General features: G+C 68.1%; 41 protein-coding genes and 7 pseudogenes (2 of these 48 running past the window's edge). 36 read left to right on the top strand and 12 right to left on the bottom strand.

All coding sequences use genetic code 11. The features are described 5' to 3' along the window. Both ACFUNE_RS05435 and ACFUNE_RS05430 read right to left on the bottom strand, forming a co-directional pair. Positions 1-305, bottom strand: the 5' portion of a protein-coding gene (locus ACFUNE_RS05435; protein WP_383562458.1) for a DUF2975 domain-containing protein. It extends 181 nt beyond the left edge of the window; only the first 305 of its 486 coding nucleotides appear in the window; its start codon is at positions 303-305; its stop codon lies off the left edge, out of view. Between the two features lie 415 nt (positions 306-720). Continuing rightward, positions 721-1,554, bottom strand: coding sequence for a PIG-L family deacetylase (locus ACFUNE_RS05430; RefSeq protein WP_383562456.1), 834 nt, complete (start codon positions 1,552-1,554; stop codon positions 721-723). 467 nt (positions 1,555-2,021) lie between these two features. On the opposite strand from ACFUNE_RS05430, the gene ACFUNE_RS05425 reads away from it, so the two are divergent. After that, positions 2,022-2,291 (top strand): GlsB/YeaQ/YmgE family stress response membrane protein, encoded by a 270-nt coding sequence (locus ACFUNE_RS05425; protein WP_383562454.1) that lies wholly within the window; start codon positions 2,022-2,024, stop codon positions 2,289-2,291. Positions 2,292-2,357: 66 nt separating this feature from the next. Further along, a pseudogene (locus ACFUNE_RS05420) lies at positions 2,358-2,507 on the top strand (hypothetical protein); the annotation flags it as partial. A gap of 160 nt (positions 2,508-2,667) precedes the next feature. Here the strand turns inward: ACFUNE_RS05420 and ACFUNE_RS05415 are convergent. Further along, positions 2,668-3,807, bottom strand: a complete 1,140-nt coding sequence (locus ACFUNE_RS05415) for a ricin-type beta-trefoil lectin domain protein (RefSeq protein WP_383562452.1) — start codon at positions 3,805-3,807, stop codon at positions 2,668-2,670. A gap of 462 nt (positions 3,808-4,269) precedes the next feature. Beyond that, positions 4,270-7,233, bottom strand: a complete 2,964-nt coding sequence (locus tag ACFUNE_RS05410; protein WP_383563040.1) for a lectin — start codon at positions 7,231-7,233, stop codon at positions 4,270-4,272. Between the two features lie 791 nt (positions 7,234-8,024). Here ACFUNE_RS05410 and ACFUNE_RS05405 point away from each other — a divergent pair. Continuing rightward, positions 8,025-8,700, top strand: a pseudogene (locus ACFUNE_RS05405) (phytanoyl-CoA dioxygenase); the annotation flags it as partial. A gap of 1,283 nt (positions 8,701-9,983) precedes the next feature. Here ACFUNE_RS05405 and ACFUNE_RS05400 read toward each other — a convergent pair. Beyond that, positions 9,984-10,583 (bottom strand): DinB family protein, encoded by a 600-nt coding sequence (locus ACFUNE_RS05400; protein WP_383562450.1) that lies wholly within the window; start codon positions 10,581-10,583, stop codon positions 9,984-9,986. A 354-nt stretch (positions 10,584-10,937) separates the two neighbouring features. Beyond that, positions 10,938-11,102: pseudogene (locus ACFUNE_RS05395) on the bottom strand (pirin family protein); the annotation flags it as partial. A gap of 95 nt (positions 11,103-11,197) precedes the next feature. On the opposite strand from ACFUNE_RS05395, the gene ACFUNE_RS05390 reads away from it, so the two are divergent. After that, positions 11,198-12,352 (top strand): tyrosine-type recombinase/integrase, encoded by a 1,155-nt coding sequence (locus tag ACFUNE_RS05390; protein WP_383562448.1) that lies wholly within the window; start codon positions 11,198-11,200, stop codon positions 12,350-12,352. Between the two features lie 51 nt (positions 12,353-12,403). On the opposite strand, the gene ACFUNE_RS05385 is transcribed toward ACFUNE_RS05390, so the two are convergent. Then, on the bottom strand, positions 12,404-12,589 hold the full coding sequence (locus tag ACFUNE_RS05385) for a helix-turn-helix domain-containing protein (protein ID WP_275322472.1): 186 nt from the start codon (positions 12,587-12,589) through the stop codon (positions 12,404-12,406). A gap of 274 nt (positions 12,590-12,863) precedes the next feature. On the opposite strand from ACFUNE_RS05385, the pseudogene ACFUNE_RS05380 reads away from it, so the two are divergent. From ACFUNE_RS05380 to ACFUNE_RS05360, 5 genes and pseudogenes are all read left to right on the top strand, one after another. Continuing rightward, positions 12,864-12,986 (top strand): annotated as a pseudogene (locus ACFUNE_RS05380) (3-hydroxyacyl-CoA dehydrogenase family protein); the annotation flags it as partial. A gap of 688 nt (positions 12,987-13,674) precedes the next feature. Continuing rightward, a pseudogene (locus ACFUNE_RS05375) lies at positions 13,675-13,902 on the top strand (IS5/IS1182 family transposase); the annotation flags it as partial. A 268-nt stretch (positions 13,903-14,170) separates the two neighbouring features. Continuing rightward, positions 14,171-15,175: a nucleotidyltransferase gene (locus tag ACFUNE_RS05370; protein WP_383562446.1), complete on the top strand. Its 1,005-nt coding sequence runs from the start codon at positions 14,171-14,173 to the stop codon at positions 15,173-15,175. After that, a complete protein-coding gene (locus ACFUNE_RS05365) occupies positions 15,172-16,641 on the top strand; it encodes a ThiF family adenylyltransferase (protein ID WP_383562444.1) in 1,470 nt (489 codons plus the stop codon). The genes ACFUNE_RS05370 and ACFUNE_RS05365 overlap by 4 nt, the downstream gene beginning before the upstream one ends. Continuing rightward, on the top strand, positions 16,638-18,416 hold the full coding sequence (locus ACFUNE_RS05360) for an SAVED domain-containing protein (protein WP_383562442.1): 1,779 nt from the start codon (positions 16,638-16,640) through the stop codon (positions 18,414-18,416). Before ACFUNE_RS05365 ends, ACFUNE_RS05360 begins: the two co-directional genes overlap by 4 nt. On the opposite strand, the pseudogene ACFUNE_RS05355 reads toward ACFUNE_RS05360, so the two are convergent. Further along, positions 18,415-18,741 (bottom strand): annotated as a pseudogene (locus ACFUNE_RS05355) (transposase); the annotation flags it as partial. The gene ACFUNE_RS05360 and the pseudogene ACFUNE_RS05355 overlap by 2 nt on opposite strands. A 106-nt stretch (positions 18,742-18,847) precedes the next feature. On the opposite strand from ACFUNE_RS05355, the gene ACFUNE_RS05350 reads away from it, so the two are divergent. Then, entirely contained in the window at positions 18,848-23,281 is a 4,434-nt protein-coding gene (locus ACFUNE_RS05350; protein ID WP_383562440.1) for a hypothetical protein, read from the top strand. A gap of 1,096 nt (positions 23,282-24,377) precedes the next feature. Here ACFUNE_RS05350 and ACFUNE_RS05345 read toward each other — a convergent pair. Next, positions 24,378-24,854 carry an ArsI/CadI family heavy metal resistance metalloenzyme gene (locus tag ACFUNE_RS05345; protein ID WP_383562438.1) on the bottom strand — a complete coding sequence of 159 codons (477 nt, stop codon included), beginning with the start codon at positions 24,852-24,854 and terminating at the stop codon, positions 24,378-24,380. Between the two features lie 80 nt (positions 24,855-24,934). Between ACFUNE_RS05345 and ACFUNE_RS05340 the strand changes: the two genes are divergently transcribed. The 4 genes from ACFUNE_RS05340 to ACFUNE_RS05325 all read left to right on the top strand — a co-directional run bounded on the left by ACFUNE_RS05340 (position 24,935) and on the right by ACFUNE_RS05325 (position 27,915). Further along, positions 24,935-25,336 carry a helix-turn-helix transcriptional regulator gene (locus ACFUNE_RS05340; RefSeq protein WP_109878880.1) on the top strand — a complete coding sequence of 134 codons (402 nt, stop codon included), beginning with the start codon at positions 24,935-24,937 and terminating at the stop codon, positions 25,334-25,336. Next, complete coding sequence (gene arsB, locus ACFUNE_RS05335) at positions 25,333-26,451, top strand: ACR3 family arsenite efflux transporter (protein ID WP_383562435.1); 1,119 nt, start codon at positions 25,333-25,335, stop codon at positions 26,449-26,451. Before ACFUNE_RS05340 ends, arsB begins: the two co-directional genes overlap by 4 nt. Next, positions 26,444-26,851, top strand: a complete 408-nt coding sequence (locus ACFUNE_RS05330) for an arsenate reductase ArsC (protein WP_383562433.1) — start codon at positions 26,444-26,446, stop codon at positions 26,849-26,851. Before arsB ends, ACFUNE_RS05330 begins: the two co-directional genes overlap by 8 nt. Positions 26,852-26,979: 128 nt before the next feature. Beyond that, entirely contained in the window at positions 26,980-27,915 is a 936-nt protein-coding gene (locus ACFUNE_RS05325; protein ID WP_383563038.1) for a DUF5655 domain-containing protein, read from the top strand. A gap of 99 nt (positions 27,916-28,014) precedes the next feature. Here the strand turns inward: ACFUNE_RS05325 and ACFUNE_RS05320 are convergent, their stop codons facing one another. Then, positions 28,015-28,761 (bottom strand): DNA-methyltransferase, encoded by a 747-nt coding sequence (locus ACFUNE_RS05320; RefSeq protein ID WP_383562431.1) that lies wholly within the window; start codon positions 28,759-28,761, stop codon positions 28,015-28,017. Positions 28,762-29,334: 573 nt separating this feature from the next. On the opposite strand from ACFUNE_RS05320, the gene ACFUNE_RS05315 reads away from it, so the two are divergent. The 20 genes and pseudogenes from ACFUNE_RS05315 to ACFUNE_RS05220 all read left to right on the top strand — a co-directional run bounded on the left by ACFUNE_RS05315 (position 29,335) and on the right by ACFUNE_RS05220 (position 50,167). Beyond that, positions 29,335-30,480 (top strand): C40 family peptidase, encoded by a 1,146-nt coding sequence (locus tag ACFUNE_RS05315; RefSeq protein WP_383562429.1) that lies wholly within the window; start codon positions 29,335-29,337, stop codon positions 30,478-30,480. An 89-nt stretch (positions 30,481-30,569) separates the two neighbouring features. Beyond that, the gene (locus tag ACFUNE_RS05310) at positions 30,570-30,878 is read left to right on the top strand and encodes a DUF6112 family protein (RefSeq protein ID WP_023421641.1); all 309 of its coding nucleotides are present in this window, start codon (positions 30,570-30,572) and stop codon (positions 30,876-30,878) included. Continuing rightward, positions 30,878-31,558 carry a hypothetical protein gene (locus ACFUNE_RS05305; RefSeq protein ID WP_383562427.1) on the top strand — a complete coding sequence of 227 codons (681 nt, stop codon included), beginning with the start codon at positions 30,878-30,880 and terminating at the stop codon, positions 31,556-31,558. Before ACFUNE_RS05310 ends, ACFUNE_RS05305 begins: the two co-directional genes overlap by 1 nt. Positions 31,559-31,586: 28 nt before the next feature. Next, on the top strand, positions 31,587-32,990 hold the full coding sequence (locus ACFUNE_RS05300) for an ATP-binding protein (RefSeq protein ID WP_383562425.1): 1,404 nt from the start codon (positions 31,587-31,589) through the stop codon (positions 32,988-32,990). Positions 32,991-33,120: 130 nt separating this feature from the next. After that, positions 33,121-34,587 (top strand): SCO6880 family protein, encoded by a 1,467-nt coding sequence (locus tag ACFUNE_RS05295; RefSeq protein ID WP_383562423.1) that lies wholly within the window; start codon positions 33,121-33,123, stop codon positions 34,585-34,587. A 25-nt stretch (positions 34,588-34,612) separates the two neighbouring features. Further along, entirely contained in the window at positions 34,613-35,065 is a 453-nt protein-coding gene (locus ACFUNE_RS05290; protein ID WP_383562421.1) for a DUF6238 family protein, read from the top strand. Between the two features lie 26 nt (positions 35,066-35,091). Then, positions 35,092-36,597 carry an ATP-binding protein gene (locus ACFUNE_RS05285; protein ID WP_383562420.1) on the top strand — a complete coding sequence of 502 codons (1,506 nt, stop codon included), beginning with the start codon at positions 35,092-35,094 and terminating at the stop codon, positions 36,595-36,597. A gap of 95 nt (positions 36,598-36,692) precedes the next feature. Further along, the gene (locus ACFUNE_RS05280; RefSeq protein WP_383562418.1) at positions 36,693-37,328 is read left to right on the top strand and encodes a hypothetical protein; all 636 of its coding nucleotides are present in this window, start codon (positions 36,693-36,695) and stop codon (positions 37,326-37,328) included. A 131-nt stretch (positions 37,329-37,459) separates the two neighbouring features. Continuing rightward, entirely contained in the window at positions 37,460-38,023 is a 564-nt protein-coding gene (locus ACFUNE_RS05275; protein ID WP_383562416.1) for a hypothetical protein, read from the top strand. A 97-nt stretch (positions 38,024-38,120) separates the two neighbouring features. Further along, a complete protein-coding gene (locus ACFUNE_RS05270) occupies positions 38,121-38,885 on the top strand; it encodes a hypothetical protein (RefSeq protein ID WP_383562414.1) in 765 nt (254 codons plus the stop codon). 149 nt (positions 38,886-39,034) lie between these two features. Next, entirely contained in the window at positions 39,035-39,475 is a 441-nt protein-coding gene (locus tag ACFUNE_RS05265) for a CU044_2847 family protein (protein ID WP_383562412.1), read from the top strand. Between the two features lie 22 nt (positions 39,476-39,497). After that, positions 39,498-44,291, top strand: a complete 4,794-nt coding sequence (locus ACFUNE_RS05260; RefSeq protein ID WP_383562410.1) for an NACHT domain-containing protein — start codon at positions 39,498-39,500, stop codon at positions 44,289-44,291. Between the two features lie 8 nt (positions 44,292-44,299). Beyond that, on the top strand, positions 44,300-44,611 hold the full coding sequence (locus tag ACFUNE_RS05255) for a hypothetical protein (RefSeq protein WP_383562408.1): 312 nt from the start codon (positions 44,300-44,302) through the stop codon (positions 44,609-44,611). Further along, complete coding sequence (locus tag ACFUNE_RS05250) at positions 44,608-44,772, top strand: hypothetical protein (RefSeq protein ID WP_383562406.1); 165 nt, start codon at positions 44,608-44,610, stop codon at positions 44,770-44,772. Before ACFUNE_RS05255 ends, ACFUNE_RS05250 begins: the two co-directional genes overlap by 4 nt. Beyond that, complete coding sequence (locus ACFUNE_RS05245; protein WP_383562404.1) at positions 44,769-45,164, top strand: hypothetical protein; 396 nt, start codon at positions 44,769-44,771, stop codon at positions 45,162-45,164. Before ACFUNE_RS05250 ends, ACFUNE_RS05245 begins: the two co-directional genes overlap by 4 nt. A 241-nt stretch (positions 45,165-45,405) precedes the next feature. Continuing rightward, positions 45,406-46,131: a hypothetical protein gene (locus ACFUNE_RS05240; protein WP_383562402.1), complete on the top strand. Its 726-nt coding sequence runs from the start codon at positions 45,406-45,408 to the stop codon at positions 46,129-46,131. Positions 46,132-46,413: 282 nt separating this feature from the next. Next, complete coding sequence (locus tag ACFUNE_RS05235; protein ID WP_383562400.1) at positions 46,414-46,986, top strand: hypothetical protein; 573 nt, start codon at positions 46,414-46,416, stop codon at positions 46,984-46,986. Further along, a pseudogene (locus tag ACFUNE_RS05230) lies at positions 46,983-48,771 on the top strand (type IV secretory system conjugative DNA transfer family protein). Before ACFUNE_RS05235 ends, ACFUNE_RS05230 begins: the two are co-directional and overlap by 4 nt. Next, entirely contained in the window at positions 48,768-48,998 is a 231-nt protein-coding gene (locus tag ACFUNE_RS05225) for a hypothetical protein (protein ID WP_383562398.1), read from the top strand. Before ACFUNE_RS05230 ends, ACFUNE_RS05225 begins: the two are co-directional and overlap by 4 nt. Continuing rightward, the gene (locus ACFUNE_RS05220) at positions 48,995-50,167 is read left to right on the top strand and encodes a DnaB-like helicase N-terminal domain-containing protein (protein ID WP_383562396.1); all 1,173 of its coding nucleotides are present in this window, start codon (positions 48,995-48,997) and stop codon (positions 50,165-50,167) included. The genes ACFUNE_RS05225 and ACFUNE_RS05220 overlap by 4 nt, the downstream gene beginning before the upstream one ends. Before the next feature lie 599 nt (positions 50,168-50,766). Here the strand turns inward: ACFUNE_RS05220 and ACFUNE_RS05215 are convergent. Beyond that, the gene (locus ACFUNE_RS05215; protein WP_383562394.1) at positions 50,767-55,428 is read right to left on the bottom strand and encodes a caspase family protein; all 4,662 of its coding nucleotides are present in this window, start codon (positions 55,426-55,428) and stop codon (positions 50,767-50,769) included. After that, positions 55,428-56,333, bottom strand: a complete 906-nt coding sequence (locus ACFUNE_RS05210; protein WP_383562392.1) for an antibiotic ABC transporter ATP-binding protein — start codon at positions 56,331-56,333, stop codon at positions 55,428-55,430. Before ACFUNE_RS05210 ends, ACFUNE_RS05215 begins: the two co-directional genes overlap by 1 nt. 462 nt (positions 56,334-56,795) lie before the next feature. Here ACFUNE_RS05210 and ACFUNE_RS05205 point away from each other — a divergent pair, with 462 nt between their 5' ends. Both ACFUNE_RS05205 and ACFUNE_RS05200 read left to right on the top strand, forming a co-directional pair. Then, on the top strand, positions 56,796-57,395 hold the full coding sequence (locus ACFUNE_RS05205; protein ID WP_383562390.1) for a DUF4913 domain-containing protein: 600 nt from the start codon (positions 56,796-56,798) through the stop codon (positions 57,393-57,395). Continuing rightward, on the top strand, positions 57,392-57,671 hold the start of the coding sequence (locus tag ACFUNE_RS05200) for a glycosyl hydrolase (protein ID WP_383562389.1). It continues 491 nt past the right edge of the window; only the first 280 of its 771 coding nucleotides appear in the window; the start codon lies at positions 57,392-57,394; the stop codon falls past the right edge of the window. Before ACFUNE_RS05205 ends, ACFUNE_RS05200 begins: the two co-directional genes overlap by 4 nt.

The raw sequence follows: 57,671 nt of genomic DNA, 5'->3' as shown, positions 1-57,671 counted from the left end.
GTGACCGCGAACCACATGAGGGCAGCGGCCACGATCGCGCCGATCACGGCGTCCACGTACCGGAACGCCGCGTGCGAGAACACGGTGCCGCGACGCACCATCGTCACCAGCCGCCCTACGCAGACCAGGGCGACCTGGGCCGACACCATGCCCAGGATCGTGATCACGCGCAGCGGCGTCAGAGGGAGCGACCCGTCCTCCGGGTCGGTGGCCAACGCCCACACCATCGATGCCTGCACGAACACGGTGCCGATCAGCACCACCACGAGCACGGCGCGCAGCGCACACACTGTCAGCTTTCCCACGGCCCGTCCTTCCCTCGACTTACGATATGAATCTATCGATTTTCGATAGGTTGAACAAGGCTGGAGTGGAAGGTGGTGTCGGCTGCCCCCATCGGACGGGACACCGCCGCTTTCCCACGGCACGGCGAGCGAGTGGACGGCCACTCGCCACTCCCCTGGAAGGCCGTGCCGGAACCGTGAGAGCGGCGGACCCGTCGATGCGGCGCCTCGCACAGACCTGCGGACGGCTCGATGCGGCGCCTCGCACCGCGGCACCCGGGCGGCACCGCGGCATGAGCATGACGCACGGTGCAGACGCCTCCGGACCCCCGCCCGGCCCGATCAGGTCGCTGTTCCCCGTTCGGCGATGCGGGCTCCGGGGTCGGCGGCGCGACGATCCTGGAAGCGCGGGCCGGAAGCGGATCGAGCCGCTGGATCAGCGCAGTCCGGCGAAGAGATCGTTCTCGGGTACGGGCGCGCCGGTGGCGTCCTTGACGCGTACGAAGGTCTCCACACCCATCAGCTCGCCGAACATCTCCTTGCCCATCTTGAGGAAGAAGATGTTCTCGCCCTGACTGGCGTGCGCAGCCAGCGCATCGAACTTCTGACCACTGAAGGCCACGGTGTCCACCCACGTGGTGATCTCTTCGTCGGGCAGTCCGATCTCGGCCATCGCGGCGGCCTCTGCGGGATCCGGCTCCGTCATGTCCTCGTGAAGCTCGCGCATGGTCTCGCCGAACCGCTGCATCATCGAGCGGGGCATCGTGGTCCAGTACACCTTCGGCGTCAGCTCGGTCATCTCCAGTGCCGCCATCGTGATGCGGTGGGCCTGGATGTGGTCGGGGTGGCCGTAGAAGCCGTTCTCGTCATAGGTGACGACCACATCGGGTCGATAGTGCCGCATGAGTTCGGCGAGCCTGGCCGCGCCTTCCTCCACGGGGGTCTGCCAGAAGGATCCGGGGGCGTCGTTGCTCGGCCAGCCCACCATTCCGGAGTCGGCGTAGTCCAGCATCTCCAGATCGCTGATCTTCAGTACGTCACAGCTCGCTTCGAGCTCTCGACGGCGCATCGAGGCGACGGCCGCCGGATCGTGCCCGGGATCGCCCGGCTTGGCACCCCCCTCTCCATCCCCGCAACCACCGTCGGTACACGTCACGAGAACCGTGCGGATGCCTTCCGCGGCATACCGAGCGAGGACCCCTCCGGTTCCGGTGGCCTCGTCGTCGGGGTGAGCGTGCACTGCCATGAGCGTCAAAGGCCGGTCAGTCATGAAACATCCTTCTGCAGAAATACGTCTCGGTCCGAGCGCTCGGCGAGCGCGCCGCGATCCTGGAGCCCGGACTCCGCCGGGGCGGCAGGCCCTGTTGTCTCCGTGTTCTCGGCAGATGCGGCGCCGGGACCTCGGTCGATGCAACCATGCCGACCCGACCCGCTGTTCCCGGCCCAGCCCGTTGATCTTCCGGACGTCGGAGTTTCCACGCGGAGGAGTACGGGCGCGGTCTGCACACCTCAGCGCAGCGTCGACCTCTACGGACCGACACCCTGCGCCGCGAGGCCGGCGGTACCTCCCCTGGTACCTGTCTCCGCAATCAGCGACCGGTTCGGCCCTGATGCCGAGCCGGCCGGCACCCCCGCCCACCCATGGCACAAAAGAGTGTGTGACTCACGTTTGAAAGCGTCGGCACGGTAAAGACGGTCGTTGACACCGTCTTTATACCCCCAGGTAGGAGAGGCATTATGGGCATCATTGCTTGGATCTTCATCGGGTTGCTCGCGGGCCTCATCGCCAAGGCGCTCATGCCGGGCAAGGACCCGGGCGGCATCATCATCACGATGCTCATCGGTATCGCGGGCGGTCTGCTCGGCGGCTGGCTCGGCAAGGTCATCTTCGGCGTCGACTCCATCGACGGCTTCTTCGACCTCTCCACCTGGATCGCCGCCGTCGTCGGCTCGCTCATCCTGCTCGTGCTGTACCGCGTCATCACCGGCAACCGCCGCCGCGCCTGACCCGTCGCACGCCCGTCATCACCGAACGGCTCCGCCCCACCCGGGCGGAGCCGTTCGGCGCGCCACGTCCAGATCTACGACTGCAACGGCAGCACGGCCCAGCGGTGGCGGGTCAGGGCCGATGGGACGATCGTCGGTGTGGGATCGGGCAAGTGTCCCGATGTGACGGGCCACCCGCACCGAGAGCGGCACTCCGGCCGTGATCTGGACCTGTAACGGCGCGTCCGACCAGCAGTGGGCACGCACCGGCTGATCCAACTCGGCGGCGACACCGGACCATCACGAGAGCGGGTCCCCCGCGCGGAGTCGCCTCCGTGCGGGGGACCCGCTCTCCCGCTCGAGTCACGCCCCACCACCTCGGACGGGTGGCTGTGCGCTACACGGCCGGCAGCGCGGTCCACTTCTGATTGGGTCCCCCGTTGCAGTCCCACAGCACCAGTCGCGTGCCGTCGGTGGTGGAGGCCGCGGGGTCGTCGAGGCACCGTCCGGACGCCGGGTTCCGGTAGCCGCCGTTGTAGACCTGCCAGATCTGGTTGGTTCCGCCGTTGCAGTCCCAGAGCTCCACCTCGGTGCCGTTGGCAGTACCGAAGCCCTTCGCGTCCAGGCACTTGCCCAGCGCCCGCAACGTCCCGTCCGACCGCGCGGTCCACCACTGTGCCTCGCCGCTGTTGCAGGACCACAGCTGCACGGCCGTGCCGTTCGTGGTGTTGCCGCCGTTGACGTCCATGCACTTCCCCGCGATTCCCGACCTCACCTGACCGCCGGTGGCGACGGGTGCGCTGATCCAGCCCGCGGCGTCGGCGGCCTGAATGCCGCCGTTGAAAGCTGTGGCCATCTTGCGGTAGCCGGCGTCGTTGGGGTGCAGGCCGTCAGCCAGGTCACCGGCGGTCAACGTACCCGTGCCGACCTGGCGGACGTGCTTGCCTGCTGCCTGCTTCGCCTGGACGATCCCCGTGATCTGCTGGTTGAACCACGCCCGGTTGGCCTCGATCGTGGAGTTCGTGGAGACGATCAGTGGGGCGACCAGCACGGTCGCGTCCGGGGCCGCGGCCACCACCCGGTCGATCAAGGAGTTGAGCCGGTCCGGCGCGGTGGGCACCTGGTAGTTCTGGCCCAGGTCGTTGGTGCCGATCATCAGGGTCACGACGTTGGGCCGGTAGCGGGACAACGAGGCATTGGCGATGGAGTCGATCTGATCGATCCGCCAGCCGGAGTGGCCTTCGTTGTCGGGGTCCGCCATGGACCCCGCCCGGGAGGTGCCGACGAAGTCCAGGGCGTACCCCCGGGCCGCCAACTCGTCCCAGAGCGGCCCCCGGTAACCGTTTCCGGTGCTGCTCCCGATGCCGTCGGTAATCGAGTCACCCAGCGGCATGACGCGCAGGGCGGAGGCCGCCGCTTCGGCCTGCCCGCTGGACGCCGGCGACCGCTCAGCTCCCGAGGCGGGGAGTGTGCCGCCCCACAGCGAGGCGGTGGTGACAGCCAACGTCACGGATAACGCTGCGAAGAGTCTGTGCATCACGAGTCCTTTTCAGGTGGAGTGTGCTGGGGTCGGGGTGCGAGCCTGAACGGTTCACGGAAGCGGGCTCCGGGCAGCAGCCCCGGTACCTCTGATCGCGGGAGCCCCGTTCTCGGACTCGCAGCCGGTAGTGGCGTCGAGGAGGGCGGGAACACCCTGACGGCAGCCGTGGTCGGTGACGTTCCCGCTGCTCCAGTGCGGCCGTCCGGTCGAGGGCGTTGAGGCCGCCTCGGTCGTAGGCACTGTTCACCCGGCGAGTGAGGGCCTACGACCTGATGGCGCTGTCGCCCGGCGCCGGGGGCTTGATCCCGCTCGCGTAAGGCACCGGTCCGCAGCCCTGGACCTCACGCGGTGGAGACGTCTCCGGGCGATCAGCGCGCACCGTTGCACGGTGGGACCGGGTCGCCTGAACGAGCGCATGCACGCGCGCCCAGGCGACCCGCGCAGCTGAGAGGGTTCAGGTCAGCCGAAGGTCCACTGTTGCTGGACTGCTCCGTTGCAGTCCCTGATGCCGAGTTGGGTGCCGTCCGTGCTGCTCGCACCGGGCACGTCCAGGCACCGGCCGGAGTTGGGGTTGGTCAGCGCTTTGGTGGAGGCGTTGTAGGTCCACCTCTGGTTGGCGCCGCCGTTGCAGTCCCACAGGCTGATCAGTGTGCCGTTGGCAGTGCTGTCGGGGATGTCCAGGCACTTGCCGAGGACCACCAGCGAGCCGTCACCGGCCAGGCTGATCCGCTGTGCGGCCGTGCCGTTGCAGGACCAGATCTGAATCCTGGTGCCGTTGGCCGTGGAGGCCGAGTTGTCGTCGATGCACTTGCCCGCGATGCCGGACCTGACCGGTCCCGGCACCGGCAGTGACCACTGCTGCTGGATGGCCCCGTTGCAGTCCCAGACGTGCAGCTGGACGCCGTCGGCCGTGCCGGCACCCGGCACGTCGAGGCAGCGCCCCGACAGCGGGTTGACCAGCGCCTTGGTGGCGGCGTTGTGGGTCCACTTCTGGTTGGCACCGCCGTTGCAGTCCCAGAGGGCGACGAGCGTGCCGTTCTGGCCGGCACCGTTGCCCGTGACGTCGAGGCACTTGCCCAGAACCCGCAGGGTGCCGTCATCGGCCACCGTGATCTCCTGCGCGGCCGAACCGTTGCAGGACCACGTCTGGATCCTGGTGCCGTTGGCCGTGGAGCCCGAGCTGTCGTCGATGCACTTGCCCGCGATGCCGGACCGGATCGGACCGATGCCGGCACTGGTGCCGGGCCCCGGGGGTCTGGGTCCGCCGTCGCCGTTGTAGGAGGGGGGTGCGGAGGAGACGGCGGTGGCCCAGTCGGTGTTGGCGGTCGTGCCCAGGCTGAGGTTGAGGGTTCCGCCGTTGATGACGGTGCTTGCGGGGAGATAGGCGTTGTTCCAGTTGCTGCCGTTGAAGGTGGCGCTCTGGACGTAGGGAGCGTTGGTGGCGGCCTGTGGGGCGTTGACGACGAGCTTGCTGCCGTTGGCCAGGGTGACGGAGACGTTGGTGAACAGCGGGCTGCCCAGGGCCAGGTCTGCGGTGCCGGGAGTCATGGGGTAGAAGCCCATTGCCGAGAAGACGTACCAGGCACTCATGGTGCCCAGGTCGTCGTTGCCGACACCCCAGTTCGCGGGATCGTTGGGCCACAGCTGGTTCTGGACGTCGCGGACGATCTTCTGGGTCTTCCAGGGCTGCCCGATGTAGTCGTACTCCCAGGGCAGCTCGATGGACGGTTCATTGCCGAGATCCGCGTGGGAGCCTCCGGCGCCCTTGATGCCGGACAGGACACTGTCGAGGTAGGTGGCGAACTTCGCGTTGCCGCCCATGGCGTCGGCCAGACCGCGGACATTGTGCGGGACCGCCCCGGTGTACTGCCAGGACGTTCCCTCCACGAACTGGTCGCTGCTGGTCGGGGTGAACGCCGACCGCCACTGCCCGTTGGCCAGCTTGGGCTGCATGAACCCGCTGTCGGCGTTGAAGACGTTCTTCCAGTCCTGCGCCCGGTTGGCGAACTGCCGCTGCGAGGTCGTGTCACCCAGCGCACCCACGAACGCCGAGGTGGCGAAGTCCTGCGCGCTGTACTCCAGCAGCGTGGCCACCGAGCCGTAGAAGTCGCGCGGATACGTCCCGTCCGAGGGCAGAAACCCGTACTTGGTCTGCAGGTCCAGGCCCATCCGGATGGGATTGCTCGTCGTGCCCTGCTTGATCACCGCCTTCCTCGCAGCCTCGGTGTCGAAGTTCCGCGCCCCGAAGGCGTGGTAGGCCGCCAGGATCGCCGGGCCCGGGTCACCGTTCATGACCTGCGTCTCGGCGGAGTTCAGCGACCACTTCGGCAGGAACCCCGCCTGTGCGAAGTCGTTCACCAGCGACTGCGCGCTGTCACTGGCCTCCGCCGGGGCGACCAGGGCGTGCAGCTGAGCCTGCGTGCGGTAGATGTCCCACCCCGAGTACGTGCCGTACTGGGCCTTCTGGTTGCCCGAGACCGTGTGGACCTTGTGGTCGAAACCCCAGTAACGCCCGTCGGAGTCACTCAACAGGTTCGGGTGCAGCAGCGACCTGTACAGCGAGGTGTAGAACACCTTCTGCTGATCCGGTGTACCCCCCGAGACCGACACCCGGTTCAGCACGTCGTTCCACGCGTTGTGTGCGGCGTTTCGGGTGCCGTTGAAGTCCCAGCCGGCGTTCTCGGCGACCCGGTTGGCCTTCGCCCCGTCGATCGACACGTACGACAGCCCGACCTTGGCCTGCACCGTTCGGTTGCTGGTGGTGTTGAAGGTGACGGAGTTGCCCCCGTTGAAACTGCCGTTACCCGTCATCGGCTGGTCGAAGACCATGTTGAAGTACGCCGTGTACGACGGCGCCGAGGCGCAGAACAGACCCGCGTCGACCGAACCGGAGACCTCGGTACTGCTGATCCGGTTGAAGTGCAGGTTCGTCGCCTTGTCCGCACTCAGTTTGAACACCAGGTTCGCCTGCGTCGTCGCTGGGAACGTGAACCGCGCCATCCCTGACCGCGGTGTCGTCGTCAGCTCGGTGGCGACCCCGTTGTTCAGGTTCACCGAGTACGCGCCCGCGCTGGCCGTCTCATTGCTGTGCGCGAACCCGACGTTGGCGTTCCCGTCGACGTTCCCGACCGTCGGCAGGACCGGAATGTCGCCCATCGCACCGCATCCGGGGCCGGAGATGTGGTTGAGGCTGAAGCCCGTGACAACGTTGTCGGACCATGCGTAGTTGCCACCCGGCGGACGCGAGGGAGTATCCGGACTCCAGGACACCATCCCGAACGGCCGGTCCGCACCGGGGAACACGTTCCCCTCGTGCGAGGTGCCCAGGAACGGGTTCACCAACGAAGCAGGATCAGACACCGCGGCAGCAGCCACGGGAGCCGCTTCCGCGGCGGCACTGGGCGCGGACAGGCCCAGAATCATCACGAAGCACGCTAACGGAAGACGCCATCGTTTCATCGTTGCGGCTCCAGGTGGGGTGGCCGGCGCTGTGTCGCGGCACAGGGGGGTTCGAGTGAGGCATAGCAAAGAGGAGAACCTCAACACCTGTCAACGCCGCCGACCGAAGTCGCCGACAGACTCAAAGAGACATCGGATCAACGCAGTTGGAGCGCGACGCCTCCATTCCGACAGCAGCCGAGGGCGCCTACACACACTCACCGACGCATGTGGCCGCCTGCGATCTCGGCGCCGGCCCCTCCCGCCAGCGCGGGGACGGCGCCGGGCCCGACGGCCCGCCCGGGTCCGCCGTGATCGGCACGCCCCGAGCAGCGGAGGACCCGAGGACGGGCCGGGAGGCACGATCAGCTCCGAGTAGTCCGACCATTCGTCCTGACCGCTGACTCCGCCCATGGGTACTCGCCAGCTTCCAGGAGAGCGCTCTCCTCCAGCGCCCTCAAGCACGGACCTGCTGTGTGAGCGGTCGCGCTCCAGCTTTCAGCCGGGCAGTTCCTCGCCCTGGGCGCGGCGGTGCGGCAGTGCGGCATGGGCAAGCCGGTCCCTGGACAGCCGCCATCAGCTGTCGCGGTCGCCCGGCGGACCTCAACGACCGGGTGCTGCGGTACAAGAAAACCCAGCCGAGATCGATCATGGCCTACCGGGCGGCGAGCGCCGCCGACCGCTGCGTTGACCACCCGATGAAGACGGTGCGGAGGATGTCGGGTGGCCGGGCAGGTGTCGTCGCACGCTGGGGGAATGGATGACACGACCTCGGCTTGGTATCCCGCTTCCCCCGCGACGGCTTCGTGAAGTTGGAGCGCGCTGTCGCGCCGCGCGTGGCCGCGGACTGCACGCGACTGCTGTGGCGGGTGACGGGCTGCGCCCCGGACGACCCCTCGACGTGGACGCAGCCTGTGCACCGGGTGCCCGGCATGGGGCAGGGGCCGTTCGCCGCCGCACCCGACTCCCCTTCGTTGCACCGCGCGTACGATCTGCTCGTCTACGATCTGCTCGTCGGCGCGGGACGCTGGGAACCGCGCTACTCGCTGGGCACGTTCCCGCTGCGCTTCCCGCAGGAGAAGGAGCCGGACGACGCCGGCCGGCACATCGAGGGGAGCTGTCTGCCGGAGGGCGAGAGTTGGTACTTCACGAATCTGCGCTCGCGGGACCGGGCGCTGCTGATGCTGTTCCTGTTCAGCGAGGTCGGCGAACAGGACGAGCCGACCCGCATTCGAGTCGGCTCACACCTGGATGTGCCGAAGGTGCTGGAGAAGCACGGCGAGGACGGGGCGAGCGGGCTGATCCTCGACCCCGGCATGGTCGCGGCGTCCGACCACCGGCCACTCGCGCTCGCCACCGGGCCCCCGGGCGACGTGTTCCTGTGCCATCCGTTCCTGGTGCACACGGCGCAACCGCACCGTGGGGTGCGGCCTCGCTTCATGCAGAAACCTGGCACGCATGGCGGCCACCTGCACCACCCGCGCCGGTGTTCTCCGCGCTCGCGGCATGCGCTGTCGGAGAACGTCCGACGCCGCCGAGCGGGAAGCCAGCAGCCCCGCACTGGACCCAGTGCGGGGCTGCTGGCTCACCCAGGTGTCCGAGTAGAAGACCAGGACCGGATCGCGCGGCAGCGCCCCCGACCCGGGAAAGCTTTAGAAGAAGTGCTTGCGCCCACCGACCGCGCGACCTGTCGCACCCAGGATCCACAGGATGGCACCCACCAGAATGAGGATGCCGCCGATCGTCGTCAGCAGCCCCATGCCAACAAGCAGGCCGATAATCAGCAGAATAAGCCCAAGAATGATCATTTTAAGATCCCATCGTCAAGTCCGACTCAAACGCGTCTGCGTACAAGTTTCACAACGGCCGATATTTGTTTATTGGTTTGTAGATCCCGAATGGCTCCGAAACCCAGGCCCTCGGTGTCATAGCGCTTGTGCCCGGCGACACGGTATTCACACACCCCCTCGAAACTTCGTTCACGAAGCGGCTGCTGAACTGGGCCAAGGCCACCCGGATCCCCGACCGGCCGGGGACTCGCCGACCGCCTCCGGCTCATCGAGCTGATCCGGCTCAGGGCCCCCGCATGGCCGCCCGGCCACTCGACGAGGTCTTCCACGCATCGGACGAACAAACGGCCTACTCTCCGGGCACTGCCACCCTCGACGTCGCACCCCGGCGGCACCGGACAGTCACCGACGAACGGGGGCCCAGCCCCGCACCCGCTCGACGCGGTACACCGCCGTTCGGGGCCGGGAACCGGCTGGGAGCAGGACGAGTGCCACCATTCACTTTCACCCACCTCGCCGAGCAGGACGCCTCGGTGTTGGCCTCACGGTGAAGCCCCAGCAGGCCTTGAGGCGTCCGCCACGCTTCCCGTTCCGCCCCAGGAGCCGCAGACACACTTGAATTTTCACAAGCAAGGGGATCCAGCCTGATCCACAGCGAGCAGCTCCCGTGTCGTGTCCCACGCATCGGCCGCACGACGCGCGTCCTCAGGGCGCCCTGCTACGCGTGCTGGGGAGCGGAGATACGGAGCGCAGCGAGGCCCGCACCGAGCGCGACCCGACGTCCTGAGCCAGTGATGACGAGGCCCCGCCGGACTCCCGGCGGGGCCTCGTCATCGCACGGGCGCCCTCGCAGCCCTGTCACGCGTCTGTCACCACATACATCAGGAACCAGACGCTTCGACAGATCACCCCTCACGGCGGCCACCATGCCGCTCGAACCTCAAGTCACGCCACAGTCCTCTGAGCTCCTGCCGATGCGGCCGATCTGGCGGCCTGCTCGATCTTCGCGCAGTAGGCGGCTCTGGCTTCCTCGTCGATCTGCATCTCATGTTCGGGGCGCATCCCGGTTCGGCCGTCGACGCCTTCGCGCAGGATGTCGGCGTGCCCCGCATGCCGGTTGGTCTCGCCGAGGACGTGGACCATGACGGCGAACAGGTTCGTGCCGGAATGAGGCTCCGGCCACCAGGGCACGTGGCCGGGGGTATCGAGGGGAAGCTCGTTGATCGTCGCGTCCGAGTGTTCCCACGCGCGCCGGTAGAACTCGATGATCTGATCGCGGGCCTCGCCCTCAGCCGCCCACAGATCGCTGCCGTCGTGGTCCTGCCACCGGGGCAGCGGTTCCGGGGAAGGGCGGTCGAAGACCTCGCCAAAGTACCTGGCCTCGACGCCGGCCAGGTGTTTGACCAGGCCGAGAAGGTTACTCCCGGTCACTGTCAACGGTCGGCGGGCGTCGTATTCGGACAAGCCGTCGAGCTTCCAGAGAAGCGCCTCGCGGTCCCGCCGCAGTCTCCCGTGCAGGTTGTCCTTCGCGAATTCATCGATCATGCGGCATGAGCCTGCCATGGGCTACTCGCGGCCTCAAGATCCCGCGTGGACCGTGCCGACACGTGGGGCTACGTCTTGAAGAGCGGCCCCAGCAAAACTGCCGCTCCAAGACTCGCCGGCGTGAGGTCGGGAGCACGCCTGGACGAATGGCGTTTAGTTGACTACTCGTCAGCAAGGTCAACATTGGGTCAGCATTGGCCCGATTGGACCTGCACACACACGGCGACACCTCCGCCTTACAGCCGACCCCGGACGGTATCGCATCACAAACTTGCAGCAGCAAGTGATATCTGACAGGCCGGTACGATCCACGCCCCCACTTCCGCTGGCCTCCGCATCCCCATAAGGCCTTGCTCAGCGAGTACGACCCCGCGGCTTCAAGGGCCCCGGCGGTAGTTCCGGGGCGGAGAGCCGCGCCCCTGCATACCCGTTCACATCCCCAAACCTCATCCCCTTCACCCAGTCCTCGCGCGCCCCGCTGATATCGTCGTGGGATCTAGCGATGAAGTTCCACCACATATCACGGAATTGCCGTTTCTCCCCAGGTCAGGGGGCTCAGGCACCATCGCTGGTCAGCAAGAGGTCAGCATTGGACGCAAGGGAGCTTTCACGAGATGGCAGCACGCACACTCGCTCACGGCATGGGGTCCTTCTTCAAGGAGTGCGAGCACCCACGGCATCGCTGGGCAAAGTGCCTCCACCCATACAAGATTCGCTATCGCAGCTCGACAGGAAAGCAAGCGGAGGAGGGAGGCTTCGCCACTCAGGACCAAGCGATCTCGCGGTTGACAGAAATCTACAAGGAGAAAAAGGCTCGGCCCTCCTCACAGGCAAGGGCTGACCGCATCCAGAAGTACGGATCCATGCGCTTCCAGGAATACGCCACCGAATGGATGGCAGGGCAGCGGCACCTCGCAGCAGCTTCTGTCCGCCACCTCGAGTCACTCCTGGAGCACCACATCCTGCCGGCACTCGGCAGCCGACGGATGAACAGCTTCGACCACAAGGTGGTCGATGGCTTCATCCGGACCATGGAGAAGGCACACGCGGGTCTGGCCACTCAGGCAAACGCCTTCGACAAGCTGCGGGCGATACTCCTGGATGCGCATCAACTCGGCCTCTACGCAGAGAGCCCACTCACCGGCGTCAAGCCTCCGCAGTACGATCCGTCCCGCGCAGTCATCCCTTCCCTGCCCCAGCTCCGATCCCTGCGTGAAGCCGGAGACGACGCGTTCAAGTTGATCGTCGACCTGATGAGCGGCTGCGGACTCCGCAATGGTGAAGCCGCAGCCATCAACCTCAACAACCTCGTCGCGGACGACGTCTACCGCGTCAAGGAGCAGGTCGTCATGTCGACAGGGAAGTACGGGCCTTTGAAGCACCGAAAGGCGTGGCAGTATCGCGACGTACCGCTGCCCTCCAGCGTCAGGGTAACGATCGAGGAATACGCGGAGAAGCATGGCTCGATCGACGGCTATCTGCTTCGCCGACCGACGGACCCCACGCAGCCGTACCCTCATTGGGGTGTGTCGAACCAGTGGAGTCGGCTGAAGACCGCAGGCGCGGCGGACATACCGGAGGGGATGGTGCTGTACGGACTGCGCCATTTCTTCGCTTCGAACTGCCTCAGCCACGGGATTCCAATCACAGACGTCGCCGACTGGATGGGCCACAGGAACCTCGATGTCACCTTCAAGATCTACCGCCATCTAATGCCCGGCTCCATCGGACAGGCGGCCAAGATACTGGACATGGCCCTAGTTGCATAACACTCGATCAGGGGCGGGGCATCTGACACGATGCCCCGCCCCTGATGACGCTCAGCCGACGTACTGCTGACTGACCCACTTCTGGATGTCACTGATCTTGAACTGCAGCTTGGCGTTACGACCACTGCCGAACTTGTACGCCACCAACCCATGACGAGGTGCGTCACGGTAGAGCCAAGTCAATGACACGTTGAGATATTCGGCGGTCTGTTTGGCATTCAGGAACTGCGCAGCCATGGTGACCACTCCTCGGATAGACATGGCAGTGATCCTCCCGACGGTTCCCGTTTTGGCCATGCCCCCAGTCAATGATATGAACAACTCGCGATCAGTGAGCTGTTTGCAACCTGCAGACGTTGAGCGCAAGTTGGGCAGCCCTGCGCGGAAGCGGACCGAAACTACAGATCCTCAAATGGCTGGCGCAACAGAGGGTCCGTTGCACCTCATTCAAACTCGATGTCCAAGCCGCCCCATAGCCAACGAAGACGAAGGTCACAGAGGTATCCGCGGCGCCGATGAGTTGTACGCGGAGTACAAGGAGCCCCTGTACGCCGCTCCCCCGCTGCTCCAGCGCATGGTGGACGCGGGCCGGCTCGGCCGCAAGACGGGCTCGGGGTTCTACCCGTACGACTGACCACCCGTATGCGGGCCCGGCGCACACGGCGCCGGGTCCGCGGGGGCGCGTTTTTCGAGGTCAGGACCGCGTGCGGCCCCGAAGGGCCTCTTCTTTTATTGCCGACCCGGCGTCCTGCCGGAGCGCTACGGAGCGGGTACGCGGGTGCGCGAGCCCGAAGCCCTGGGCCTTTCAGCGCTGTCGCAGCCTCCCGTGCTTGTACTGCTAAATCTCCCTCGGATGTCCCTCCGGCAGAGCTGAAAGTCCCTGAAAAGTCCCTGGCAACTCGGACCCGGGACCTACGGATTGTGAGTACGCGAGCGATCCCGACACACCGTGCCCGGGAGTGCCGCCAGATGTGGTTTCGCCTGGTCAGACAGCTCTGGTTAGGGGCGCTCATGCTGTCCTGTGTCGGCACGTCCAGAGAGGTCCGCGCTCCCCTTCCCCTCACCGACTCTGCGTCGGCTGACGCCGGGCGCCGGGCACCGCGGCAACTCACCACAACCGACCGCACCTGGGGGACCACTGGCCCGGCAGTTCGGCGGTTCGACGGCTCACAGAGTCGACGGGTGGTCGAGTGTGTCGGCTGCGGGTGGCCGAGTGCGTAGGCCGGCGCTAGCTGGCCGGGAACCCTGAGCCTTTTCCATCTTGATCAGGTGGCGCGTTCGAGGGTGACGATGGCACGGACGATGACTGCGATCCGGCCAGTGGCGCCGGGGGCGCGGCCCGGGTCCCGTACTGGGGACGCTGGGAGACGCTTTCCAAAGGCCAGAAGGCCGCCAACCGGTCACAGGCAAAGATCTGAGCTCTGGTCGAGCGAGCCGTTGCCACCCTCGAGTCCTGGCGACTCCTCCGCAAACTTCGGTGCTCGCCAACCCGCATCACGAGCTTCGTCCAGGCCGTGCTGGCCCTGCATTTGGCCAGCTCAGAGCGATGATGAAAAAGGCTCCATGCCTCGTTCGCCGGAATGGAGATCTGCGGATTCGGCCTGAGACCGCCCCCGATACTCGACCTTGACCGCGGGTCGTGCCGTTGACTGACGCGCGGGGCTCCGGCCGGGCGGACAGACCAACGCGAAGACAGCCCAGCAGGACGTCAGTCAGTGGTAGAGCCACGACCGCCGGAACCCACGTACCACTGTCAATGTCAGTGGTGTCAGGCAATCTGAGCAGGCAACTGCAGTCACAACCAGACCGGAGGGCCCGATGGCTCACCTCAAGCAGCAGTTCAAGGATGCGCTGAGCTCCATCGAGCCCGGCGACGACAAGACCAACGCACCAGAGGCGCATCGCCTCGTCCGTGACGCCCTTAAGGCTGATGCCAAGCTCGTCGAGTACGGCGTCAGCCCGGTACTGATCGGCTCCTACAAGCGCAGCGTGTCGATCCGCAGGATCAAGGACGTCGACGTGTTCGTGCGCCTGCCCGATGTTCCGAGCGATGTCACGTCGACGGACATCCTCGACAAGTTCTTCAAGGTCCTGCATGCGGAGTTCGCCACCGACGCCGACGGACACCGGCGCACCAAGCGTCAGGACCGGAGCCTGCAGGTCTCCTTCCCGGAGTACGACCTCTACGTCGACGCGGTGCCTGCCCGCCCCTACGGGGACGGAACCTGGGAGATCCCCCAGAAGGGCGACGAGAACGAGTGGGTGCGCACCAACCCAGACGGGCTGACAGACCTCTCGAGCACGATGAACGCGGACCACGACGAGTACTACGTACCGACCGTTAAACTACTTCGGCAGACTCGTCGCGCCCTGCTCGGCACGAAGAAGCCCGGCGGGTTCTTCATCGAAATGGCTGCCTATCAGGCGTTCGCCTCAGGCGCAGTCTCGGGCAACGACCAGGCGGAGTACTACGTCTCCGCTCTCCTAGAGGTCAGCAAGATCATAGAGCACTTCGTGACCTACGGCATCGCAGTGACCGACCCGACCCTGTCCGGACACACCGTCCACATCCGCGCTACCGACGATGAACTGGGCACCGCTCGTACGCGGTTCAACGACGCCGCGATGTCGGCAGAAGCTGCGCTCGCCGAGGAGGATGCGGGCACGGCCGCGCTAGCGTTCCGGAGACTGCTGGGCGAGAACGGCGATGGAGATACGGTCTTCCCGATGCCTCCCGGCTTCAACGAGGACGGCAGTAAAAAGGCATCCGCGATCTCGCCCGGCGCCCGCGTCGTTCCTGCCGGCGAGAGGACCTTCGGGTGACCTCTGTCGGCTTCGACGAGTACGTCGCCTACGCGCGGCTGCACTTCGAGGAGGGCCTGATCCGCGCTGGGTTCCACGAGGTGGAAGCAGGGTGGGAAGGGCCTGTCCCGCACTCGGCGGGCACGACCCGTGTAGTGATCGACCTGCCGCCCCGCTTCCCGTTTCGGCCGCCGAGGGTGGTGCCGGTCGATCACGACGCGGTGCCCTGGTCCTGGCACCGCGATTCGGACGGCGCGCTGTGCCTAGTTGCTGAAGAAGATCACGACGAGCTCTGGTGGACGGAGGCACCGGCGTATCTCGAACACGTCACAGCATGGTTCGAGCACGCGCACACCGGATGGACGGACGATCGGCCCGACCTCGACCTCGACCGGTACTTCCATCAGTCCGCGGACCGGCGCCTCTACCTCTACGACGACCTCGGCCAGTACCTCAACCGCTCCGTCCGCTTCAGCCCGGCCAGCAACAACACGATGCGGATCAGGCACGGCATCCGTCGCAGGAAGGCCCTCAAGCACAGCAAGGACCGCTTTGGGTTCGTGGCCGATCTCGGCGAGGTCGACGTGCCGCCGCGAACCTGGGCAGACATCTGTGCCCGGCTCGGTTCGAACGCGGATCTGAACCGCAGAATTCGTCGGCAGTTGGTCGCGGTCGTCGTGCTGGTTTACCGACGAGGCACCCACGAGGGCGCGATCGTGCTGGACGTAATGCCCACGAAGGAGGGCCGCACGGCCGTCACACGCCTGCGCTCGGGCGCAGACACCGAGGACGCCCGGTCCGCTCGCGCAGGCGTTCTCGCTGCCGAACTGCGTGAATCCAAGGTTGCCGTGGTCGGCGTCGGCGCTTTGGGCTCGTTCATCGCCGACATGCTCGTGCGCTCCGGTGTCCGTCACCTCACTCTCGTCGACGACGATGTGGTCATGCCAGGAAACCTCGTCCGCCACCTCGTCGGCCCCGACGCCGTCGGACTTCCAAAAGCCGAAGCGGTCAAGCGACACCTCATCAGACACAACGAGGCGCCAGCCGCAGGCATCGACGCTATCAATAGCTCCCTTACCTCGGGAACCGACGCGGTCGACCACTTGCGGAGCCACGACCTCGTCGTGAACGCCACCGCCGACTTCGCCACCACCGCGCTTCTGCATGTAAGCGCCCTAACCCTGGGCACACGGGTCCTGTCTGCGGCGCTTCAAAACGACGGCAGGACCTATCGCATCGACGTACTGCCACCGATCGACGCCTCAGCACCGCTGCCGCCTTCTACGAGCAGAACCGACACCAAGGCACCGCAACTGTTCGAAGCAGGCTGTGGAAGCCCGATCTCCCCAACGCCGCCCCACGCGGTGATTGAGGCAGCAGCAGCGACCGTCCGCCACGCCGTCGGACTCCTCGTGGACCGCCCCCTCCACCCTGCAGGGGAGACGCGCCACCTCCACTCCGCACCACAAGGGAGGCGCCACCAGTGACCCGGCCAGCACCACGGATCGAGCTGCGACAGGCAGCATACGAGGTCATCGCGTCCGCGACCGCGCAGCAGCTGCCGCGGGAAACGGGTGGCATCCTCCTCGGCTATCAGGAAGACGCCAACGTCGTTGTCACCCATACCCTCGTGGTCGACGGACAAGGAGCGTCGACCCACAGGTACGTGCGCGATGACGTTAAAGCGAACATGCTGCTCGCAGAGTTCCTGGTCCAGCGAGCGGACGACGATCCAACCGGCTACGTCGGCGAGTGGCACAGCCATCCCACACCGTCCGGACCGAGCCCGACGGATCATGCCGCGATGCGGGCAATGGCCCGGGAGCACAACGGCCCGATCGCACTCCTCGTTTACGCTCCCGGCGGGACGGAACCCTTCTCCGGACTTATCACCCGGCGCCAACGATGGGGACGCGTCACCGGCAGGGCAGCAACGGTCCTTCCGCCACCGCAGAAATTCAAGCCGCTGGGACCACTGCCCAAGGGCGCAGTCCGGCCTGACGGAGCGGTGTTCATCTCCTACCGGCAGTCTGACGGGTCCTCGCAAGCCGAGGCGATCGAGAATCTGCTCAGGGCGGCCGGCCTCGTCGTGTGGAGAGACCGTACCGACCTGCGCGCAGGCACAACGACCGATCGCCTCGAACAAGCCCTGACCCAAGGGCTTTCAGCAGCCGTACTCGTCGTGACACCGGACATCGTCCACAGCGACATCGTCCGAGAACGTGAGCTGCCTCGGCTGCTCCAACTGGACGAGGCTCCCGCCTTCAGCCTGTGCATCGCGAACAAGACCGCCAGAGCGGGAAGCGATACACGGTGCGACTACAACGCACCGGACCGACTCCTAAGACTCGCTCCCTCCCAGACCCTCGCCGACAAGAAGCAAAGCAACATGCTCCAGCCGTCGGGCGAGAGCGAGATCGTGCGCGACCTACTGATGCACCGAGTCGAACAACGCAAGCCCGCCATTCACAGCCAGAACGATGTCTTCACGATCCGAGTCCAGACCCGCCCCGCGCCCTTCGCCATGGACGCGGGCGAGGACGACCTGCACATCCGCATCAGGGCCGCCAGCGACGGGCGTCTGCCGTTGCGAGAGGGACTTCAGCTCCTGCAGACCACACTGCCCCTGACCAGCGACGCCGTCTATGCTGCTGGCGCGCAAACGGTACGCGTCTTTGGCGGAGCTCACCTGTCGGTAGCCCTGGCCTTGGGAGCTGCCCTGCCCGAGACCAAGATCGGCAATGTCGAGGTGGTCGACACCCGCGGCGCTGAGTGGACGTCTGCAGAAAGTGGTGACGACCCACTGAACCGCGAACTTCATACGCACCCAGTTGGCCTCGAACGAGCGCAGACACCCGACAGCCACGACCGCGTCGCGATCTTCCTCAGCCTGACTGCCAATCCAGATCAGACCGCATTCGAGCAGCTCCTGCACGAGTCCAGCGACGGTTTCGCCGCGGCCGCCGTAATCTCCGTCGCCGGCGAAGACCGACTCGACCCGCGCGAGGCCGCACGCCTCAGCACGGCTGCCGCGCAACAGATCAAAGCGCTTGCCGCACATAACGGCCGTGCGGAGGTGCATCTCGCTTTCCACGGCCCCTACACGATGGCTCTACTTGTAGGGCGATACCTCAACACACTGCGCACCGTCGTCTACGAGTGGGACGGTGCGACCCCTGGGAGGCCCCGCTACACCCCAGCTCTCGTGCTTGAGCCAGGTGTCAGCGGTGGACCGATCACCGAGGTCCTGCTCGGCCAATAGGCGTGGCCGTCCAGTTGCTTAACACTGGAGACCGCACCTCCGGTCGGCACAAGGCGTCGGCCCACTTGGCGAAGGCCTCCAGAAGGGCGGGGTAGTACTCGCGCAGCAGCGAGCGATGCTGGCTAACGACCTGCTGCCGGTTACAGACCGCGTCCTGCTGAACGCGGGCTAGTACGGCGATGGCGCGGGCCAGGTCGTTGTCGTTCGGCAGCGGCCATTGGGCATGCATATCCGTGCGCAGGGTGTTCGCCAGGGCCAGGGCGCCGCCGGGGTCGGACTTCTTGCGGAAGACTGCGCGCCGGTCGCGCGGGCCCGCCGGCAAGAGCCTGACATTCCCAGCCACGCCGCTGTCAGTGCCGGTGAGTACGGTAACAATCGGCACATCACGCACAGAGCAAGGACGGGAAGCCGTCCGGCAGTAAGGGAGACCGATGGCTCCGGAGCCAGGCGGCAATGCGGACAAGTTGGGTAACCGCTACGAGAGCGTGTGGACGATCAGACACGCCCTCTACGTCCTGCGCGGTGAGGGCGAATCGATCACCCTCGAGCCGGACGGCGTCTTGGGTGAGGGAACCGAGTTCGCCTACCGCTCCAACGGCCGAACCGAGGTACACCAGGTCAAGCGGCAGAACCGGAATGCCAACAGTTGGAGTGTGGCTTCCCTGCACGAAAAGGAGATTTGGCGGCATCTCCGCACGCACGCCGAAGCCGGTCACGACTTCCACTTCGTGTCCACGGTACCCGCCCGGCCACTCCAGGAGCTCAGCGACCGGGCCCGCAACTCGGATGACTATGCCTCCTTCGTTCGTCACCGGCTGACCAAAGAGCTTGAGACAGCCTTCAAAGGACTTTCCTCCCCGAGGATCTACGGCACGCCCGAGGCAGCATGGCGCATGCTCCGCTCGCTGTGGGTGGAGTGGCCCGACGAGCGGGACATCATCTCGATGAACACCACGCTCGCTGAACAAGTCCTGGCCGGTGCCCCCGGCCACGCGGCGGCCCTCGGGCTGGGTGATCTTCTCAACGACGCACTGGGCGTTCGTCTCGATGTTGCGGCCATCACCGCCCGGCTCCCGAGGTACAGGCTGCGGCGCGTGCGTCTGCTGGACGGCGGGCTCGTGGCCGACGCGGTAGGCGAGGCCACACAACGCTGGGCAGGGAGTGCCGAGCGGGATCTCCTGCAGCCGGTCATTCCTCGCCCGGAGGCTGCTCTGCTGACGGCGGGAGCGGCCGACGGCCCCCAGCTCACCCTGCTGACGGGTGCCGCCGGGGGCGGCAAAAGCGCCGTGCTGTACCAAGCATTCACCGGCCTCAGCGCCGCTGACACTCCGGTGCTGGCGTTCCGGCTCGACCGACTGGGCGCGTTCTCCACCACGACCGAGCTGGGCGAGCGCATCGGCCTGACCACATCGCCTGTCAGCGCGCTCGCCACCTTGGCGGACGGGCGCCCGTCTGTCCTGATCGTGGACCAGCTCGACGCTGTCAGTGTGATGTCCGGGCGCATCCCGAACACCTTCGACGCGGTCGCCGATTTGGTCCGTGAGGCGAGTGCCTATCCCACCATGCGGATCATCCTCGCCTGCCGTGGGTTCGACGCCGAGCACGACCACCGCATCCGGCAGCTCACCGATCCAAAGCGCTGTGTCCATGCCACCGTTGGGGAGCTCGACGACGAACAGATCGACTCTGCCATCACCGCCATGGGACTCGATGCCGCTGACGTTGGTCCTGATCAGCGGCGGCAGCTGCGGTCCCCTCTGCATCTGGTACTACTCGCCCAGGTTGCCGACAAGGAAGGAGCGCTAACCTTCCGTACCACTCAGCAGCTCTTCGATTCTTTCTGGGATCACAAGGAGAGGGAGTGCCGGCGCCGCAATTCAGACACACTCTTCCAAGAGACAGTCTCCACTGTCGCCGAGGCCATTAGCCGTCGACAGCAGTTGTCAGTCCCGCACACTATCCTCGACGGAGACAGTCTCTCTGCCAGTAGGAACACGTTGGTGTCTGAGCACGTACTGGTGCATGACGGCCAGCGGATCGCCTTCTTCCACGAGAGCTTTTTCGACTACGCATTCGCACGCGGCTGGATGCACCGCAACGAGACCCTGGTCACCTTCCTCACCAGCAGCGAACAGGAGCTCTTCCGACGCAGCCAGGTTCGCCAGATTCTCAGTCATTTGCGGGAGTTGGACCGCGAGCGGTTTGTCGAGGAGTGCGAGGCTCTGCTGTTGTGCCAGGACATCCGCTACCACATCAAGGAAGCGGCGCTCGCACTGCTCGGCAGCCTGGAGGCGCCGACCGCCGAGGAGTGGGACGCCGTAGCACGAGTGCTGGAGACCCGGCCCGTTTACCTGGACCGACTGGTGCACACTCTCAGCTGCGTCGGCTGGTTCGCCTGCGCCGACGCCGATGGGGTGATCGAGGAATGGATGAGTGGGCACGATCCGCAGGAGCGTGCGTGGGCGCTCCGGATCATGACGGGCGCCGTCAAGAAGCACCCCGATCGCATAGCCGAACTCCTGGCGCCCCACACCGCGCATCCGGAATATCTTTCGTGGTTGCTCGGGATCACTCGTTTCGCCGAGGTCGGAGACAGCAGGCCGCTCTTCGATCTGCTCTTGAGCGCAGTGCGGGCCGGGAGGTGCGCGGCCTACGAGCGCGCCCTCTGGATCTCCGCGCGCGACCTCGGCAAGCAGCAGCCGGAGTGGGCGGTCGACCTGCTCGTCGCCCACCTCTCCGAGCGACCGGACGCTCTATGGCTCGACGATCACCGACGGATCATCGCTCTCCTCAGCGAGGATCACTTCGCCCTGCGCTTGGTGGAGCACGCCTCCACCGGTGCTCCCGCATTCTTTTGCACCCGTCTGCTGCCCGTTCTTCTGCTGGTCATGGAAGCCACCGCTCATCCTGCGCGGGCCGGCTGGCCTGTCAGTGACGGCCACTTCGCCTTCCGCTGGCCGAACCAGGAGGCCAGGGCGTTGGACTCTGCCCTGCTCAACGGTGCGACCGCGGCACTGCGAGCCTGTGCCCTTGACTCCCCTTCCCAGCTCCGCCCGCTCCTGGAGAAACTGGTGGCCACCCCGTACGACACGGCACAGTGGCTTCTGTACCAGGCTCTGGATGCTGCGGGAGAGGCCCTCGCCCCGTGGTCGGCCGAGCTATTGCTTGAAGGCCGGCACCGCCTGCTGTCCGGGTACGCGAATGACGTGGTCTGGAGTGCACGCCAGGTCATTCGCTCCGTCAGCCCTTACCTTCCCGGCGAAACCCTCCGACAGCTTGAGGAAGCCGTGCTCCACCTCCGCCTTCCCCCCAAGGAAGAGCTCTCGCCCTGGGACGAGTTCGCTCTGCTCTCTGCATTGCCCGAGCAGAAGCTGTCGGAGCGAGGGGCCCGGCGCCTGGGGGAGCTTCGCCGTCGGCATGGCGGTGTACACCAGCCAGAGGAGCCGGAGGAGTTCACCGTAGGAATCATCGAGCCTCCCATCGCCAAAGAAGCAGCCCGGCGGATGAATGACGACCAGTGGTTGCGGGCCATGAGAAAGCACAATGAAGACCACACTGACTGGAAGACTCGCACAGGAGGCGTCGGTGAGCTGCGCCAAGTGCTCGAGAGCCAAACGGTTCAGCAACCTGAACGGTTCGCCCGGCTCGTGCTGAACCTGGACCGCGATATTCACCCCGCGTACGGCGCTTCACTGCTCTTGGGGCTCGGCAAGGCCGAAAAGCTCTGCGACCCGGCACCAGTCTTCGACGCGGTACGACATCTCGGCAGCCTCGGGCTGTCAGAGCACGATCGTTGGCTCGGCCGACCGCTCCAGAAGTACCTGGCGACCGCACCGCTTGATCTGGTGAAGCTGATCCTCGACCGGGCTCTCCAATTCGGCCGCCAGGGAGACGAACCGGTCGAACTCAGCAGCAACCCCGATCTGTACTTCGTCGGCATCAACACAGTCCGCGGAAGCGCCGCCGAGGGCTTGGGCGATCTACTTCTCTATGACTCGGACGGCTCCCGCACCGCGCTTGTGGCACCCCAGCTGCACAGCATGGCCGCCGATCCGTCCCTTGCAGTGCGATCCTGCGTCGCCCACGTCCTCCTCGCCGCCATGCGTCATGCCGGCCCTCAAGCGACCGCAGCGTTCCGCGTACTCGTCACAGCAAATGATGCGCTGCTGGCCACTCCGCGCGTGATGCGCCTTACCGTAGCCTTGGGCTACGAAGATCCTTCCGTGGTCAAGCCGGTGATCCAGCGAATGCTGTCTTCCGCCGACGAAGCTGTACGGCGGTCGGGCGGATTCCTCGCGGCGCTGGGGGCAATGCAGTGGGACATGCCGGACCTGTTGCGGGCGGTCCTCAGAGGTGACGACAGCGCCAAGCGCGAAGGGGCCGCTGACCTGTGCGCCCAGAGGCTTTCCAGCACTGGCGATCTCGCCCTGGCCAACGAAGCACTCAGCCAGTTCTTCCACGACCCGAACCAGCAAGTGCGTGAGGCCGCAGCAGCAACAGCTTCAGCCCTGCGGGGCCGACGCCTTCGCCCGTTCCGGAAGCAACTCACCGATCTCATGGCTTCACCTGCCTTCAGCCATGCCCTCCCCCAACTGTTGATCACTCTGGAACAGGCACCCGACCGAATCGACGACCTGCTCCTGCAATGCGTCCGCCGCTTCATTGAAGAGCACGGCGCTGAGTCCGGGGACATCTCCAACCGTGCGGCAGCAGACGCACACCACATCGGCGAGATACTGGTCCGCGCATACACTCAAGCCAGCACCGCCTCACGCCGCTCAGACATCCTCAACCTCCTGGATGAATTGCTGCTCAACGGAGCACAGGGGTTGACCGAAGCAGTCAACAGCGTCGGGCGCCCGTGAGTCAGACCACACGGCTCAACCTCAACCCGAGACCTACGCATTGCGAGACCGAGAGCGATCGTGCCGGGTAGTGCCGCACCATGCTTCCTGATGACGTTTTCCCAGATCAGACCACGTGTGCCGGTCTTCCCCGTGCGGCCTCGTACTGGCTCGTCCAAAGGCGTCTGTCCACCGGCTGTCCACCGGAGCGTCCCTCCGGGCGGTTCCCAGTGACCATTCAGTTGCGCACGTCGGGCGACCCGAACCGATGTGGCCCCTCCGCCCGACGCGCTTGTCAGAGTCTCACAACTGCTGCTCACGCTCTCGGGGAGACCTCCTCGCCCGATGACGCGACCCAGCCGGTGCGGGTGGTGCGGCACGCGGACGGTGACCTCATACGAATTCAGCTCAGCGCCCATGGGATGGGGCGAGCCACAGGCTGTCTGCCGCCGTCGCGCCACTCCAGCCACTTCGGATCATTCAGGACTCCGTCGGGGTCAGGGACGCCCAGCGCTTCGAGGAAAACAACCAGGTCGTGGTCGGAGTAGGCGGTGCCCAGTACCTCGTCACGGCCTCGGCGGTGAACCGTGACTCGTCGGCCGCCCGCCGCCGAGGGGCGATGGACGACGATCGGCGCACTACGCATGCACTCCACCCTGCAGTCGGTGTCCCTGACCGGCCATCTCTCGCGCCGGTCGTCGATCATCCCGCCCGCCGGATGGCCGGGGTGGAACTGCGGACGCTGCGCTGGGCCAGCTCCTTCAGTTCCATCCGGGCAGCTGGGGTTCCGGCTGGCCCTCTCCAGAACGGGTGGTCGGCGATCCGGGCCGACAGCTCCAGCAGACGACGGCGACCTTCGGTCGGGCTGGCGGCCGGGCCACCATCCGCGAGCTTCCGGTATGTGCTGTACCAGGCGGTCTGGTCACGTAGGAGATCAACTGGAAAGTCGTACGGGCGCATAACAACTATTAGATCGGATGTTCGATTTCTACGGCAACCGGCCGCGCGGATCGACACGGGCATCATCGCCGCCACCCAGCGTCGTCGAGCCTTGATCACGCGCTGCGGACCGGCGGGCGCGCCCAGGCCCGCCGGTCGGCGCCGTAGGCGTGATCCTTCAGCTGCCACACGCGCAGCTCGTGGCCACCTTCGGCGCGATCTCGGGCGCTGGCTGGTCGGTGCAGCAGGCGTCTGCGTTGTTGAGTGCGAGGCTCTTGCCCATCTGATCGGCGTCTGCCTTGACGACGTAGACCTCCCAGGGCTCCCTGCCGGGGCCGTGGACCCAGACCTTGTCCTGGAGGGCGTAGCAGCAAGAGGTGTCGTTCTCCTCGAAGGTGGCGAGGCCGGCGTCCTTGAGGCGGTCGGTGGCTTCGGTGACTGTCTGAGTGGATTCGACCTCGACTCCGAGGTGGTCCAGGCGGGTGTCCTGGCCGGGCTCGCCCTCGATCAGGACGAGCTTGAGCGGGGGCTCGGCGATCGCGAAGTTGGCGTATCCGGGGCGCCGCTTGGCCGGTTCGACGCCGAACAGCTGGGAGTAGAAGGTCACCGAGGCGTCGAGGTCGGCGACGTTGAGGGCGAGCTGGACACGGGACATGGAGGTCTCCCCGATCAGGTTGATTCGATGCCTGCCGATACAAGCTTGCGTCTTGAATAGAAGAACGTCAACATAGACGCATGTCGAAACAAGAGCTTGTGGTGCTCGGCCAGGACGGTGCCGAGGGTTGCTGCCCGGCGCTGCTAACCGCGCCGCTGGACGAGGACCAGGCCGCCGACCTGGCCAAGGTCTTCAAGGCGCTGGGCGACCCGGTGCGGCTGCGCCTGCTGTCGATGATCGCCTCCCGGGCGGGCGGGGAGGTCTGCGTCTGCGACCTCACCCCGGCCTTCGATCTGTCGCAGCCGACGATCTCCCATCACCTGAAGCTGCTGAAGCAGGCCGGGCTCATCGACTCCGAGCGACGCGGGACCTGGGTGTACTACCGCCTGCTGCCGCAGATGACCGACCGGCTTGCCGCCGTCCTGACCCGGCCGGTCGGGGAGGAACTGCCGGCGGTCGTACCTGCCGGGGCTGCCTCATGAGGGTCCAGCCCGCCACGACGGCGGAGACTGCGGTGCCGGTCGCCGGGCGGCTGTCCTTCCTCGACCGGTTTCTCGCCGCGTGGATCTTGCTCGCGATGGCGGCCGGGCTCGGGCTCGGCCGTCTCGTGCCCGGCCTCGGGGACGTGCTGGCCGGGGTAACCGTCACGGGGGTCTCCCTGCCGATCGCGCTGGGCCTGCTCGTGATGATGTTCCCCGTGCTGACCAAGGTCCGCTACGACCGCCTCGACACCGTCACCCGCGACCGCCGCCTGCTGGTGACGTCCCTGGTCCTGAACTGGGTCCTCGGCCCGGCCCTGATGTTCGCGCTGGCCTGGATCTTCCTGCCGGACCTGCCCGAGTACCGCACCGGCCTGATCATCGTCGGGCTCGCCCGCTGCATCGCCATGGTCATCATCTGGAACGACCTCGCCTGCGGCGACCGGGAGGCCGCCGCCGTGCTGGTCGCCCTGAACTCGCTCTTCCAGGTGGTCGCCTTCGCCGCGCTCGGCTGGTTCTACCTCTCCGTCCTGCCCGGCTGGCTCGGACTGGAGCAGACCGCCCTAGACGTGTCCGTGTGGGAGATCGCCCGCTCCGTCCTGATCTTCCTCGGCATCCCCCTGCTGGCCGGGTTCCTCACCCGCCGCATCGGCGAGAAGACCAAGGGCCGCACCTGGTACGAGACGAGGCTGATTCCCCGGATCGGGCCGTTCGCCCTGTACGGGCTGCTGTTCACCATCGTCGTGCTCTTCGCCCTCCAGGGCGACGCCATCACCTCCAAGCCGTTCGACGTCGCTCGGATCGCGCTGCCTCTGCTGGCCTACTTCGCGCTCATGTGGGCCGGGTCCATGGCCACCGGCCGCGCCGTCGGGCTGGACCACCCCAAGGCGACGACCCTGGCGTTCACCGCGGCAGGCAACAACTTCGAACTCGCCATCGCCGTCGCCATCGCCACCTTCGGCGCGACCTCCGGCCAAGCCCTCGCCGGAGTCGTCGGCCCTCTCATCGAGGTCCCCGTCCTGATCGGCCTCGTCTACGTCGCCCTGGCCGCCCGCCGCTACTTCCCCCAGCCCGCGGCCGACCCGGCCGCTCTCCAGAGGAGTTCCGCCCGTGCCTGAGCCCAGGCCGTCCGTGCTGTTCGTCTGCGTCCACAACGCCGGCCGCTCCCAGATGGCCGCCGCCTTCCTCACCCACCTCTCCCAGGGCCGCGTCGAGGTCCGCTCCGCCGGCTCCGCACCCGCCGACTCCGTGAACCCCGCCGCCGTCCAGGCCATGACGGAAGTCGGCATCGACATCGCCGCCGAAACCCCGAAGGTGCTCACCACCGAGGCCGTACAGGCATCCGACGTCGTGATCACCATGGGCTGCGGGGACACCTGCCCCGTCTTCCCCGGCAAGACGTACCTCGACTGGACACTCGAAGACCCCGCCGGCCAAGGCGTCGAGGCCGTCAGACCGATCCGCGACCAGATCGAACAACACGTCCGCAGCCTCCTCTCCGACCTTCAGCCCCGGTAACAACTGCCAACGGCAGCACAACACCTGCGCGTGAGAGCAGCCGGCGGCCACGGCCTGACCGATCAAGTGGAATAACCAAGGCGTTCGTTCAATTGGCTTCCTTGCAGAGATCGCGGGAGGGGGCGCTGGTGGCCGAGCTGATGTTGTTCCGGCAGGACGCGGACGGACGGGACGTCGAGCTGGCCGGCTCGACGGTTGCGCTGGAGGTGGAGCTGCAGCGGCGGGTCGAGGCCGGCCTGGAGCAGATGCTGGGCGTCCGTTTCCTGGCCTCGGAGTATCCGACCGGGCCTTGGCACCGGGGGCGGATCGACACCCTGGGGCTCGATGAGAACGGCAGCCCGGTGGTGATCGAGTTCAAGAAGGGCTCGGACAGCGGGGTGATGTCCCAGGCGGTCTCCTACCTGTCCTGGCTGGAGTCGGCGCACCACGAGTTCGAGGCGCTCGTGCGGAAGGTGCTGGGGGCGGACGCCGCCGAGTCCGTCGACTGGCGTCGTCCGCGGATGATCTGCATCGCGGCGGGCTTCTCGCACCACGACCGGGTGGCGGTGCAGAGGTTGCCCGAGCGGATCGACCTGGTGCGTTACCGGATCTTCGACGGTGGCCTGCTGGGGCTGCTGCTCGTGGACTCCGCGACCGGCTTCCCGAGCGCTGCCTCGTCTCGCCGGGGCCGGGAGCGGGCACCCGTGGCGGACAGCGTGCCGACGGCTTCGGCGGTTCCTCCGCCTGCGGGTGGAGGAGCGGTGCCGGAGTGCCTGCGGGACCTGTACGCGGAACTGGACGAGGCGCTCACGGCGTGGGGCGAGGTGGAGGTGGCGTCCCTGCGGCACTACATCGCCTACCGGCGGTTGGTGAATGTGGCGTCGGTGATCTTCCGTCCGAAGCACGAGGCGATCCTGGTGTACCTCAGACTCGACCCGGGCACGGTCGAGTTGGAGGAGGGCTTCACCCGGGACATGCGCGGTATCGGGCACCTCGGGACCGGCGACCTGGAGGTCCGCGTCGTCTCGGCAGCCGACTTGGAGAAGGCGGCGCCGCTGATCCGGCGGGCGTTCGAGGCGGCCTGACGTAACAGGAGGGGCGGCTGGTGCATCGGTTAGTCGATGCTCCAGCCGCCCCTCTGGCGTCTGTGGGCCGCCGGCCCTGGCCTCTCTTCGCTCTCATGCTCATGCCTCCGGTCCGGCCAGCTCGAAGTCGTCCTTCGTCAGTTCGGCCCGCAGCCGCTCCTCGGCGACGTCCGCGTAGTGCGCGGACAGCTCGACGCCCACGAAGTGGCGTCCCTCGCGCAGGGCAGCGACCCCGGTGGAGCCGCTGCCGGTGAACGGGTCAAGGACGGTGCCACCCTCGGAGCAGACCTGGACGAGCTGCTGCATGACCTCGACCGGCTTCTGGGTGATGTGAACCCGGCCCTTGCGGGGCTGGGAGGCGATGTAGTGCCCCGGCAGGTAGAGATCGCGGGTGTTGTCGAGGGAGCCCTTGACGCCCCAGATGATGAACTCCGAGTCCTGCTTCGGCCCGCCCTTGCGGGGCCGGCTGGACGGCTTGATCCACGGAATCGTGCCGCTCCAGGTCCATCCCGCCATCTGCAGGGCGTCGGAGGTGGTCGGCTCCTGGCGCCAGTCGGTGAAGACCATCGCGACCGCGTGCTCGGTCGAGGCCCGGTACGCCTCGGTGAGGAGTTCGGTGAGCCAGGAGCGGTAGGAGCGCTGGTCGCGGTTCTCTCCCGGGAAGTTGGCGAGGTCGTGCGTCGAGTTGCTCGTGACGTACTTGGCACGGGCGGTACGGCCGGTTCGGTCCGAGCTGGTGCGGCCCCCAGAGTTGTACGGGGGATCGGTGATCACCGCCTGGACGCTCTCGTCCGGGAGGGACTTCAGGACGGTCAGGGCATCGCCTCGGTGCAGCGTGTAACTCATGGGGGCCTCTTTTCGGGCGCGGCGGAGTCTGGACCTGCTCCGGACAGCGCTCAACGGCGCCATCCGGCGCAAGGTTGCAGCGGAGGTTAACGGCGAATTCCGGCCGCGCCCAACGAGGTGGATCCCTGCTTCTGGCCCCTGGATGGCAGTCGTTTGGTGCGGCCGGAATCCCGGTCTACTGTCTCGCCGTGCCACCGGGAAGGAGCGCTGCTTCACCCCCGTTGAGCTGTGCTTATTCGTGCCGTCTCGTCCAATCGAGCGGCTTCGGAGGCATGTTGCCCATCTGCCCGCGAGCGCCGTGAGGAGGCCCCTGTGCACTGCCTGAGATTACGAGCGCGGCTGGCTGCCGCGCGTGACCTGAAACCGGCGTCGGGGAGCTACCAACTCCTCTGACGTGGGCCCGCCGAGAGGCGGATGTACATCGACGCGGTGCCGACGGCTTTGCACGAGAAGTCGGCACCGCGTCTCCTACGAACACCGAGGAGCCGCGATGCAGCATGCCCTGACACACCCGCGCCCCGACCCACCTCCGTCGACTGGTCCGCACCGCCGTCGTGCTGAACGGCGGCGGCCGTGAGGAAGACGACGGGAGCCCTCGTCGGTCTGTGCGCCACCGGACCACTCCTGCTGGCACTGCCGATCCTTGGCATCGGTGCCGGGACCGCCTCGGCCTCGTGCTCGACCGACGGCGCACAAGGTGTGGACACCTCCACCGTCGCCAAGCAGGTGAAGGCCATCCTGGACGGCGGCGACAAGGGCTCGGTCTCCGTGCCGGGCCTGGACGCGCCTGCCGACCAGGTGCCCAACGCCAAGACGATCCAGGCCACGGGCGTCGCCATGAACATCCCCGCCCGAGGGCAGGTCGTCGCCCTGTCAACCGCTCTGCAGGAGAGCGGCCTGCGGAACCTGACCTACGGCGACCGCGATTCGCTGGGTCTCTTCCAGCAGCGGCCTTCGATGGGCTGGGGCACGGCCAGCCAGATCCTTGACCCGGTGCACGCCTCGACGAAGTTCTACGAGGGGCTCAAGAAGGTCTCCGGCTGGCAGTCCCTCTCTGTCACCCAGGCCGCCCAGGCGGTGCAGAAGTCGGGCTTCCCGGAGGCGTACGCCAAGTGGGAGCCGCTGGCCACCGCCCTGCAGAAGGCCATCGAGCCCCTGCTGCAGAGGGCCGGCGGTGCATCGCCGAGCCCGTCGCCGTCCGGCTCTGCCGACACCGGCAGCCCCTCTCCCGATTCCGCGGGGGGTTGTTCGGCGGACGGCGACGGGACGGACTTCGGCACCATCCCGGCGGGCGCCCTGCCGGACGAGTACAAGATTCCCGCCTCCGCGCCGCGAGAGGTGCAGACGGCGATCCGGTGGGCGCTCGGCCAGCTCGGCACCCCGTATCAGTGGGGCGGCACGTGCACCGACTCCCACGGCAAGAACCCGATGGGCCGCTGCGACTGCTCCTCCCTCATGCAGGGCGCGTACAAGGCCACCGGGGTCACCCTGACGCGGACCACGTACACGCAGGTCAAGGACGGCAAGGCCGTCTCGGTCGATGCCCTCAAGCCGGGCGACCTCCTCTTCACCGAGGGGACGGCCGCCGTACCGGAACACGTCGGGATGGCGATCGGGCAGGGCCTGATCGTCCACGCCCCACACACCGGTGACGTCGTACGGATCACCACCGTCGCGTCCTGGAAATCGCGGATTCTCGCGGCCCGCCGAGTCGTCTGACCGGCGCTCCTCCCCCTCCTCACCTCCCCCTCGCACCGCTGGTTCCCCCCGCCGGGCTTTGGCGTGCGCCCATTCGAACTGGAGTTCACATGTATCTCGCTGACCAGGTCATACAGCTCGCCTACGACCCCGGAATCAAGCCGAACGAGGGAGGGCTTCCGGGCCTCAACGTCCTCAAGCAGGTGATGGGCTCGATCAACCTCTTCGGGCTCATCGCCGTGGTCGGCGCCCTCGCCGTCAGTGCGGGCGTGTGGGCCTGGGGTCACCACTCGGGTGGTCACCAGGCCGAGGCGAACGGGAAGAAGGGCGTGCTAGTGAGCGCGGGCGCGGCCCTTCTGCTCGGTGCGGCCAACGGCGTGGTGGCGTTCTTCTCGACGCTCGGGACGCAGGTCCACTGATGGCTCAGCACTCCACCCACCCCGGCGGCGCATCTCGCGTGCGCCGCCGGGCGCTGCTCGGCACTGCCGTCCTGGCGGTGCTCGTCGCCCTCGCCGGCCTGGCCGCCTACCTCACCCGCGAGGGCCGAAGCCCCTCCGAAACTGCGGCGCCACCGCCGAGTTCGCCCACGGCGTCCGCGTCGTCCGCGGCACCGTCCGGGCCTCATACCCGGCCCCGCGCTCTGCCCGTTCCACCGAAAACCCACGACCCGATCACGTACGGGAAGGCCGCCGCAGCAGCGCTGTGGTCGTACGACACCCGCGCGTACTCGCAACCCGAGCTGCGCAAGGCACTGCGCGGCTGGCTGACCACGGAGTCGAAATACGCCGACCCGGCCTCCGTCGACCAGGCGGTCCCCTCGGCCGTGCTGTGGAAGGAGATGGCCGCCAACAAGCAGGTCGCCACCGCCAAGATCAACGAGGGGCACTTCCCGCACGCCTTCACCCAGGCCCTCCAGGACGACCCCGGGGCGATCACCCAGGCGTACGTCTACGCCGTCACGGTCTCCGGCAAGCAGTCGATTCGCTGGAGGGGCTCGGCCGCCGGCGGCGCGGAGAGCCGGTCCACCACCCTCGCGGTCCAGTGCCGGCCCGACCACCCCTGCGCCCTGGTCGGCGTCATGCCGTCCGTCGCGCCCTGACCCTCGCCCCAGAACGGAGGTACGACCCATGGGAGTCTGCGACTTCCCGCTGATGGACAAGGTGTGCGGCGCCGTCGACTTCGCCACCAACCCCGCCGGCACCGTCACCGATGGTCTCGGCGCGTGGATCGCGAAGTCGGCGGGCGAGCTGGCGTCCAGCGCGGCCGACCTGGCCGCCAAGGCCGTCAACAAGACAACGGCCATCGACCTCAACGCGGGGTGGTTCCGCGACAACTACGAGCTGCTGCTGCCCATCGGCCTCGCCCTGACCGTCGGCATCTTCTGCATCCAGCTCATGACCGCGGCCTGGCGCCGCGACGAACGTGCCCTCGCCAAGGCGGCGTTCGGCACCATGACCGGAGTTCTGTTCAGCTTCTCCGCCATCGCTTTCACGACCGTCGCCATCACCGTGGTGGACGCGCTGTCCGACGGCCTCTTCAAAGCCGCCAACACCTCGATCGACGACGCGATTCGTCGTGTGATCAAGGTTGATCAGATGGGGGCCATGTACGGCCTCGGCTGGGGTGTGCCCGCGCTGGTGGCCTTCGGGTGCGCGATCGGTGCCATCCTCTACTGGGGCGTGATGGTGGCCCGCAAGGTCGGCGTCCTGATCATGGTCGCGCTCGCGGTGTTCGCCGGGGCGGGCGGCGGCTGGGAAGTCGCCAAACGGTGGCGACGCGGCTGGATCGAGGCCACCGGCACCCTCATCGTCTCCAAGCTGTTGATGACCGTGGTCTTCCTCATCGGCGTCTCCGCCATGGGCAAGACCGACGCCAGCGACGGAATGGCGGCCCTGTCCGACGCGATGGCCGGCATCGTCGTGATGGTCCTGGTGTTGCTCTGCCCCTACGCGACGTACAAGTTCGTCCACTGGGCCAGCGACGGCGGCGGCCACGACGACATGCACCGCACCGGCGTCGCCGGCATGGCGGTCGCCGCGGGAGCCGCAAAGACCGCAGGCAGCCTCGCACTGCGGGCCGGTACCGGCACCCCCGCTCCGCAGGGTCCGAACCAGGTCCCGGGCGCGGGCACCGATGGCGTCGCCTCCGGCATCACCCCCTCCGGCGGCAACCTCAGCAAGGAGGGCATCGACGCCGGGCCGCCCAAGCAGCAGACGCGCTTCCGGTACGGCGAAGACCCGGACGCGAGCGGCGACAAGGGCCAGGCTCTGATCCAGCGCCCCGGGATCCCGCCACTGATCACACGTCCTGGCGAGGACAAACCGGAAGGGTCCGAGTCGACTGCCCAAGGCGTTGCGGGCGGCTCCGGTCACCTCGCAGGCGCATCGGCTCCGGGCGGCGACATGACCTCCATGCCGCCAGCCGACCCCGGACCTTCGGCCTCGGGCACTCCGGCGTCCGGGCCGTCGGCCACCGGCTCCGCGACGCCGACGAACTGGGTGTATCCCACCCAGCCGCCGTCGGGTTCCTGACCCACATCCCCGGGGGCGGGCCGCACTCCACGGCCCTCCCCCGCCCCCACCAGCAGAAAGGTTTCGCCATGACGTCCAGAAGAGCGCCGCGCGCCCCGTCCTCCGCCCGCTCCCACCGTCTGGAACCACCATGTCCGGCAAGCACCAGTCCTCCACGCCCACCGTGAAGTTCCCGCACCGCAGCAGGCGCGGCGTCCTGCTCGGCCTGACCGTCCCGCAGTTGGCCGTCGCCGGACTCACCGGCCTTCTCCTTCTCGCCGTGATCCTCGCCCGCGGTGTGGTCGGCGGCCTCCAGCTCATCCCGCTGTGGGCCGTCATCGGCCTCCTCGTTTTCGTCCGCCACCGAGGCCGTGCTCTGGCGGACTGGGCCCCGATCGTCGTCCGATACGCGCTGCGCCGGATGCGAGGCCAGCTCCTCTGGCTCACCCGGCCCTCCCGCCGGCCGACCCGCGAGGGACTGCTCCACCTTCCCGGCACCGCTGCCAGCCTGCGCGTGACCACCGCCCCCGATGGCAAGTACGGCGCGGTCCACAACCCGCACACCGGGACGCTGACCGCGGTGGTCAAGGTCTCCTCCCGCGCCTACGCCCTGCTCGACCCGGGCACCCAGCAGGCCAACGTCGGCGGCTGGGGACGCGCGCTGGCAGCCCTCGCCCGTACCGGGCAGATCGCCCGCATCCAGGTGATCGAGCGCACCATCCCCGACTCCGGTGACGCGCTGCGCCGCTACTGGGAAGAGCACGGCCGGCCCGACACCCCGATGGCCGGAGCGATCTACAACGAGCTGATCCAGAGCGCCGGGCCCGCAGCCGCCCCGCACGAGGCGTACGTCGCGGTTTCCCTGGCCACCAAGGCGGCCCGTCGGCTGATCAACCAGGCTGGCGGCGGTCTCACCGGTGCCTTCAGCGTCCTCGCCCAGCTCACCTCCACGTTCGACCAGGCGGCGCGGACCGCGGGTCTCACCCCGACGGGCTGGCTCACCGCACGCGAGATCGCCGCCGTGGTGCGCACCTCCTACGACCCGAAGGCGCTGGCGACACTCGACCGCTGGTCCACTGCCGGTCGCCCCGAGGCCGAGCCCGCCGCCGCCGGCCCCGTCGTGGTCGTCGAGAAGGCGGACCACATCGCCACCGACTCCGCCGTGCACGCCACCTACTGGGTGGAGAACTGGCCGCGCACCGAGGCCAGCGCCGGCTTCCTGCACCAGCTCCTGTTCACCGGCGGCGTCCGGCGCACGCTGTCGCTCTCCTACGAGCCGAAGAACCTCGACGCTGCCCTGCGCGACGTGCAGCGCAAGAAGTCCAGCGTGATCGCCGACGCCGCCGAACGGGCCCGGCGCGGCCAGGTCGACTCCGAGGCGGACTCGATCGAGTACCAGGACATCAAGTCCCGCGAACGCCAGCTCATCGCCGGGCACGCCGACGTCGCCCTGACCGGTCTGCTGACCGTCTCGGCCGACACCGAGGACGAGCTGCGCACCGCCTGCGCGGTCGTGGAGACCGCCGCTGTCGGCGCCCAGCTCGATCTCCGGCCGCTGACCTGGCAGCAGGCCGAGGCGTTCACCGCCGCCGCCCTGCCGCTCGCGCTCGCTGCCTGACCCTTCCCTTCGAAAGAGCACCCTCATGTCCCGCACCGCCAGCCCGACCGCGCAGGACTTCGTGCCCTTCGCCACCGCCGCGCTCGACTTCCACCGGGCGCTCAACATCCCGGGCGGCCCGCTGGTCACCACCCGGGCCGAGCTGGACGCCCTGCACGCCCACCTCGTCTCGCTGTACGGGCTGCTCGACGCCCACGCCGATCGCACCGGGCAGCTCGTCGCGGTCGAGGGCGACCAGCTTCGTACCGCCCGCACCCGCATCTGGCAGGCCGCCGAGCACCTCCACGCCGCCTACCACGCGGCGCCCCGGCCGGACTCCGGCGAGATCCCCGAGCCGGAGGCGTGCCAGGCCGGCCTTCCGGAGGGCGCACCGGAACTGACCATCTGCCAGCGCCACCAGCGCACCGCTCATCTCGTGCGGCGGCGCACCACCCCGGCCGACCTGCACGCCCCGTTCACCGGCCTCGTCCGCCGCTGACCCACCCCTCATCTGGAGAAACGCTCATGCCCCGTACCCGCGCCAGTGCCTCCCCTCTGTTCGTGCCCCGTAAGACGACACGCGCCGAGCAGCGGGCTGCCCGAGCCGGTTTCGCCGAAGCCCGCCGCCAGGCACGCCTCGCCGGAAACTCGCCCAAGCACCGCGCCGAGCAGACCCTCGACCCGGATCTGCGGCCCACCTACCCGCTCGCCGGTCGCCCCGGTCTGGCCTCCGCCCGCGGCGGGAAGCTCGCCCTGCCCGCCCACCGGATGACCACCGCCACAGCCAGCGGCGCGTACCCGTTTGTGGCCGAGGGCGGCCTGGGCGCCGAAGGGGTGTTCATCGGCCGCGATGTGCACGCGGAGGCGGCTTTCTGCTTCGACCCGTTCTCGCTCTACAACAGCGGCCGGGTGGAGGGCTTCACCAATCCCAACGCGGTCCTCGCCGGGATCATCGGCATGGGCAAGTCGGCGCTGGCGAAGTCGATCGCCACGCGGTCGATCGCCCACGGCTACCGGATCTACATCCCCTGCGATCCCAAGGGGGAGTGGACCGGTGTCTCGCAGGCCCTCGGCGGATACAGCATCGCCCTGGGCCCGGGGCTCCCTGGCCGGTTGAACCCGCTGGATGCCCCGGCCCGCCCCGCCTCCGTGAGCGAGGAGGACTGGTTCACGGAGGTTCGCAAGCGCCGTCTGCTGCTGCTGGCCAGCCTCGCCCGCACCGTGCTGAAGCGCGACCTGCTGCCGATGGAGCACACCGCCCTCGACCTGGCCCTGGATCTGGTCGTCGCTGACGCCGCCGCCCGGGGCACGGTGCCGCTGCTCGGCGAGATCGCGCACGTACTCGGCTCGCCCGAACGCCTCGACCAGGCCCTCGGCCACCAGGCGGGGCACCTCGGTTCAGCCGCCCAGGACCTCGCCCATGCCTTGCGACGTCTCGTGCACGGCGACTTGAGCGGCATGTTCGACGCGCCGAGCACCGTGTCGTTCGATCCGACCACACCGATGCTGTCCATCGATCTCTCCCGTCTCGGCGGCTCCGGTGACGACACGGCACTGGTGCTCGCGATGACGTGCGCGAGCGCGTGGATGGAGTCAGCCCTCAGTGATCCCGATGGTGGTCGGCGCTGGGTGATCTACGACGAGGCGTGGCGGCTGATGCGGCACGTCGGGCTGCTGGAGCGGATGCAGAGCCAGTGGAAGCTCTCCCGAGGGCTGGGCATCGCGAACCTGATGGTGATCCACCGCCTCAGCGATTTGCTCTCGGCGGGCGACGCCGGGTCTCGCGGCCGGGTCCTTGCCGAGGGGCTCCTCGCGGACTGCAGCACGCGCATCATCTACCGCCAGGAGCCTGACCAGCTCGCCGCCGCTGCATCTCTGCTCGGCCTGACCGGCGTCGAGACCCAGGCGGTGTCCGCCCTGACCAAGGGCCGAGGTCTGTGGAAGGTCGCCGGCCGCTCCTTCATCACCCAGCACATCCTCCACCCGGCCGAGCGGGAGCTGTTCGACACCGACGCCCGCATGTCGGCCTAGCCCAACGACCAGCTCAGCAGCAGGGATCGATCATGTCTGCTTCTTCCACTCCTCCTTCCTCCGGTGATAACCAACCACCGCAGGCCACCGACCCCTTGGCGTGGCGACGACACCTCCCGGCACTGGCCTCAGCCGCCGCCGGCATCAACGAGGCGTCCGACGCTTGGGACGCGGTTTCGGACTCCCTCTGCGACGCGGACGGCTGGCCGCTGGACGACAAGGTCTACGGGGACGGGAAGGTCAAGCGGGACGCCGAAGCGTGGAAGCACGCCGAGGTGTTCCTCGACCACGGACCCGAGGTGCTGGCCGGCGTCCGCGCCGCCGCCGACGGCCCCGACTACGTCGAGGGGCCGATCAGTGACGACCTCCGTCGGATAGGCGGGATCGACACCATCCTGTTCCGGGCGGAGGAGCTGCGGCACGAATGGGACGGCGTCATGGCGCTTATGGACGGTTCGCAGCCGAGCGTGCTCCACCTCTACCAGGAGCGTGCCGAGGAGCACCGCAACACCGAAGGCTGGCACTACGCACACGAAATGGGCTACAAGGGCCCGGCGTTGGTGCGCGTCGGCGAATACCTAGCTCACCGGGCGGACACCGAACGGCCGCCGCAGACCGAGCGGGCTCGCGTCGCCCTGACCCGCTCCACGCACAACACCCCCGCCGTATCACCTGCTTCGCCCCAGGTCCCGCCGGCATCGCATCCGCCGGCTCCCGGTCGCTCGCGGTGATCCGTAGCACACAGTCACGGCAGCGCCAAACTGCCCGATCACCGGATCCTCATGGACCACCGCACTCCTTCAAGCTCCACGCCCCCAGCGGCTCCCGCCGTGCGGCGGGGCGTTCGGCAACGGAGAACTCCATGCACCACGAAACCCCGCCCCCGCCCGCCGCGTCCGATCCGCGTCGCCTTAAGGCCGCCCTCTGTTCCGCGCTCGGGCAGCGCGGCCTGGAGTGCACCGTCGAGTACGGCCTCAGCGACTACATCGTCCACGCCGAGCTTCCTGACGGCAGTTCGCTGATCATCTCGCCCCCGCAGGAGCCGCCCTCCGAGCACCCCGAGTCCCCGGAAAGCTGGATGGTCACCCGCCACCGGTCCGCCGAGCCTGCCGTCTACGAGGTGATCTACGACTCCGAACCGGACGGTCCGCATGCGCGCCACGGCGGCAGCGTGCCGGATCTCCTCTCCGCTGTCGACGCCCGCCTGGACCAGCTTGGCGTACCGCCACGCCAGGAGCAGGAACGTTCCAGCAAGGCGCGCGCCGCCACCGTGCTCCCGCCCGACTCCGCTCCATCCCGGGCGAGTGTCGCTCTCGCCTCTTCGCCGTCGGTCGGCCAGCGCGTGCTCCCGACCGGTCCGCCGCCGGAGTCTTCCGCGCGGGCCGCGCCGCCGTCGGCCAGTTCCTCATCCGCTCCCCGGCTCTGACCGACCGCGATCCAGGAGTCCTCCGTGCACCGCACCCTCAGAACTGATCCGCCCGTCGCCCGCACCTGCAACCGCACCCGCCTCGGATGGATCTGCCATGCCCAGCCACTACGACGTGCTGCCCGACCTGGCCTTCGGCCACCACCCCGTCCACGGCATCGTCGCCGCGAACCCGAAGAACCTCGCGGCCAGCACCTGGATGCTCAAGGGATTCGACTTCCATCCCGTCCCCGACCAGCCGACGTTGTACGCGCTGGCCGACCAGAACCGTGACGGACACGGCCGTACGAGCCGGGCCATCGAGCTGCTGCGCAAGGCCGGCTACGAGGTCGATGTGGACGTCGCACTTGCCCCTGCGCTGGCGCCCGACACGGCACAGGTACGCGACCGCGGTCCGCTTGGTGAACCAGACGTCGCCTTCGCCGATCACCCGCAGCTCGGCATCGTCGCAGCCCTCGACGACCGTGTCTCCGGCCTCAGCGGGCTCGTGCTGGTGGAGGACGGCTGGCGGCACAACTTGAGCCTGGACATCTACACGCTCCCCGCGACCACCGATCGCGTCGAGGCGCTGGGAAAGGTCGCCGACGCCACGGTGGCCCTGCACCGTTCGGGGCTCCAGGTCGCAGTGCAGCCCCGCCTCGCTCAAGAGGTGACGGATCGGCCCCGCCCTGCTGCCACGCCGGCCGTCGGTCGTGAGCGCGGCCGTGGTCCCGCTCGCGCGTCTCCGTTGAGCGCCGCCGCGCTCGCCGCCAGCCCGGCCTGTGCAGGAACTCTGGGCAGGGCGCCGGTCCCCGCCTCCGCCGTCACCACGGCGGCGGTCCGACCGATCGCCCCCCGCATCGCGTACTCCCGCGACCGCTGATCCAACTCCTTAAGGAGGCCCTTCCATGGCCGTGAAGACGATCTGGCCTATCGGCCACACCGCCGCAGACCTCTTCGGCGCATGGACGGGAGGACGGGTATTCTTCTGTGACTTCGCGAGGGTTCGTTCACTGGTGCTACGGGGGAATTGTGTCGCAGTTTGTGGATTTCGAGTTCGAGGACGGCACCTCGGCTCTGGTGGAGATTTCGCCCGTGGCGGGGGCTGACCCGGTAGCCCGTGGTGATGGCCAGTGGGAGGACGATTCCCCGGTGGGGCCGGTGGGTGCTGGTTCGCGCGTGGTCCAGCGCTCAGGCCAGTTGCTGCTCGACGCTTTCGCACCTCTGTCGCCCATCCTGTCGGGTATCCACGACCAAGCGCGAAATATGGGCGACGCGCCGGATGAACTGTCCGTCGAATTCGGCGTGAAACTGACGGCCGGGCTGAAAGTGGCGGTCGTGAGTGGAGGCGAGGCCAGCTTCACGGTGACCGCAACATGGACCACGTCGCGGGCACAGCGGCAGCACCAGAACTCGGCCGATGCACCGCAGTCCGCTCCCCCGGCCGGGGCTGCCGGGCAGTCCGTGAGCTGATACGGCTGGGGGCAGGCGGATCATGATGGAGGCCGACGAACCTCTGTGGAGCGCCTTCGTCACCATCCTGGCGGACGACGGGCGCGTCATCGGCGGTGGGGTCTACGCGCACTGCGGGGACATTGACCGTCCCAGCCTCCTGACGTGCGCGCACGTCGTCAATCTCGCCTTGGGCCGCGACGAGTTCACCGTGGCATCGCCCAGCCGGGCCGAAGTCGCCCTGGAGTTCCCGGCGGCTCCCGGCGTACGCGTCCAGGCCCGGGTACGCCGGTGGTGGCCGGCCAGTGCGCTGACCGATCCGGACACCGCCCCCGTGCGCGGGCGCGATGGGCGCTGGGCAGCAGATCTTGCCGAACTGGAGCCGGTGAGGGCCCTGCCGGGCGAGCTGCGGCCGGTGCTGGTGGCCGTTCCGGAACTAGGCGACACCCTGTGGGCCTGGCGGGGTAATGCAGACCCACGGACCGTGGTGCGCCTGCGAGTCAATGGGGCTGCGGGTGAGTGGCTGGTCCTCGAAGCCCCGCCGACCGGGTTCGCCGTCCAGCCCGGCTACAGCGGCGGCCCGCTCTGGGACCGCAGCAAGGCGGCCGTGGTCGGGCTCATGGTCAGCGCGCACGAGCGCGTGGCCTACAGCAACATGACCACCGCCGTGCCGATCCGGCAGAGCTACGGCGTCCGCGGCGATGTGCTGCGCGAGCGTCTCCTGGGCGCCCAGGATCCCCGGGGCCGGCTCAATCCGCGGGTCTGGCTGCTGTTGAAGGCGCAGCAGCAGGCAGCGGCGTCCTTCCCCTACCGGTCCGTGGGTCTCCACCGGGACGACCTCACCCAGGTCTATGTACGCCAGCAGCTGGCCGCCGGCGTGGAATCCCGTCCGCGATCCCATACCGCACAAGAGGCCGCCCAGGCCGCGGACGAGCGGCTGCCGCGTACCGTCGAGGAGTTCCTCGCCCGCTCTCGTCACTTAATGGTCGTCGGTGCTCCGGGAACGGGAAAGTCGACGCTCACCCTGCAGATGTCCTCCGAGCTGGTGCGCATCCCGTCCGTGCGTCGAGGCGAGGCGATCCAGCTGGTCCCGATCCGCGTATCCGCTCGTGACCTCGCCGGCCGGCCCGAGACAGAGCTCCTCGCGGCGGTGTCCGCCACGGCTCGTGCAGCCGTCGCGGCCCGCCTACACGTCGACATCGGTGAAGATCTATGCGTCTGTCCGGTCGGGCAGACGGGGTGGCTGCTCATTATTGATGGCCTGGACGAGGTAGAGGACGTGGCTGCCCGCGCTGACCTGTCCGATCGGCTGCGTCGGTTCATGGACATCGAGACCAAGCACCGGCTTCTAGTCACGACCCGGCAGCTCCCGGCACGCGAGCGGTCCCGCTGGGAAGCCCGTCGTGATCTCGGCCGATGCGAGATTGAGCCTTTCGAGCGGAATCAGCGCCGCGATTTCGTGCAGCGCTGGTTCCGGAGCCGTCCCGATCTCGCGGGTGACTTCCTCGCCCAGATCCGCACAGCCCGTCTCGAAGAAGTCGTATCCGTTCCTCTGATGGCGACCGTCGCGGCCATCGTCTTCGAAGAACGGGTCGGCCAGCCGCTGCCACAGACCGCATTTGCCCTCTACCAGCGGTTCGTGTCGCACCTGTATGAATCGCGCCTGGAACAGCTGACTGCCAACCTGCGTTCCCGGCTGGCAGGTTGGGCGGAAGCCGACCACCTCATGGAACGCCTGGTCACGGGGCGGATCGATCTGCTGGAACACTGCGCGTCGGTCTGGCTCCGTGGCGCGGACATTCTGTCCGCCGCATTGGAGTGGCTGCGCACGGTCAACTGCCAGCCGTATCCGCAGCCAACCGACTGGCCTGACGTCGTCGCTGCCCTCCTGACCTCGACCGGGCTAGTCGTCCACGACGGCACCGACCTGACCTTCGTGCACCGCAGCTTCGCCGAACACCTGGCCTCGGCAGGCGCGGCGCGGAGGCTCCCGGCTCAGTTCGACGCGGCCAACCCGCGCTGGTGGCATACTTTGCGCGGCGCTCTGGTGGACAGCAACTCGCGTGCCCATGAGGCAGTGCTGCACCGGGCGCTGCTGTCGGACACGAGCGGCCTGCTGGACTGGCTACTGGCCGGCGACGATCAGGCGCGCGAACTCGGGGCCCGCCTGATCTTCGAGGGCGTTCCCAGCACGCCGGAGCATCACGCCGCGCTCACCGAGACCCTCAGTTACTGGGTCGCGCGGATCCATCGGTCGGACAAATGGCTTGAGTTGCTAGTACGCCTCATAGACGCGGTCCGGATAGCTCCTGCCTCCGTGGCGGATCTCCTCGTGGAATTGCTCGATGTCTCGCGCTATCCCTTGGTGCTGCGGGATGCCGCCGTCCGCGCACTCTTGCGTGCGGGTAGCGCCACGACGGAAGCGGTACGTGCCCTCACCGCGATCATGGACGAGCGCCCGCTCACCGGATTCCAGCGGGTGCGCGCGGCGGAGATGCTCATGGACTTGGGGCCGCACGCCCGTGCCGCCGCTCGGGCCGGCCTTGTGCGCATTGCCAGAGAGGACGACTGGGTGCGCTCCAGTGATCGTGAACGAGCCGCGAAACTCGTCGAGGAGATCGATGCCTCGTCACCATCACGAGGAGCCCAGACCACGCAGACCAGGGGACGGTATTCGGCTTTCAGTAAGGCCCCAGCGTGGACGTACTCGACGCTGATCCCCGAAAGGCACCCGGCAGCCTGGAACAACCGCGTCGTTTCCGACGATCCCTCTGTCCCTTTCGAGTCCACAGAAACACTGAGCACGGTGAGTCTTTGGCGCCCGGACTCCGTCATCTCAGGCCGAAGCGAATGCGGGCCCGCTGGTCACCCCCTGTACCCCAAGGTGTTGGCCGCCCTGGGCCTGCCAGAATTCAGCGATCCCGGGTCGACGGTGGCGGCGATACACCGCGCGCTCTGGGCCGCCCTCACCGCCCCAGTCCCCGAACGTGAGGGCGGCCAGCATCCCCTCCCGTCCCAGGACAGCGCGCCCAGACCTCGCACGCTGCTCGCCGACACGCATACTTCCACCGAGCCGGACCTGTCCGAGGAACAGTGGAACGCGGTGGCACGCTGGCTATGCGCGCATCCGGAGACGTACACGTCGGCAGCGGTCGAAGAACAGTGGGTCGCGGTGGCACACCGGCTGTGCACGCTTTCAGAGACGCCCACGCCGGCCGTGTTCAAGGACCTCTTCGAGGCGCACGAGGTCTACGTCTCGCCCACCACACCCGGCCGACTCCATGCTCTTGCCGCCATGCTCATCCACGGACCGCGCGCCACGGCACGGCACGCGTACGAGCTGCTGGCGCGACGCGTCTTCGTACACGGCGGGGTTGAGGTACCGCTGGAACTCGTTCGTATCGCCGCCGGGTGTTCGCCGTCGTCTGTTGACCAGATTGCTGCCGAACCTGTCATCGCAGCCCTGTGTACCAAGCTCCGGCACAACAATAAGTACCGGGACACCCCTTCGTACGAGCAGACCGCGCAGGTCTTGGGAACTGGCCTGTTCTCAGTCCGCCTGGTGTCGGACCTCTCCAGCGAACCTCGCGAAACCGTCAGGGCTCTACTCAGACTGGGCGCCGAGCACGCCAACGACGCCATCAACTTCCTTGCAGCCCAGGCTCATGCAGGTCAATGCGACCTCCCGAAGTGGTGTGCCGCCATCCGGCTCCTACGACAGGTTCCCCATGCCGCCGCACCTGTGATCAAGCTGGCACGAGAGGCCACCGAGGTAGCGCACGATCCGCAGGACGTCCTCGAGCTGTGCGGAGTCCTCCTTGACTTCTCCGCCGTCGACATCGCCACTGAGCACCTGCTGGAGCTAGCGCATGACGCCTCCGTAAGCACGGAAGACCGGCATAGAGCCGTCAAGCTGCTTCCCCGTGGCGAGGGACACGAGAGCTGCGCTGAACAGGCCCATGTGGTGCTGGCGGAGCTGATCGCCGACGCCTCGTCTGCCCAGCGCCTCGCCATGGCCGAGACACTACGGAAGATTGACCCGCAGGGATGCCGATCAGCAACTGCACTCGTCCTCTCTGCCTTGGACGACGCTACGCTTCCCCTTGAGGCTCGCCACCAAGCTCTTGCGGCCTTGGCCGTCATGGGGCCTGATGTGCGTCGCCAACTGGCTGCGAACCTTGAAAAGTTGTACACGCGCCCGGCCGCTTCTGATGCCGAACGGCTCACAATTCTGCGGAGTGTCGCCCGGTGGGGACCGGACCTGCATCGTTCTGCCCAGGGCATCTGGGAGCGTCTGACACAGTGCCGCACCGGGCTTAAGCGCGTATCCATGGCAGCGGAGCTTCATCGATGGGGATGGATCAGCCAATCACGGTCGTCGCGTCTCCTCACTCGCATCGCACGCCAGACCGACGAGGAGCCGGAGGCTCGGATCGCGGCCGCCCAAGCCCTGGTGCGTCATGGCCCGGACCGGTGCCGTGTCGTGGGTGAAGTTCTGCAGCAGCTGGTGCAAGAGAGGCAGGTCCCGCCCGTGGTGGCGTTGCAGACAGCCCGAGATCTCGCTGCCGCCGGTGGCCTGCTGGAGGCACGGCGCGTGTTGAGTGACCTGGCCCTTGACGCCAAGGTTGCGGACGGCCATCGCTACAAGGCAGCCACGGTCCTCCTCATGGTCGATCTTGCATGCGGACCCGACACCTTGGCGACCCTCCATCACCTGAGCAGAGACAGATCTCTGAGCGAGCACACACGCGACTGGGCGGTCTACGCAGTAGATTGCGCCCGGGACGGGATCCACGCACCAGACGGCCCGCCCCCAGGCTCCTGGCTCCGCAGCTGATTGAGCGGGTGGTGCTCGCACTCCTGCCCGGCCCAGGACCCACCGACGAAGCCGTAATTAATCACGAGGCACGGCACTACCAGGAGAACCGGGATCTGTTCCACCAGCATCTCCACGCCGAGACCCTGTTCATGACCGGCAGCGCGAAGGTATTCAGGGACACCGCCCAGCACTTCTTCGACGTCGCCCGAAACGGCCCCGGATACGTCCCCGTCCATCCGAGCTACCCGCACTTCTGCACCGACCTCCACTCCAACGACGGCATTCTCGGCGCCGCGCGAGAGATCCACATCGAGTACTGCGACCAATGGGACTCATGACCCCGACCGACAGGACCCCGCCGACCAGGACGTTCAACGATCACCTCCAGCATCTCGTCGAGAGGGCCCTCGCATCCATCCCGGCCGCCGATGCCGGCGACATCCACGCTGTCTCTTTCCTCATCGACAACGAGACGACGACCCTCGTCAGCCGACCTTGACGATCGGCTACAACACTGAAACCCAGGCCCGACGCAGCATCCAGGACGCCTCTGACCAGGCAGAAGCCCGCTGGAACTACGCTTTCTGGATCCAGAACGAGCTGACTGTGGTCGGCGACCTGGCACGCCTCGAACGAGGGCGACGAGCAGGACAAGGCCGCCTGGCTCAAGGCGAAGCGCGCCGAGGAGCAGACCGCGTCCGAAGCCTGGCCCGAGCAGTGCCGGATGCCTCCGCTGGAGGGGACCGAGCGGGCGGTTTCCTGGGCCTTGCGAGGCCGTCACCGGATCTGCCCGACGCCGACACCGCACTGGTCACCGAAGGCACGACGAGCAAAGCGGAGTGGGTGGGGATCGAGGAGAGCGCTCGCACGGTGACCCGCGCCGGGTGGTGAAAAGACCAGAGGTCGTCCGAGCCTGAGGACCTTTCCGAACTGCTTCGAGCCGCTACCGGGGCCGATCGGCCGACAGAGAATCACTTCTCCTGACCGACCGGGTCCCCTGCCGCGGTGGGGACCGCCACCGGGCGGCCTCTACCAGCGATTCTCGGCCGGGCCAAACCCCGGATTTGCCGGACGCTCTGCCCACTGGCCCATCTGCAACGGGTCTCTCGCTCCCTCTGCCCCGGAGACTTCCGTGCCTACCTCGATCACCATCACGTCCGAGTTCAGCGGCAGCGTCGTTGCCAAGGGCGCTGCCGATGACCTCTCCGCACAGCTCCTCCGCCACGCCGGCTTCAAGCAGATCGACGACTGGCACGGCCGACGCCATCGCCTGCCCACCACCACTCCGCTCGCCGACCAGGTCGCCATCGCCACTCATGCGGCCGAGATGCTTCGAGCCGCTCGCTATGGCGTCACCCTTCCGCCGTCTCTCGACACGGCCCGGATGAGCCCTCCGGTGCATGCGCTGGGGCCCTACGCCGCCGGAGCCGAACTTCTCAGCATCACGGACCAGATCCGTGCGGCCGAAGGCGGAGCCAGCCTTCAGCGAGCAGTTGACCACCTCCTTCACCCCGAGCACGGTGCGCTGGAGCGTGTCCGGGAGGCGCTGGAAGCAGCGGGAGAACAGGTCAACGACTTGGACGACGACGCGTATGCGCTCGCCGACCGGTTCGGCTTCGCCTCGGAGTTCGTCAGCTCGGCCCAGTCTGAACTCGTCGATTTCGAGGCCGAGCTACGCCGCGTCGGCACCGCTTCGACGGGTTACTCCGCAGCACGGACCGTCCGTGATCACCGTGGTGCCGCTCTGGCCACCTCTCCCGCGGCAAACCAGGCCAAGGTCTCCTCGGCGTCCAGTTCCCAGACGGCGCCGCTCACTACGACGGGTCACCCGCCGCGCGCCGCACCCCCCCGACGGTGACCCCGGCGGCTCTCTTTGCCGTCGGCCACCACTACGTCGCGCGTCCCCGCTCGACTCACCCGTCAGAGACCACTCACCCGAAGAGGCAAACGTGCCCGAGTACTACTCCAGCATCGGCGAGGCCGTCGGTGCGGCCATGCAGCACAACATCCGGCTCGCCCACCGCAGCGCGGCACCGGGCTCCGACAAGCCGCTGCAGCTCAGGCTGCCTGCCCAGCGCTTCCGCCGATCCGTACTCGGTCCGCGGGATGATTTCTCGCCTCCACGAGGATGCCGCGCCCGATGAGTGGCGGCATCATCGAGAAGGTCAACGGCGCGCTGGTCGGCGCCCTGCCCGAGCTGACCGAACTCGTGGCCTCTGCCGCCGACTGGACTCACGCCCGTCTCGACTTCGACGACCCGCATCACCATCCGACTTTCGAGACGTGGACCCGACTGGCGGCCTCGTACGGGATGCTCCAGGACGTCCGTGAGCAGTTGGAAGTCGCCGAGGACGGTCTCGCTGCCTGTCCCGCAGAGCGCACGGACCCCCGGCACCACCAGATGGTCAACGTCCTGCGCAGCCGGGAGTTGCTCGACGATGTCCTCGGTGCCGAAGCTGCTCCTGCGCCGTCCGCTGCCCGGAACTTCGATTCAGACCGGCAGCGGGGCGCCTGCGCCTCCTCGCCGCGCGCCGGAACATCGCCGTCGACCGGCAGTCCGCCGGCCACCGCAGCGCGTCCACCCGCGCCTCGTTCTGCCGGCCGACCCCGCTGCAACGTTCCGCGTCAGACTTCCAGGAGTACCCCCATGAGCTGCACGAGAGCCGAGCGCGCCCCGTCCCCACCCGCTCGCACACCCAAGGAACCGCCGTGACTTCCCCGCGCACCAGCGCGCCCTCGACCACCACCGGATCGGACGCGCTCCTCTACCTCCTGTTCGGCATCCTCGGCGCCGCCATGGCTTTCGGCTCCCTCGCCTGGCTGACCGGGAATCTCACCAATACCTTTGCCGGGAGCGGGACATGGGCCCCCTTCCGCGTCACGGACGCGCTGCTGCACCCGGAGGTGCTGTGGCCGACCTTGAGCACCAGCATGCTGATGGTCGGTGCCCGCGTCGTCCCCGGCTTGTTCACCGTGACCCTGGTCGTCACTGCTGGGGTGCTGTGGATGCGCTGGCGTGCTGGGTCCAAGTCCGGCCTCGCCCGCAAGGCGGACCTGGCGCCGCTGCTGGACAAGGAGATCGTCGCCAAGGCGAAGAGCCTGCGCCCGAGCCTGGGCGGCCGGGAGAGTAAAAGAGGTCCTGCCCGCTGACCGCGGCATCCTGCTCGGCACCCTCGATCCCGGTCGTGCGGAGGTCCGCGCGTCCTGGGAGGACGTGATCGTCGCGATCATGGCCCCGCGTTCCGGCAAGACGTCCGGGCTGGCGATCCCCGCGATCCTCTCGGCACCGGGTCCAGTTCTGCTCACCAGTAACAAGGCCGCGAACGACGCGTTCACCACCACGGTGGACGCCCGCGCCGAGGTCGGCACGATCTGGACCCTCGATCCGCAGCAGATCGCCCATCACCCGCGCGAGATGTGGTGGGACATCCTCGCTGACGCCCGCGATCTGGCCGGGGCGAAGAGGTTGGCGGGGCACTTCGTCACCGCGAGCGTGGACGAGTCCAGTGGCTCCGACTTCTGGTCCACCGCCGCGAGCAACACCCTCGGCGCCCTCTTCCTCGCCGCCGCGTCCCACCGTCGGCCGATCACCGACGTCCTGGCCTGGCTCGCCATGCCGGCCGACCGCACCCCGGTGGACCTGCTCACCGACGCCGGCCACCATGCCGTCGCCGCCCAACTCCAGGGCACCGTCTCCGGTGCGACCGAAACGCGCGACGGCATCTACGAGACAGCGAGGCAGTACGCGAGCTGCCTGCTCGACCCGGACGTCGCCGCCTGGGTCACCCCGAACGAGGACCTCCCCGAGTTCCAGCCGTTCGCCTTCGCCACGTCTCGCGACACCCTCTACTTGCTGAGCAAGGACGGCGGCGGCAGCGCGTCCGCGATCATCGCGGCGGCGGCCGACGCCGTGATGCGCGCGGCCGTGATCGTCGCCGAGCGCTCCGGCGGGCGACTCGACCCGCCCGCCCTGTGTGTCCTCGACGAGGCGGCGAACGTGTGCCGCATCAGCGACCTCCCCGACCTGTACTCGCATCTGGGCAGCCGGGGTGTGATCCCGATGACGATCTTGCAGTCGTACCGGCAGGGCCAGCGGTGCTGGGGCGAGGCCGGTATGGACGCTCTGTACTCCGCCGCCACCATCAAGATCATCGGTTCGGGCATCGACGACGCGGATTTCGCGGATCGGCTCAGCCGTCAGGTCGGCGACCACGACGTCCAGACCACCTCGGTGTCGACGAGCGAGAGCGGCAAGTCCACCTCGGTGAGCATGCGCACCGTGCGGATCCTTCCGCCGGACGCCATCCGCGCCCTGCCCAAGGGCAAGGTTCTGCTGCTGGCCACCGGCATCCGGGTCGCCATGCTCAACCTCAAGCCCTGGTATAAGGAGCCCTCCGCCAAGGTGGTCGGCCCGGCTTCCGCTCGCGCCACGAAGGCGATCACCGAGCGGGCCCTCGCGAAGAGCATCGGCCAGGACGATCTTGGGCTGTCGGCATGATCGCGCCCACCCCGCGCCAGGGCCGGTTGGCCGACGCTCCGGTCGTTCTGCGCGGTGGCCAGTGGTGGCTTGACGGCGGAGCCGGCTCGGTCCCCGCCTCTGATCCCGCCTTCACCGCGTCCCTGGACGACTTCGCCCTGTCGATGGCCGCTGCCGACCATGCGGTCGCCAACCTCCTTCTCCGGCAGGACGAGGCGTCCGCCGTTGAACCCGGCGGCTGGCGGTGAACCCGCTGATGAGTGCCGAGCAGGCGGTTCTCGGTGCCGTGCTCCTCGACCCCGAGCAGCTCACGCGCCTGGGGTGGCTCGCTGCGGACCACTTCTATCGGCCGGTCCACCAGGCGCTGTTCGGCGCGCTTTGCAAGCTCCGCAGCGAAGGGCATCCCACGCTCTCGGCCGAGGGACCGTTGCCGCTGTCGTGGGTGACCGACGCGGTAGGGGAGGCCGGACAGCACGTGCGCGGGCTGACCGCGGTGTACGCCCACACCCTGATCCAGGCATGTCCCCGAACCGAACACGCCCCGGTGTACGGCCGCATGGTGCTGGAGGGAGCGATTCACCGCACCGTCGCCCAGCATGCGATCCGTCTCCACCAAGCGGCTCGGGCCGACGCCGTCCAGGGCGAGGTCGAGGGAGCGCTGTGTACGGCGGACGTCCTGACCGGCGTACTCACCGACCTTGCGCGACGCTGGGGAACCGATCCTCGTCCGGTCCAACCCGCCGCTGCGCCTTCTGCCGCCGCAAACACCCCGGCGCCGGCGCAGTCCGGCCAGGTCACCGAGGACGAGCAATTCCTCCTGGCCGTCCTCACCGAGCAGCCAGGAGCCATGGACGAGGTGGTGGCCTGGCTGCGGCCGGGAGACTTCGCCGACCCAACCCACGGGCAGCTCTACCGGTGCCTGGGCGCGCTGCACCACCGGGGCGAACCCATCGACCGGATCACCCTGCTCTGGGAGGCCCAGCGACGCGGCCTGCTGGCCGACGGCACTCTGTCGAGCGAGCAGCTGACCGCCGTCTGCGAAGGCATGGTCCCTGGCAGCGCCGACTGGTTCGGGCACCGGGTGATGCGCTCCTCCCTCACTCGCACCGCCGCCGCCTCCGCGCGAGCCATCCGGACCCTGGCTCAGGACGAGACCCTGGGGCCCGGTCGCCTGATCAACCACGCCCTGCACTCGCTCGGTCCGCTCGACGAGGTACGTGCCCGCTGGGCCACCGCGAACAGCAGTCCGGCTCCGAAGCCCTCGGCACCCACGCCGTCGGCGGGCGAGCCGCCGCCCGCCCGCGTAAAGGCCGCCCGCGCCCGCAGCACACCCCACCCAGGGGCATCACCCCCAGCCTCGGCCAGCCGTCTCCCCACGCCGTCAGCAGCCCGACCACCCTCGCGCGGCCACCCGTGAGACTCCCTCCTCACCAGCCCTCTTCTGACCCTGGAACTCGCCTTGATCTACCCCCTCTCCTCAGCCGCGCCGGACCTACGCGCCACGGCTCCGGGCCTCGTCGCCCCGTCGTGCTCTCCGTTGATCGGGTCTATCTGCTCGGGGTACGGCGGCCTCGACCTGGGCGTGCAGGCCGCCCTCGGCGGCACTCTGGCCTGGCACGCCGAGGTCGACCCGAACGCCTCACGCATCCTGGGGTGCAGGGGTCCACTCCGAGTGGACCTCTGCACCTGGCGTTGGGCTTTCCTGGTCAGAGCTGAATGGTCTCCGCGGGGAAGGCGGACGGCTCTGAATGAGGGGGCTGAGCGCCTACGGCCGGCGTCACCGCTGAATCCCGAGGTGACCGAGCCAACGTGCCAGAAGTCGGCTACCGAGCGGATTGCACGCTGGCTCGCTCTTCACCTCGGCGTACCCCTCGGGCTGGCGCAGCCTCCTGCCACTGCTGCGAACCACCTCGACCACCTGCGGCAGTACGGAGTGCAGCGCCACGACTCCATTGACCCTTTGCAGGACGAAGTCCAACGCCTCTCCGAACTTCGGGCTGCTGCCGGCAGGTCCGGTCACCCGTAGCCGAGCCGCTCCCGCCAGGGACGGGACAGCCGGGGGCGCAGGAAAACCACTCCTTGCTGGGTGCCGACGGCGAGGTCGAAGTTGGGGCTGGCGGGCAGGGCGGCGAGGGAGGTGACTAGCGCTGGCAGGGGCGCCGACCACACCTTCTCTCCACTAGGTAGATGGCACAGTGCCACGCCCTGTTCGTCGCTGATCGCGACCAGCGTGTCGCCGTCCGGGACCCGTCCCGTCCACAGCAACCGGCAGGCGGGTAAACCCAGCTGACGCGGGGTTTCTGGGGCGGCGGAATCCCAGACGGTGACCGGGGCCGCATGGGCGTCGTCGCAGGCCTCGGGGTCCAGGAGGAGCAGGACGGCACCCCCGTCGGACAACTCGGTCCAGCGCAGGAAGACATCGATTTCGGAGATCATCCGGTGGCCAATGCCCGAACGGGGTTCGTCCACCGGCTGGCTGGGCCGGACCCGGTACCGGCTGTCCGTCGACAGATCGATGACTTCTGTCGTGCCTTCCCGCCCCTGCTGGGCCACCCACCGCGTCCCGGCTTTGGTGTGGTGCGGCAGGAGGAGGCAGACGTCGCCGAGAAGTTTCAGCGGCGTGCCCCTACCAGGCGTGCCCGCCGAGACGTCCCACAGCCGGCCGTCCGTGATGCCGGCCCGCGGTGCCTCCCCTTCGGCCGAGCGGTCGTATCGGCCCGCCACGCTGCTTTCCCAGCGCCCAAGCGGGCGAGTGCCCGTCAGCAGCACGGTGGTTCCTTCCAGGGTGGTGAAGGCCGCCGAACAGACCGAGTCGTTGCTCGGATCGACCGGCCAGGGAAGGTTGGTCCACTCGGGAATCGAGTGCGGGGTGTCGAGGCGTTTCACCCGGCCACGGACTGCGTCCAGGCCCAGCAGCCGGGTGTGCGGATGGCTTGAGGTCGGTGGCAGCAGGTGAGCCTGGACCCCGAGATCGGCCATCCCTTCCAGCCAGGTCAGGTTTGTGTGCTCGGCAAGTCCGCCCGGGGCGATGCGGTGCCAGACCGCCTGGGAGTGAGGAACGGATCCGGGCCACCCGGGCAGGTCGGAGTGAGCGTCCGGCTTCACCTGGCCCTTGTAGTCCCAAATCAGGAGCTGGAGCGAGCCGTCCGGGTCCACAGCGCGCTCCTGTTCGGAGACCGCGTCGACGAACAGATCCTCGACCAGGTCGAACGTGGTGCCGGGGGGCTCCGGGGAGAGCGCAACGCGCCGGACCATGCGGCCGGAGACCGCCATGACGCCGGGGGGGTCCTCGGGCCAGGCAATGAGTGAGTCGATCTCCGGAGCGGACAGCTCTAGTGAGGCGGACCGCGGGTCGCCCGGCCTGGCATGGTCAGCCCACCGCCACAGTCGTGCCGTCCCGTCGTTACCCACCGCCAGGATGTCGGGTCCCGGTTCACCGTGAGCGGGAAGCAGCCGGAGGGCGCAGACTGCGGCCTCGTGCCCCCACAACGGCGAACCCACGGCGTCAGCGGTCGTGCAGCTGACCACGCAGACCTGGCTTCCGTAGCCGACCGTCGCGGCGTGCAACCCGGCCCGCAGCAGCACGGGTGCCAGGAAACTCGCATGGTCGGCGTCCTTGTCCCGGGCCGCGACGCGTTGCACGGGGCCATCGAGACGCGCAATGAGCAGATCGTCGCGGTCCTGCGTCACGAACACGGGGTCGTCCTCACTGCCCAGGGCGAAGCCGCTCTCCTGCCAGACGAACCCGTTGAACGGCAAGGCAGCCATCCGTCCCGATCCCGTCTCGATCAGCGTCACCCTGGTGCGCGGCTCGCACACTGCGGCAACGGTGCCTCGGCCGCCATGGATGCGGTCGGCCAGGAAGGGCCGGATGCAGTCGTCGAGCAGGATGTCGACGCTCCCCTCCGCGTCGAGGGAGTGCAGGGTGACACGGCCGCGCACCCCGTCGCACAGCAGGAGCCGGACGCGGCCGTCGGCGTCGTGGGCGAGGTAGGCGGATGCCTCGGGCATGTCGAGATCGATCTTCGCGGGTGTCTCGCAGGCCGCCTGGACCAGTGGTTCAAGCAGGGGCAGCGTGCACACGCGAACCTGTTCGGTGTCCCCGCACACGACCACAGGCGTGCCGTCGTCGCGGAACCCCGCGTCGAACAGCAGCGTTGCCCCACTGGGGGCGGTGTGGCGCAGTGTCTGATCGGTGACGTCCCATATTCTAATGTCTCCCTTGACGTCGAGGGTCACTGCCTGCGCCGGGCTCGCACCGTCATTAAGCAGAGCGAGCCCCGCGACGACAGCGGGATGCGGCAGCAGGGTCGACTGCGAGGGGTCGTCGAGCCGCCACACGTGCACGTGGTGGGTCGACGGAGGCGCCGCGAGCACGACGTGGCCACCATCCGGCAGGGCCAGGTCCTCGATCCGCCACCCCTTGCTGTACGAGCGGATCGCATAGGCGTCCCCGTTGTGTCGGCCCACCACGCGATGCGGGGTGATCTCCCGTGGCTCCACCCACACGCGCTCCAGCACAGCCGACAGGTTCTGGGCCTGCGCAGACAGCGCGTGCTCCCCGTGTGCCCCCGCCACAAAAGCCAGCAGCGCCGGCTTGTCGACTTGGGCGGAGTCAGTGTTGGCGACGAGGTAGGCGTAGCGCTCGACGGCGAGGGCGAGCGTGGGTCGGCGCAGTGCTCGCCGCACCGCCGGTAGCAGCGTCGCCAGGTCGGCGTGAACGACGAACGAGGCGTCCTCGATGAGATCGTCCAGTTCTCCCGAAGCAGCGGCGTGCGTCGACAGGTGGGTGCGGACGTACGGATGTGCTTGAGACCAGTCCCGGTCCGGCACGAGTTCCAAAAGAGTCACCACAAAACACTCCTGAAGATCAGCCAGGTCCCGATGCTTGAGTGATCGCTGCTTCAGATGGTCCGTCAGTTCCTGGTGATACAGCCGGAAGTATTTCGTGCCGTCCACGTCGGCGTGCGCCAAGTAGGAGCCGTCCTCATCCAGCAGCAGGTCGACATCCGCCTGGACAAGTGGGATGCCTGAGAGCCGGGTCGCCACCTGCACCCAGAGCCGGCGCGGTAGGCCGTTGCCCTCTCCGAAGGCCAGCACTGTGAGAAGGGCCATGGTCTTGGCGTGCCGCTCCTGCGGCAGTCGCTGGAGATACGCCTCGAAAGCGCCTCCAACGTCCGAGGGCAGTTGCTCCGCCCAGCCCGGTACGGCAGTGTCGATGACCGAACCGCGCAGCAGAGCGCTCGCCGTCATCCGGGCAACCAGGAAACATCTCCCAGCCCGGCGAGCCACCTCGCGGGCGACCTGGCGGGCCACGTCCGGCCGGTGTTCGTACGGCGCCCCCTCGTCGCAGAGGATCTTCGCCACATACTCGGCCGGCTCCGTGTCCTGCGCGTACTCGCCGTTGTCGAGGTCGATCACCGGCACGTGCCCGCCGAGGTGAGGCAACAGCTCGCGACGTGAGCCGACCACCAGCCGCACACAGGTCACCGCCGCGAGGGGGCGCAGCAGTTCCCATGCGATGCGGCGGGCCTCGGCCTTGTCACCCGCCGAGCCGGCTTCGTCGAGCGAGTCGACGACAATCCGGAAGGGGCGTCCCCGGTCCACAAGGGCGGTGAACAGGGCCACCGGCGTACTGGCTCGGACGTCCGCCGCGGCGGCGATGCGCTCCACCAAGGCCTCAAGCGTCTGGTGGTGCGCGTTGACGGAGGTGTCGGCACAGCCTTCCAGCACCAGCCGGCCCAGGACCGCGGACTTGCCCGAGCCGGGGTCGGCGGTGACGACCATGGCCTGTCCCTGCCCGTCGCCCTCCAGATGGGCGCGTGCCTCACGCAGGGCCCGCTCACGTCCGGTGAAGTACGAACCGGGGTCGTGCACATGCTCCACTCCACGACCCCGCGGCTCGAAGTGCGAGGAGAGGTCCGAGGCGTCGGAGACCGTGCGCCCGTCGCCCGTGACCTCGGCGCTCGGGTCGAAGGAGGGGTTCACGAAGAACGGGGGCCGCTCGGACTGGTCGGTGGACGAGCACGCGGCCCGCTGGGCCAGCCCCATCGCCGTGAGGGAACGATTGACCCGCTCGGCGAGCATGCTCGGCGCCAGGCACCGTTGTGACGGCCCGTCACCTTGATGGAACGCCTTCGCCAGTTCGGTCACGAAGGCGCCGTCCACCGCCAGATCGCGATGCCGGGCGGAGGCCAGCAGCCAGGTGCCCCCGCCGAATCTGTCGCCGCGTCCCCGGCCAGCCACGATGGTGTCGGTGACGGTGCCGATCTCCGCCGTGGCCGCCGCCGCGTGACAGGCGTCCACCACGAACAGGACGTTGCGGACCGGTGACGTGGCTAGGATCTCGGCCAGGTTGGGGAGTGACAGCCACGAGCGTGGTCGCCCCGGCTCGCTGTCAGCGCAGGCCAGACGGTACTGGCCGGCCGGGGAGCGGTCCCCGTGCCCGGCGTAGTACACGACTACGACGTCGTCAGCGGTCAGTCCGGGGGTGTGGCACCAGTCGGCCAGGGCATTCTCGAAGGACGCGCAGTCCGGGTCGTAGGAGACGGCCGTGAGGACACGCTCGTAGCCCATTGACACGAACAGCTCGGTCGCCCGGTGGACGTCCTCGTGGGCCAGGGGAAGTTCGGGGGCTTCTCGGTAGTGGCGGGTGCCCGCCGCGACGAGGTACCGCATCAGACGGTCCCGTTCCCCGGTAGCAGGCCCGTCAAGATGGTCCGCCCCGTCTCGACGGCGGTCAGGTACCGCGTGGCGTCGTGCATGTGGCTGCCGTTGTTCACCGCCACGTCTCGTACGCCTTCGCCGAAGGCCGGGCCGAGTTCGCGTACGACGGCGACGATGTCGGTGTCGTCGGCGATGTTGGTCCATGCCCGCACCGGCTTCGGCCACACGGCTCGGCGGGTCTCGGGCGCCGGTTCGAGCCGGTCGAGGACGAGGGCGCGCATGCCCAGCGGTGATCCCAGGGTGACGAGCATGCGGATGTCCCAGTCGCCGTTACGCCGCGGGTCGCAGAGCGTCTCGTAGGCGATGACGGACCCGAGCGAATGGGCCACGACGACCCGTGTCCTCGGGGTGATCCGTGCGGCCAGCCGGTCCTGCGCCGCGCGCCGGATCTCCTCGTCGCCGAAGTAGCCGGTCATCTGCTTGAGACTGCCGATCAGCGCGCGGTCGAGAACCCCGCGCAGGTACCGGGCGCCCGTGAGGGCGTCCAGGGCTGCTCGCACGGCGTTGAGCCGGAGAGCCCGGGAGGCGGTCCAGCCCACGGGGCCCCGCGTACCGGTGGCCGCCGGATCAGGGACAGCGGGGTCGGTGCGCGCCGCCTCGGCCCACCACTCCATCAGGAGAGCAAACTCCGCGTCGTTGTCGACATCGCCCTCATCGTAAGGGAGTTCGGCCCCCGCGCGGGTGCCGCGTGGGCGGAATAGGTCACCGTAGAAAGCCACCCCCACGTCGTCGGACGATGGCACCGGGCCGCCCGCAAGACGTGTGCCGCCCTGGAGTTCGGGAACGACGTCCCGTGCCAAAGAGTCCTCGCTCAGGTACTGCTTGCCGACGCCGTGCACGAAGACGACCTTGCTCAATGCCCCTCCCAGAGTGAGAGTCTAAATGTACGCGGGAACGGTCGGCCCGGCAGCTAGAAGCCGAGGGCACCGCCACGTGGACGGGTGTCGGCTGGACGGCGATGGGGAGCGTACGGAGCCGCCATCACCCGATGGGAGAGGCTCACCCGTCCGGCCCCGGCTCCCACGGACGCGGCCGGCCGGCTCCGCGCGGACTTCGTGGAGTGGATGCAGGGCCTCGACGCCGGTTGGGTCACCGCGACTCCGGGGCTCGGCCGTCCGGCGCAGCTCACTGCGCTCGGCAACGGCGTCGTCCCGCAACAGGCCGCATGTGCCTTGCAGTTGCTGGCACAACCTTCTCCTCACTGTCCCCGCTGTGCCGACCGGTAGCGCTCCACTACCGCGTTCCACCGGCCGGACCAAACCGCTGTTTCTCCAGATCCTCTCGGACATGTCGCCGTCTCACAGATGGAGCACATCCTCATGGCCAACACCAGCCCGACCTCCCCCGGCCCCGAGCCGTACCGCGTCCCCGACGCAGGCCTTGACGACCTCGCCAGCACCCTCGCCAAGACCGTGGCCGAAGTCAGGCAGCACGGCGTCATCCTCGACCGCCTCGGCTCCGAGCCCGAATCCGCTGCCAGCCAGCCGACGGACGGCGCTCCGGAAGCCGAGGCGGCTGACGGCAAGAAGGCCGACGGCCCCGCCTCGGTGTTCATCCTCGCCCTGGGCGGCGAGGCGTACGCCGTCGAACTCGCTGCCCTCAGCGACTGGGTGAACTACCTCTTCCTGCCGGTGTACGGCCGGGAGATCAGCACGGGCCGCCCATGGTGCGCGCAATGGCACGAACACCCCGAGGCCGTCGCCCGGCTCCACGCACTCTGGCTCGCCTGGCAGCAGTTCACCGACACGGAGGCCGGCCTGTGCGGTCCTTCGACCTGGCATCGCGACCACCTGGACCAGACGCTGGTGCACCTGCGTGCCCCCGACGGACCCTTCGCGGCTTGTACGACGAGCCCGACGCGGCCGAACCACCGCTTGTTGACCCACCCCGCGTCCAAGCAGACGGGGCCGGCGGCATGAGCGACATACCCGACTTCCACTTGGACGATCTCGCACCTTCCGACGCGAATTCCGAGTACGCGGAGCGACAGTTCTGGACCGGTGACGTTACGGTCCTTGCTGAACACCGCACCCCTCCCGATGGCTCCCACAGTTACGTCGTCGCTCACGACGGATCGGTCGCCTGGGGTGCGCCGGGTGAACCGCAGGTAGCAGCGATCAAGGTCGCGCGGGACCTCAGCCTGAATACGTTCACCTTCGAGGTGACCTATCACGCCACCGTGGCCTTCGCCCAAA

Source organism: Streptomyces sp. NPDC057287, from assembly GCF_042667905.1.
Classification (GTDB): Bacteria; Actinomycetota; Actinomycetes; order Streptomycetales; family Streptomycetaceae; genus Streptomyces.
Note: the sequence above shows the minus strand (reverse complement) of the source record. Positions and strands in the feature narration are given on the sequence as shown.

Excerpts from the sequence above, each read along its gene's own strand:
- ACFUNE_RS05430 (WP_383562456.1), bottom strand. The coding sequence starts at position 1,554 with ATGACTGACCGGCCTTTGACGCTCATGGCAGTGCACGCTCACCCCGAC.
- ACFUNE_RS05425 (WP_383562454.1), top strand. The coding sequence starts at position 2,022 with ATGGGCATCATTGCTTGGATCTTCATCGGGTTGCTCGCGGGCCTCATC.
- ACFUNE_RS05415 (WP_383562452.1), bottom strand. The coding sequence starts at position 3,807 with ATGCACAGACTCTTCGCAGCGTTATCCGTGACGTTGGCTGTCACCACC.
- ACFUNE_RS05410 (WP_383563040.1), bottom strand. The coding sequence starts at position 7,233 with ATGATTCTGGGCCTGTCCGCGCCCAGTGCCGCCGCGGAAGCGGCTCCC.
- ACFUNE_RS05400 (WP_383562450.1), bottom strand. The coding sequence starts at position 10,583 with ATGATCGATGAATTCGCGAAGGACAACCTGCACGGGAGACTGCGGCGG.
- ACFUNE_RS05390 (WP_383562448.1), top strand. The coding sequence starts at position 11,198 with ATGGCAGCACGCACACTCGCTCACGGCATGGGGTCCTTCTTCAAGGAG.
- ACFUNE_RS05385 (WP_275322472.1), bottom strand. The coding sequence starts at position 12,589 with ATGGCTGCGCAGTTCCTGAATGCCAAACAGACCGCCGAATATCTCAAC.
- ACFUNE_RS05370 (WP_383562446.1), top strand. The coding sequence starts at position 14,171 with ATGGCTCACCTCAAGCAGCAGTTCAAGGATGCGCTGAGCTCCATCGAG.
- ACFUNE_RS05350 (WP_383562440.1), top strand. The coding sequence starts at position 18,848 with ATGGCTCCGGAGCCAGGCGGCAATGCGGACAAGTTGGGTAACCGCTAC.
- ACFUNE_RS05345 (WP_383562438.1), bottom strand. The coding sequence starts at position 24,854 with ATGTCCCGTGTCCAGCTCGCCCTCAACGTCGCCGACCTCGACGCCTCG.
- ACFUNE_RS05340 (WP_109878880.1), top strand. The coding sequence starts at position 24,935 with ATGTCGAAACAAGAGCTTGTGGTGCTCGGCCAGGACGGTGCCGAGGGT.
- arsB (WP_383562435.1), top strand. The coding sequence starts at position 25,333 with ATGAGGGTCCAGCCCGCCACGACGGCGGAGACTGCGGTGCCGGTCGCC.
- ACFUNE_RS05320 (WP_383562431.1), bottom strand. The coding sequence starts at position 28,761 with ATGAGTTACACGCTGCACCGAGGCGATGCCCTGACCGTCCTGAAGTCC.
- ACFUNE_RS05310 (WP_023421641.1), top strand. The coding sequence starts at position 30,570 with ATGTATCTCGCTGACCAGGTCATACAGCTCGCCTACGACCCCGGAATC.
- ACFUNE_RS05305 (WP_383562427.1), top strand. The coding sequence starts at position 30,878 with ATGGCTCAGCACTCCACCCACCCCGGCGGCGCATCTCGCGTGCGCCGC.
- ACFUNE_RS05300 (WP_383562425.1), top strand. The coding sequence starts at position 31,587 with ATGGGAGTCTGCGACTTCCCGCTGATGGACAAGGTGTGCGGCGCCGTC.
- ACFUNE_RS05295 (WP_383562423.1), top strand. The coding sequence starts at position 33,121 with ATGTCCGGCAAGCACCAGTCCTCCACGCCCACCGTGAAGTTCCCGCAC.
- ACFUNE_RS05290 (WP_383562421.1), top strand. The coding sequence starts at position 34,613 with ATGTCCCGCACCGCCAGCCCGACCGCGCAGGACTTCGTGCCCTTCGCC.
- ACFUNE_RS05285 (WP_383562420.1), top strand. The coding sequence starts at position 35,092 with ATGCCCCGTACCCGCGCCAGTGCCTCCCCTCTGTTCGTGCCCCGTAAG.
- ACFUNE_RS05275 (WP_383562416.1), top strand. The coding sequence starts at position 37,460 with ATGCACCACGAAACCCCGCCCCCGCCCGCCGCGTCCGATCCGCGTCGC.
- ACFUNE_RS05270 (WP_383562414.1), top strand. The coding sequence starts at position 38,121 with ATGCCCAGCCACTACGACGTGCTGCCCGACCTGGCCTTCGGCCACCAC.
- ACFUNE_RS05260 (WP_383562410.1), top strand. The coding sequence starts at position 39,498 with ATGATGGAGGCCGACGAACCTCTGTGGAGCGCCTTCGTCACCATCCTG.
- ACFUNE_RS05250 (WP_383562406.1), top strand. The coding sequence starts at position 44,608 with ATGACCCCGACCGACAGGACCCCGCCGACCAGGACGTTCAACGATCAC.
- ACFUNE_RS05235 (WP_383562400.1), top strand. The coding sequence starts at position 46,414 with ATGAGTGGCGGCATCATCGAGAAGGTCAACGGCGCGCTGGTCGGCGCC.
- ACFUNE_RS05225 (WP_383562398.1), top strand. The coding sequence starts at position 48,768 with ATGATCGCGCCCACCCCGCGCCAGGGCCGGTTGGCCGACGCTCCGGTC.
- ACFUNE_RS05215 (WP_383562394.1), bottom strand. The coding sequence starts at position 55,428 with ATGCGGTACCTCGTCGCGGCGGGCACCCGCCACTACCGAGAAGCCCCC.
- ACFUNE_RS05205 (WP_383562390.1), top strand. The coding sequence starts at position 56,796 with ATGGCCAACACCAGCCCGACCTCCCCCGGCCCCGAGCCGTACCGCGTC.